At 42.3% G+C, this 57,671-nt stretch carries 54 protein-coding genes, 1 riboswitch and 1 other annotated feature (1 of these 56 cut by a window edge); of the genes, 15 read left to right on the forward strand and 39 right to left on the reverse strand.

From position 1 onward, the window contains the following. Window positions 1-517 precede the first annotated feature (517 nt). The 4 genes from DFO73_RS19225 to DFO73_RS19240 all read right to left on the reverse strand — a co-directional run bounded on the left by DFO73_RS19225 (window position 518) and on the right by DFO73_RS19240 (window position 3,452). Window positions 518-1,318, reverse strand: coding sequence for a DUF1444 domain-containing protein (locus DFO73_RS19225; protein WP_110066334.1), 801 nt, complete (start codon window positions 1,316-1,318; stop codon window positions 518-520). Between the two features lie 95 nt (window positions 1,319-1,413). Then, complete coding sequence (locus DFO73_RS19230; RefSeq protein WP_110066335.1) at window positions 1,414-1,731, reverse strand: thioredoxin family protein; 318 nt, start codon at window positions 1,729-1,731, stop codon at window positions 1,414-1,416. Next, window positions 1,728-2,750, reverse strand: coding sequence for a PTS transporter subunit IIC (locus DFO73_RS19235; protein ID WP_110066336.1), 1,023 nt, complete (start codon window positions 2,748-2,750; stop codon window positions 1,728-1,730). Before DFO73_RS19235 ends, DFO73_RS19230 begins: the two co-directional genes overlap by 4 nt. Window positions 2,751-2,939: 189 nt before the next feature. Continuing rightward, entirely contained in the window at window positions 2,940-3,452 is a 513-nt protein-coding gene (locus tag DFO73_RS19240) for a hypothetical protein (protein WP_110066337.1), read from the reverse strand. Window positions 3,453-3,614: 162 nt separating this feature from the next. On the opposite strand from DFO73_RS19240, the gene DFO73_RS19245 reads away from it, so the two are divergent. Beyond that, window positions 3,615-4,061, forward strand: a complete 447-nt coding sequence (locus DFO73_RS19245) for a YtoQ family protein (protein ID WP_110066338.1) — start codon at window positions 3,615-3,617, stop codon at window positions 4,059-4,061. Between the two features lie 24 nt (window positions 4,062-4,085). On the opposite strand, the gene DFO73_RS19250 is transcribed toward DFO73_RS19245, so the two are convergent. Then, a complete protein-coding gene (locus DFO73_RS19250; protein ID WP_110066339.1) occupies window positions 4,086-4,598 on the reverse strand; it encodes a DUF84 family protein in 513 nt (170 codons plus the stop codon). A 206-nt stretch (window positions 4,599-4,804) separates the two neighbouring features. Next, window positions 4,805-5,878, reverse strand: coding sequence for a M42 family metallopeptidase (locus DFO73_RS19255; protein ID WP_110066340.1), 1,074 nt, complete (start codon window positions 5,876-5,878; stop codon window positions 4,805-4,807). A gap of 375 nt (window positions 5,879-6,253) precedes the next feature. Here DFO73_RS19255 and DFO73_RS19260 point away from each other — a divergent pair, with 375 nt between their 5' ends. Then, a complete protein-coding gene (locus tag DFO73_RS19260; protein ID WP_110066341.1) occupies window positions 6,254-6,568 on the forward strand; it encodes a PepSY domain-containing protein in 315 nt (104 codons plus the stop codon). Window positions 6,569-6,589: 21 nt separating this feature from the next. On the opposite strand, the gene DFO73_RS19265 is transcribed toward DFO73_RS19260, so the two are convergent. Beyond that, a complete protein-coding gene (locus DFO73_RS19265) occupies window positions 6,590-7,435 on the reverse strand; it encodes a YtnP family quorum-quenching lactonase (protein WP_110066342.1) in 846 nt (281 codons plus the stop codon). A gap of 115 nt (window positions 7,436-7,550) precedes the next feature. Further along, entirely contained in the window at window positions 7,551-8,189 is a 639-nt protein-coding gene (gene trmB / locus DFO73_RS19270; protein WP_110066343.1) for a tRNA (guanosine(46)-N7)-methyltransferase TrmB, read from the reverse strand. A 363-nt stretch (window positions 8,190-8,552) separates the two neighbouring features. Between trmB and DFO73_RS19275 the strand changes: the two genes are divergently transcribed. After that, window positions 8,553-8,831, forward strand: a complete 279-nt coding sequence (locus DFO73_RS19275) for a YtzH-like family protein (RefSeq protein WP_110066344.1) — start codon at window positions 8,553-8,555, stop codon at window positions 8,829-8,831. A 2-nt stretch (window positions 8,832-8,833) separates the two neighbouring features. Here the strand turns inward: DFO73_RS19275 and DFO73_RS19280 are convergent, their stop codons facing one another. The 5 genes from DFO73_RS19280 to thpR form a co-directional block, all read right to left on the reverse strand. After that, entirely contained in the window at window positions 8,834-9,607 is a 774-nt protein-coding gene (locus DFO73_RS19280; protein ID WP_110066345.1) for a phosphotransferase family protein, read from the reverse strand. A 511-nt stretch (window positions 9,608-10,118) separates the two neighbouring features. Continuing rightward, the gene (gene pulA, locus DFO73_RS19285) at window positions 10,119-12,266 is read right to left on the reverse strand and encodes a type I pullulanase (protein WP_110066346.1); all 2,148 of its coding nucleotides are present in this window, start codon (window positions 12,264-12,266) and stop codon (window positions 10,119-10,121) included. Further along, on the reverse strand, window positions 12,263-13,228 hold the full coding sequence (locus DFO73_RS19290; RefSeq protein ID WP_110066347.1) for a diacylglycerol/lipid kinase family protein: 966 nt from the start codon (window positions 13,226-13,228) through the stop codon (window positions 12,263-12,265). The genes pulA and DFO73_RS19290 overlap by 4 nt, the downstream gene beginning before the upstream one ends. 29 nt (window positions 13,229-13,257) lie before the next feature. After that, window positions 13,258-14,241: a nuclease-related domain-containing protein gene (locus tag DFO73_RS19295; RefSeq protein ID WP_110066413.1), complete on the reverse strand. Its 984-nt coding sequence runs from the start codon at window positions 14,239-14,241 to the stop codon at window positions 13,258-13,260. A 309-nt stretch (window positions 14,242-14,550) separates the two neighbouring features. Next, a complete protein-coding gene (gene thpR, locus DFO73_RS19300) occupies window positions 14,551-15,129 on the reverse strand; it encodes an RNA 2',3'-cyclic phosphodiesterase (protein ID WP_110066348.1) in 579 nt (192 codons plus the stop codon). A gap of 291 nt (window positions 15,130-15,420) precedes the next feature. Between thpR and cysK the strand changes: the two genes are divergently transcribed. Next, window positions 15,421-16,353: a cysteine synthase A gene (cysK, locus tag DFO73_RS19305; RefSeq protein WP_110066349.1), complete on the forward strand. Its 933-nt coding sequence runs from the start codon at window positions 15,421-15,423 to the stop codon at window positions 16,351-16,353. 182 nt (window positions 16,354-16,535) lie between these two features. On the opposite strand, the gene dat is transcribed toward cysK, so the two are convergent. From dat to DFO73_RS19335, 6 genes are all read right to left on the reverse strand, one after another. Further along, on the reverse strand, window positions 16,536-17,405 hold the full coding sequence (dat, locus tag DFO73_RS19310; RefSeq protein WP_110066350.1) for a D-amino-acid transaminase: 870 nt from the start codon (window positions 17,403-17,405) through the stop codon (window positions 16,536-16,538). An 88-nt stretch (window positions 17,406-17,493) separates the two neighbouring features. Beyond that, the gene (pepV, locus tag DFO73_RS19315) at window positions 17,494-18,912 is read right to left on the reverse strand and encodes a dipeptidase PepV (RefSeq protein WP_110066351.1); all 1,419 of its coding nucleotides are present in this window, start codon (window positions 18,910-18,912) and stop codon (window positions 17,494-17,496) included. A 16-nt stretch (window positions 18,913-18,928) separates the two neighbouring features. Continuing rightward, entirely contained in the window at window positions 18,929-19,966 is a 1,038-nt protein-coding gene (locus tag DFO73_RS19320) for a potassium channel family protein (protein WP_258309612.1), read from the reverse strand. 45 nt (window positions 19,967-20,011) lie between these two features. Next, window positions 20,012-21,199, reverse strand: a complete 1,188-nt coding sequence (locus DFO73_RS19325; protein WP_110066352.1) for an ABC transporter permease — start codon at window positions 21,197-21,199, stop codon at window positions 20,012-20,014. Further along, the gene (locus DFO73_RS19330) at window positions 21,186-21,905 is read right to left on the reverse strand and encodes an ABC transporter ATP-binding protein (RefSeq protein WP_110066353.1); all 720 of its coding nucleotides are present in this window, start codon (window positions 21,903-21,905) and stop codon (window positions 21,186-21,188) included. The genes DFO73_RS19325 and DFO73_RS19330 overlap by 14 nt, the downstream gene beginning before the upstream one ends. Before the next feature lie 357 nt (window positions 21,906-22,262). Beyond that, a complete protein-coding gene (locus DFO73_RS19335) occupies window positions 22,263-23,537 on the reverse strand; it encodes a M48 family metallopeptidase (protein ID WP_110066354.1) in 1,275 nt (424 codons plus the stop codon). Window positions 23,538-24,001: 464 nt separating this feature from the next. On the opposite strand from DFO73_RS19335, the gene DFO73_RS19340 reads away from it, so the two are divergent. Further along, the gene (locus DFO73_RS19340) at window positions 24,002-24,223 is read left to right on the forward strand and encodes a DeoR family transcriptional regulator (protein ID WP_026041817.1); all 222 of its coding nucleotides are present in this window, start codon (window positions 24,002-24,004) and stop codon (window positions 24,221-24,223) included. Window positions 24,224-24,292: 69 nt separating this feature from the next. Here DFO73_RS19340 and DFO73_RS19345 read toward each other — a convergent pair whose 3' ends face one another. Next, window positions 24,293-25,012, reverse strand: a complete 720-nt coding sequence (locus tag DFO73_RS19345; RefSeq protein WP_110066355.1) for a pseudouridine synthase — start codon at window positions 25,010-25,012, stop codon at window positions 24,293-24,295. 117 nt (window positions 25,013-25,129) lie between these two features. On the opposite strand from DFO73_RS19345, the gene DFO73_RS19350 reads away from it, so the two are divergent. After that, window positions 25,130-25,348: a hypothetical protein gene (locus tag DFO73_RS19350; protein ID WP_110066356.1), complete on the forward strand. Its 219-nt coding sequence runs from the start codon at window positions 25,130-25,132 to the stop codon at window positions 25,346-25,348. A 40-nt stretch (window positions 25,349-25,388) separates the two neighbouring features. Here the strand turns inward: DFO73_RS19350 and DFO73_RS19355 are convergent, their stop codons facing one another. Next, window positions 25,389-27,005 (reverse strand): putative polysaccharide biosynthesis protein, encoded by a 1,617-nt coding sequence (locus DFO73_RS19355; RefSeq protein WP_110066357.1) that lies wholly within the window; start codon window positions 27,003-27,005, stop codon window positions 25,389-25,391. Between the two features lie 666 nt (window positions 27,006-27,671). Here DFO73_RS19355 and DFO73_RS19360 point away from each other — a divergent pair. Further along, window positions 27,672-28,940: an NAD(P)/FAD-dependent oxidoreductase gene (locus tag DFO73_RS19360; RefSeq protein ID WP_110066358.1), complete on the forward strand. Its 1,269-nt coding sequence runs from the start codon at window positions 27,672-27,674 to the stop codon at window positions 28,938-28,940. 28 nt (window positions 28,941-28,968) lie between these two features. Here the strand turns inward: DFO73_RS19360 and DFO73_RS19365 are convergent, their stop codons facing one another. The 6 genes from DFO73_RS19365 to DFO73_RS19390 form a co-directional block, all read right to left on the reverse strand. Beyond that, entirely contained in the window at window positions 28,969-29,151 is a 183-nt protein-coding gene (locus DFO73_RS19365; protein ID WP_009333366.1) for a sporulation protein Cse60, read from the reverse strand. A gap of 106 nt (window positions 29,152-29,257) precedes the next feature. Then, a complete protein-coding gene (locus DFO73_RS19370) occupies window positions 29,258-29,563 on the reverse strand; it encodes a rhodanese-like domain-containing protein (RefSeq protein ID WP_110066359.1) in 306 nt (101 codons plus the stop codon). Window positions 29,564-30,487: 924 nt separating this feature from the next. Then, the gene (leuS, locus tag DFO73_RS19375; RefSeq protein ID WP_110066360.1) at window positions 30,488-32,905 is read right to left on the reverse strand and encodes a leucine--tRNA ligase; all 2,418 of its coding nucleotides are present in this window, start codon (window positions 32,903-32,905) and stop codon (window positions 30,488-30,490) included. Between the two features lie 324 nt (window positions 32,906-33,229). Then, window positions 33,230-33,454 (reverse strand) — a binding site (T-box leader). Window positions 33,455-33,886: 432 nt separating this feature from the next. Next, complete coding sequence (locus tag DFO73_RS19380; protein ID WP_110066361.1) at window positions 33,887-34,663, reverse strand: 3-hydroxybutyrate dehydrogenase; 777 nt, start codon at window positions 34,661-34,663, stop codon at window positions 33,887-33,889. Between the two features lie 56 nt (window positions 34,664-34,719). Next, the gene (locus tag DFO73_RS19385) at window positions 34,720-36,039 is read right to left on the reverse strand and encodes a GntP family permease (RefSeq protein WP_110066362.1); all 1,320 of its coding nucleotides are present in this window, start codon (window positions 36,037-36,039) and stop codon (window positions 34,720-34,722) included. Window positions 36,040-36,384: 345 nt separating this feature from the next. Continuing rightward, complete coding sequence (locus tag DFO73_RS19390; protein ID WP_110066415.1) at window positions 36,385-37,746, reverse strand: sigma-54 interaction domain-containing protein; 1,362 nt, start codon at window positions 37,744-37,746, stop codon at window positions 36,385-36,387. Window positions 37,747-37,885: 139 nt separating this feature from the next. On the opposite strand from DFO73_RS19390, the gene DFO73_RS19395 reads away from it, so the two are divergent. Further along, entirely contained in the window at window positions 37,886-38,236 is a 351-nt protein-coding gene (locus DFO73_RS19395) for a hypothetical protein (RefSeq protein ID WP_110066363.1), read from the forward strand. 174 nt (window positions 38,237-38,410) lie between these two features. Here the strand turns inward: DFO73_RS19395 and DFO73_RS19400 are convergent, their stop codons facing one another. The 3 genes from DFO73_RS19400 to DFO73_RS19410 all read right to left on the reverse strand — a co-directional run bounded on the left by DFO73_RS19400 (window position 38,411) and on the right by DFO73_RS19410 (window position 40,254). Then, window positions 38,411-39,592 (reverse strand): MDR family MFS transporter, encoded by a 1,182-nt coding sequence (locus DFO73_RS19400; RefSeq protein ID WP_110066364.1) that lies wholly within the window; start codon window positions 39,590-39,592, stop codon window positions 38,411-38,413. Between the two features lie 206 nt (window positions 39,593-39,798). After that, the gene (locus DFO73_RS19405; protein WP_110066365.1) at window positions 39,799-39,978 is read right to left on the reverse strand and encodes a glycogen biosynthesis protein GlgD; all 180 of its coding nucleotides are present in this window, start codon (window positions 39,976-39,978) and stop codon (window positions 39,799-39,801) included. Between the two features lie 12 nt (window positions 39,979-39,990). After that, window positions 39,991-40,254, reverse strand: coding sequence for a YtzC family protein (locus DFO73_RS19410; RefSeq protein ID WP_110066366.1), 264 nt, complete (start codon window positions 40,252-40,254; stop codon window positions 39,991-39,993). 262 nt (window positions 40,255-40,516) lie between these two features. Here DFO73_RS19410 and DFO73_RS19415 point away from each other — a divergent pair, with 262 nt between their 5' ends. Together DFO73_RS19415 and DFO73_RS19420 are read left to right on the forward strand one after the other, a co-directional pair. Then, window positions 40,517-41,485: a TIGR01212 family radical SAM protein gene (locus tag DFO73_RS19415; protein WP_110066367.1), complete on the forward strand. Its 969-nt coding sequence runs from the start codon at window positions 40,517-40,519 to the stop codon at window positions 41,483-41,485. Further along, a complete protein-coding gene (locus tag DFO73_RS19420) occupies window positions 41,482-42,054 on the forward strand; it encodes a tRNA (mnm(5)s(2)U34)-methyltransferase (protein ID WP_110066368.1) in 573 nt (190 codons plus the stop codon). The genes DFO73_RS19415 and DFO73_RS19420 overlap by 4 nt, the downstream gene beginning before the upstream one ends. Before the next feature lie 36 nt (window positions 42,055-42,090). Here the strand turns inward: DFO73_RS19420 and DFO73_RS19425 are convergent, their stop codons facing one another. Both DFO73_RS19425 and DFO73_RS19430 read right to left on the reverse strand, forming a co-directional pair. Next, window positions 42,091-43,185 carry a tetraprenyl-beta-curcumene synthase family protein gene (locus DFO73_RS19425; protein WP_110066369.1) on the reverse strand — a complete coding sequence of 365 codons (1,095 nt, stop codon included), beginning with the start codon at window positions 43,183-43,185 and terminating at the stop codon, window positions 42,091-42,093. A 542-nt stretch (window positions 43,186-43,727) separates the two neighbouring features. Beyond that, complete coding sequence (locus DFO73_RS19430) at window positions 43,728-44,531, reverse strand: alpha/beta hydrolase (protein ID WP_110066370.1); 804 nt, start codon at window positions 44,529-44,531, stop codon at window positions 43,728-43,730. A 187-nt stretch (window positions 44,532-44,718) separates the two neighbouring features. Here DFO73_RS19430 and DFO73_RS19435 point away from each other — a divergent pair, with 187 nt between their 5' ends. Continuing rightward, complete coding sequence (locus DFO73_RS19435; RefSeq protein WP_110066371.1) at window positions 44,719-45,240, forward strand: gamma carbonic anhydrase; 522 nt, start codon at window positions 44,719-44,721, stop codon at window positions 45,238-45,240. 117 nt (window positions 45,241-45,357) lie between these two features. Continuing rightward, a complete protein-coding gene (locus DFO73_RS19440; protein ID WP_110066372.1) occupies window positions 45,358-46,209 on the forward strand; it encodes a C39 family peptidase in 852 nt (283 codons plus the stop codon). A 35-nt stretch (window positions 46,210-46,244) separates the two neighbouring features. On the opposite strand, the gene asnB is transcribed toward DFO73_RS19440, so the two are convergent. The 3 genes from asnB to DFO73_RS19455 form a co-directional block, all read right to left on the reverse strand. Beyond that, the gene (gene asnB / locus DFO73_RS19445) at window positions 46,245-48,149 is read right to left on the reverse strand and encodes an asparagine synthase (glutamine-hydrolyzing) (RefSeq protein ID WP_110066373.1); all 1,905 of its coding nucleotides are present in this window, start codon (window positions 48,147-48,149) and stop codon (window positions 46,245-46,247) included. Between the two features lie 291 nt (window positions 48,150-48,440). Beyond that, window positions 48,441-49,637: a methionine adenosyltransferase gene (gene metK, locus DFO73_RS19450; RefSeq protein WP_110066374.1), complete on the reverse strand. Its 1,197-nt coding sequence runs from the start codon at window positions 49,635-49,637 to the stop codon at window positions 48,441-48,443. Between the two features lie 474 nt (window positions 49,638-50,111). After that, window positions 50,112-50,228, reverse strand: a riboswitch (SAM riboswitch). Window positions 50,229-50,333: 105 nt separating this feature from the next. After that, window positions 50,334-50,708: a thiol-disulfide oxidoreductase DCC family protein gene (locus DFO73_RS19455; RefSeq protein ID WP_110066375.1), complete on the reverse strand. Its 375-nt coding sequence runs from the start codon at window positions 50,706-50,708 to the stop codon at window positions 50,334-50,336. A 218-nt stretch (window positions 50,709-50,926) separates the two neighbouring features. Between DFO73_RS19455 and pckA the strand changes: the two genes are divergently transcribed. Beyond that, window positions 50,927-52,513, forward strand: a complete 1,587-nt coding sequence (gene pckA, locus DFO73_RS19460) for a phosphoenolpyruvate carboxykinase (ATP) (protein ID WP_110066376.1) — start codon at window positions 50,927-50,929, stop codon at window positions 52,511-52,513. A gap of 210 nt (window positions 52,514-52,723) precedes the next feature. Here pckA and DFO73_RS19465 read toward each other — a convergent pair whose 3' ends face one another. The 4 genes from DFO73_RS19465 to DFO73_RS19480 form a co-directional block, all read right to left on the reverse strand. Continuing rightward, entirely contained in the window at window positions 52,724-53,674 is a 951-nt protein-coding gene (locus DFO73_RS19465) for a hypothetical protein (protein ID WP_110066377.1), read from the reverse strand. Beyond that, a complete protein-coding gene (locus DFO73_RS19470; protein ID WP_110066378.1) occupies window positions 53,655-54,179 on the reverse strand; it encodes an RNA polymerase sigma factor in 525 nt (174 codons plus the stop codon). Before DFO73_RS19470 ends, DFO73_RS19465 begins: the two co-directional genes overlap by 20 nt. A gap of 358 nt (window positions 54,180-54,537) precedes the next feature. Continuing rightward, window positions 54,538-54,780, reverse strand: coding sequence for a DUF2584 domain-containing protein (locus DFO73_RS19475; RefSeq protein WP_110066379.1), 243 nt, complete (start codon window positions 54,778-54,780; stop codon window positions 54,538-54,540). Between the two features lie 90 nt (window positions 54,781-54,870). Continuing rightward, the gene (locus tag DFO73_RS19480) at window positions 54,871-55,656 is read right to left on the reverse strand and encodes an alpha/beta hydrolase family protein (protein ID WP_110066380.1); all 786 of its coding nucleotides are present in this window, start codon (window positions 55,654-55,656) and stop codon (window positions 54,871-54,873) included. Between the two features lie 357 nt (window positions 55,657-56,013). Here DFO73_RS19480 and DFO73_RS19485 point away from each other — a divergent pair, with 357 nt between their 5' ends. Together DFO73_RS19485 and DFO73_RS19490 are read left to right on the forward strand one after the other, a co-directional pair. Further along, window positions 56,014-57,009 (forward strand): ABC transporter substrate-binding protein, encoded by a 996-nt coding sequence (locus tag DFO73_RS19485; RefSeq protein ID WP_110066381.1) that lies wholly within the window; start codon window positions 56,014-56,016, stop codon window positions 57,007-57,009. 38 nt (window positions 57,010-57,047) lie between these two features. Beyond that, window positions 57,048-57,671 carry the 5' portion of an ABC transporter ATP-binding protein gene (locus DFO73_RS19490; RefSeq protein ID WP_110066382.1) on the forward strand. 156 nt of this gene lie beyond the right edge of the window, so 624 of the gene's 780 nt are visible here — the first part of the coding sequence; its start codon is at window positions 57,048-57,050; its stop codon lies beyond the right edge, outside the window.

The raw sequence follows: 57,671 nt of genomic DNA on the forward strand, positions 1-57,671 counted from the left end.
TATCCATTAAGCGCAAACATGCCACTTGGATTCACACCTAATGCAGCCATCAAAATAAAAATGCTCATATAGAAGTTATAGACGACTATTTCTCTCTAGTACACCCTTGCATCTCTAATCGTGACCTGTAAGGGTTTTAAAACTTTCCAGCCACCAAACGGCTACCCGTCTTTTAGCCAGCTTAAACCTGGATTCCGTTGGTTCCAATAAGGGCGAGAGATACTTTAAAAAATGGCTCTGTTAAATTAGCCTGTTGATTTCAGCACGAGGCACTCCCTTTCTGCGGGCGGTCACACGCTCCTCGTCGCTTTGCTCCTGCGGGGTCTCCCTTCGATCCGCACCCCCGCAGGACGTTGAATAAGCATCCTCGAATAAACACCGCACGAAGGAAATGCGAATGCATTTTCGAGGAGCTCGTGCCTTCGGGCTCCAATCAAAAGGGTGTTAAAAAACAACAATAAGCTTTAACAGAGCCTAAAAAATAAAAAAGGACCACATTAGTGTGATCCTTCATCAACTATTTCTTTTTATTTTTACCCAAGATGAAAATCGGCTCAAATTCTCCGCCCTCATATAAAAATGATAAGGAGGTGATAGGCACCCGGCCGCTTGCGAAGAAGCTCATTGTCATCTGGGCTAGGATATCATAGCCGGTTTCATTTTTAATATCGGCAATAATCAAAACGTCCTGATGCGGAACTGCTACTGCCATGGATCCCTCCATTTTCCGCTCCATCTCTTTTATAAAAGCCTCGTTCAGAATCCGGCTGGCATCATAGCCATCATTTTTATTTAAAAAATAAAAAGTATTGCCGGCAACGGTATCCGCCTTCATATCTGTTGGCAGAGACCGAACATTAAATAACGCCGTTTCTTTAATTCTCTCCGGAACCCACCCTTCTTTCTCCATAATCTGTTTGTCGATGAGGCGATAGGTTCTCCCCAGATCAAGCGCATAATAAATTCGTGTTTCAGCTGTGTGGTCATCCGTTAAGAAAGGAACACCTTCCTGTGATTCACTTGGGAATGAGGTGGAGCGTATCACGGGAAAAATGTTTTTTTCATGCCCTGACAAGCGGGCGTCTTCCACCATCGCTTCTAGGCCTTCCTCCACATAATAAACGACTTCGTCAATGGCCTTTTCTTTTTGTTCCTGCCACTTGGCAATGATGCCTGGAAGCGAAATGGTAATTCCTTTGCCTGTCTCTTTATTTTCAATGCGAAGCTGATCCTTCTCCCTGTCAAAGGAGAAAATACGATTTTCCTTTGCTAACCGCTTTTCCAATTCGTTCTTCATTTTCTTGCTATCCATTTTCATATATAAGCCCCTCCTTATGGGGATTGATTGCGATTAACATTTTACACTAAAAAACCCTCCTTCTCAAAAGAGACGCAAGAGGGTTTAAAACAATCCTATTTTTCAAGTGTTTCAATAAAGTTCTCAATTTCTTCCTGTGTTTTTCTTTCCTTGCTGACAAAGCGCCCAAGTTCCTGGCCATCCTTGAAGCCGATAAAGCTTGGAATGCCGAATATATCGAGCTCAATGCAGAGATCAATAAATTGATCACGATCTACATAGATAAAATTATAATCATTATATTTTGCTTCAATTTCAGGTAAGACCGGTTCAATAACCCGGCAATCCGGGCACCAATCAGCTGAAAACATGAATATATGTTTTCCGCTGACGCGCATTTCGTTAAATTGTTCTGCTGATTCTAATTTTTTCATTTCTTTTCTCCCCCTGTATTAATCTTCATATCTCCGTATTGAATCCAACCCTTTTTCCTCATATATTCAGATAATATCAGGCTAATAAGAGCTGGTCCAATAAAATGCAATGCGATTACCTTCATCCAAATGTCCGAACCAAACCCCATCGTTGTAAAAGTCATAATCTGTCCAACGAGCCCGCTTGTTCCCATGCCTGCTCCGGCAGCGTTATTTTCCATCAGCCAAAGGGTCGTTCCAAAAGGTGCCAGGATCGCTCCTGCCAGAGTTGGCGGAATGAGAATCCACGGATTTCTAATAATATTGGCTACCTGCAGCATGGATGTTCCGATACCTAGGGCTATAAATCCGCCAACTTTATTTTCCCTGAAACTGCTGACCGCGAATCCGACCATTTGGGCCGCACAGCCGATCGTTGCGGCCCCGGCGGCAAGTCCATGCAGATCCAGCATGAGCGCAATTGCAGCTGAAGAAATTGGAGCAGTCAAAGCAAGCCCCATTAATACAGCTACAATGATGCCCATAATAATAGGCCTTTGCTCCGTCCCCCACATAATCAGGCTGCCAAAGCTTTTCATTCCGTAATCAATTCCAGGTCCAATCAAAGTTGCCACAATATAACCAACAGCAATCGTAACAAGCGGTGTAGCAATAATATCAACTTTCGTTTCTTTGCTGACCAGCTTTCCAATTTCCGTTGAAATAAGTGCTGCCACAAAGCTTCCTGCTGGTCCCCCAAGTGCTGCCCCGGCTGCCCCGCTGGCAATCGCTGAAAATATAACAAGCGGAGGCGCGTTCAATCCGTATGCGACCGCGACTCCGATGGCAGGACCCATAAGCCCCATAGCCAATACGCCCATCTCTGTAAGAAATTCATATCGTAATTGGTCCCCGATTGTTTTAATGATCAACCCAATGATCAATGAAGCAAATAACCCCAGTGCCATACTGCTTAATGCATCAATAAAATATACCTTGGCTGAAAGGGTAACCCCTTTTCTATCAAGAAAGGCTCTCATCATTATCCCCCTATGTATACGTTTTACAACTATAAAGATAACACATGTCAAGACACTTGTTATACATATTTTAATCGTAATGTTATTCTTCTTTTCCGGAGGACATTCTATGATACTTTACCTTTTTTTATTTAAAATTAATCTAATACAGATATCCAAAATAAAAAACGAAGGGCAATGCCCTTCGTTTTAGTTCTTTACCTTGACGGAGTTGACAATCTCCATCATGGTAGCGGCGTCAGATGATAAATGCTTGGTTTTGGATTGAGTGGATATTTTTACGCCGCCAATTCCGACGATCAGTTCATTTTCGTCTTTATTATCGCTGTTGATCAACAGAAATCCCCTATGTCCATCTTTAGTATAGGTTTCATTAATATCATATTTCTTTTTCTGCTGGACTGTTGCATCGTAGACAACTTTGCTGTCCGGGCCTTCATGAGGATTGTAAAAAAGAATATACGTTTTTGATCCGTTTTTTAAAATGATATTATTAGGGCTTTCCTCTTTTACTTCCACCCCGAAAGGCAAATAATATTCTATATCTTCGTTCTTATGATTGGTCTTTTCAGATGTTTTGTTGAATGCTTCCTCTGCAGCATTCTTTGCGGCTTTTTGCTCTTCTTCTAATGATGCTGAACAAGCACTGAGCAGTAAAAATGAAATTACTAAGAGCAAGGCTGCGGTGAATCTTTTATTCATACTAAAGTCCCCCCTTGCCAGGAAATCTATCATCCTTACTTATCATACATTTCTTCTTAATAGTCTGACAACCCTTCATGTTGCAAATGACAGCCTTTTCAGTGCGTTACTTCTTAGAAGAAATGTTAAAATATAAGAATCATGCATAAAGGAGGAAAAATGATGGAAATAACCGTATATTTAGCGGGTGAAATTCACTCCAATTGGCGCGGTGAATTAAAAGAGAAAGCAAAATCACTTCAGCTTCCCATTCATTTTACAGGGCCAATGGAGAACCATGACCGTTCTGACATGATCGGAGAGGAGATCCTCGGGAAACAGCCTGATGCCATTTTCAGGGATGAAGCGGCTTCAAGCATCAATAATTTAAGAACGCAGCTTCTTATGAAGAAATCTGATCTTGTGATTGCTTTGTTCGGAGAAAAGTATAAACAGTGGAATACCGCTATGGATGCGAGCGCAGCTGTCACTCTTGGAAAGCCGCTGATCCTGATCCGCCCAAAGGAGCTTCATCATCCACTAAAGGAACTTTCAAGCAAAGCCAATGTTACTGTTGAAACGGTAAACCAGGCTTTAAAAGTATTATCCTATATTTTTGAAACTGAATAAGAAAAAATGGGGTTAGCCATCAGGCTACCCCATTTTTCTATACTCATATTGTCCAATGAGCAAGTTCATTACATGCGAGAACATTTCTGCTCGATTTACCTGCCCATTCGTAAAAATCCCGACCGCCCCTTCATTTTTTCGGACATTTACTTTTTTTGCGTAATCATCCATAACCGGGCCTAGCTCTTCACCAGCAAACAGTCTTGCGGAAACTTCTTCCGGAAGTGGAATCCTTGCTCCTCCGCCGATAATAGGATTCTTGCCTTCCTCTGCCAGTGCACCCCAGTTGCATAGGAATAGGCCGTACTCTGTTTTCTGCACACCGCCTTCCAAGCCAATGCCGATTTGGCCGCCAGATATTTCAAGCGCTCCATACGCTCTGTTGATTGCACCCTTGATGGTTTCTTCATCAGAAAAAGGCTGGTCGCTTACACCTGATGGCACATTTTTCGAAATGATTTCTGCTTCATAATCGCTAAAAGCTGTTTGAACCGCCATGATTTTGGCGGGATTTTTTGAACCAATGATGATTTTCATAATATGCTCCTTTCCGGAAATGCGCAAGCGCCTTAACCGAGGAACGCAGACTAAAAACGCCACGTCCTCCCAAAAGCTCACGCTATTGGTCGTGCGATGAGTATGCTGACGTAGCGTTTCCTGTGGAGCTAGTCAGTTCCCAAAGTTCAAATTTATATTTTCTATATCAATGGAAAAAGAGACAGCATGGGCTGTCTCTAAAAAAATTAACTGTTTTGGCGAATCGTTTCCACAGTAGATCGGTCACATGATTTAACAAGCTTTACAAGCAGCTCTTTTGCTGCAGCATAATCATCCACATGCACCATGGAAGCATGGGTGTGGATATAACGGGAGCAAATGCCGATAACTGCACTTGGGACACCTTCATTGGAAATGTGAACCTTGCCTGCATCTGTTCCGCCCTGCGATACAAAATATTGATATGGGATGTTGTGTGATTCAGCTGTATCAAGAACAAACTCTCTCATTCCACGGTGAGTTACCATCGAACGATCCAGAATTCGGAGAAGGGCTCCCTTGCCCAAATGGCCGAATTCATTTTTGTCACCGGTCATGTCGTTGGCAGGGCTCGCATCCAAAGCAAAGAAAATATCAGGGTTAATCATATTCGCCGCTGTCTGTGCACCTCTTAAGCCTACTTCTTCCTGCACAGTCGCTCCGGAGTAAAGGATATTTGGCAGCGTTTCAGCTTTTACTTCCTCCAAAAGTTCAACTGCCAAACCGCAGCCATAGCGATTATCCCATGCCTTGGCCAGTATTTTCTTCTCATTTGCCATTGGCGTAAACGGACAAATCGGAAGAATTTGCTGCCCAGGCTTGATCCCGATTTTTTTCGCGTCTTCTCTGTCATCAGCACCAATATCAATCAGCATATTTTTGATTTCCATCGGCTTGCTGCGCTTTGCCTCATCCAAAAGGTGTGGAGGAATCGAACCAATAACACCCGTAATCGGGCCATTATCCGTCATGATCTGGACTCTTTGCGCAAGCAGTACCTGGCTCCACCAGCCGCCAAGCGTCTGAAAACGGATCATGCCATTATCCGTTATAGAGGTAACCATGAAACCTACTTCGTCCATATGGCCTGCCACCATAACAGTCGGGCCGTTTTCATCACCTCTTCTTACGCCAAAGATACCTCCAAGCTTATCCTGGACGACTTCATCCGTATACTGGCTTATTTGTTCGCGCATAAAATTCCGTACTAAATGTTCGTTTCCGGGTGCTCCCGGCAATTCTGTCAATGTTTTAAACAGCTGCAATGTTTTTTCGTTCATTTTTCTGCTCCTTTAACACTTGCATAGATTGGTTTGAATTATGTATATTTCTATTTTACAGAACTTTCATACGGCTTGCCACCATTTCAGACACCATACTTCGATAATCAAAATTTATCCCGTATTAACGGATAACAAGATCTCTCTTCAAAGATTCAAGAAAAAAAAATCTAAGGCAAGGGAACAATTGTCCGTAAAGGTAAACTCGCTCAACAACCATTAGCAGGGGATGGAAATTCACTTTATTGCAAAACGATATTTATTTTAGTGTTAGCCTTTTTTTGGTAAGATAGAGGTGGGTACAGTTATTCGAATTTTTCAAAAAAACTTTTTAAAGATCCGCTTTTTTTATGATCTGCTTTGGGAGGTACACTTATGAACTGGAAATCATTTATTTTAGGCGTAGGGGTTGGTTTGGCCAGCGGATACGCTGCAAGGGAACTGCTATCACAAAATGCTTCGGTTTCTCCGGAGAAAGCTTTGGCAAATGCAAAGGAAGCATTTAAACAGGAGGGGCCGATCAGCGGCTCGTGGATTCAAATGAAGGCTGAGCCCTTTGAGAAGGGGCATTTGAAATACCAGGTATATAAAGGCGGCATTTCAAGGTTTTCCGGTGAAAAAGCCGAACAGTACGAATTTATTGCCGATGCAGGGACTGGAGCTATTTTGGACGTTTTTCCGCTGCATTAAAAAATCCCCGAATGGGGATTTTTATTTGCGCTCTCTTTCCACTTTATCTGTAAAGTTTTTCCCTGTCTCATCCCATTTAACTGCGCGGTAGTATGCATCATGGTAAAAGGTGAACCAGGCATTATTTTTCAATCCGTATTCCATCCATTTTTGTTTGGCGCTGATTGAATCCATTGGATAATCATCATAAGCCAGTACCCATAATACATTTTGGTGTGCATGTGTTGGCATGATATCAGCCATATGGACAATAATTTCGTTGCCGTCTTCTATGACGAGGATGGAATGCCCGTCGCTATGGCCGCCGGTATGAACCATTTTTATAGGACCCAGCGTCCATTCCCCTTCAAAGACCTCTACCTGATTCTCGATGGCCTCCCAATTTTCTTTCCAATATGTATTTCTTGACCGAATATTCGGGTTTCTCATCTCTGCCCACTCAATAGCTGAGGCAATGATTTTGGCATTCGGGAAAACAGAAACAAATCCGCCGTCTGCAGGTTTTGTCAGACCGCATGCATGATCAAAATGAAGATGCGTCATTAGAATATAATCAATATCTTCAGGGGATAAGCCATGCTCAGCCAGATCCTGTATAATTTTAGACTCTTCAAGTGCTCCAAAGTTGCGCTTCTGTTTTTCATCCAGCTTACCATTGCCCAAACCGGACTCCACTAAAATATTTTTGCCATCAGTTTGAATAAGAATCGGATCAGACCGCAATTCGATTTGATTTTTATCATTGCATGGATATTTTTTTGACCATAATGGCTTAGGAACAACCCCAAACATCGCCCCCCCATCAAGATGTGTTACCCCGCCGCGAAGCCAGGCCAGCTTTATGTTTTGCAGTTCCAATGTTTCCATATTTCTCTCCTCCAAACCAGTGATCTTACTTTATAGTAACATTTAAGCGGTCATTTGTAGAAATATTTAAATTATTCATCGGGTTAAAAAAGCCTGCCTTATAGGCAGACTCCGCTTATCTATATTGCACCTCACATCGGTAAATGCGATTTCCTTTAGATGAAAACTTCTCTTCGTATTCAGTCATAATATTGCCTTCATAATCGCTGTTATGCAAGTCAAGGCTCACATAGGTCAGCAGCATGCCGTATCCTGAAAAGCTCATAAGAGAGGATTCGAATAAGCCCTGGTTATCAGTCTTAAAGTGAATTTCCCCTTTATCAACGAGAATATTTTCATATATTTCCAGGAAGCTTTTGTATGTCAGCCTGCGTTTTGCATGGCGTTTTTTCGGCCAAGGATCTGAGAAGTTAAGGTATACACGGTCGACCTCGCCTTTATCAAAATGCTCCCGAAGATCATTCGCATTCACATTCAGCAGCTTTACATTAGGCAGTTCTTCTTCAATGATCCGGTCAAGAGCCGTGACAATAACACTGTCAGCCAGCTCAATCCCGATGTAATTGATATCCGGATTGGCTTTTGCCATTCCTGTGATAAAACGGCCTTTGCCTGTTCCAATTTCAATATGAAGCGGCTGGTTCTTATCGAATGCTTTATTCCATTTCCCTTTATATTTTTCAGGTTCAGAAATCACGTATTGAGGATACTCGGCTAATTTATCCTTAGCCCACGGTTTATTTCGCTGTCGCATATTGACACTCCTATAAATTAATATCGTTCAAACAATATCATGCAAATTGCAGTGATGCAACTTTATTTTACAGTGCCTGTTTTCTCAAGTGATTTATTGCTCATAATAGTTTAACCAATTCGCCCTTGAACAAATAAATTACAGCAGGCGGGATGAATAAATAAAAAAAGGAATCCACAACCTAGAGGTGAATTCCTTTTTGTTTTTCCCGCATTAACGGGCAGTAAGTTCCCAAAAAAATTCAGTCGATGAATTAAAGAGCGGAAGCTAAATTCCCGCAAAAGCCCCGATTGGCTCAACTAACCAGCAGTTGGAGTTTCACTTATCTATATCTTCATAAACAGGAAGAAAGGGTGTTTGCAAATGCCGCTTGGAGAGCAGGATCAGTTAAATTTATTAAAAGATATATTAAGCAATCACCAGACAGATTGCTGTGGCTCTATTTCAGAATGTGAACAATTGGAACGATTGGTTAAATCTTTAATGGTAAATAGCAATATTAATCAAAATGTCAAAACAGTATTAGGAGAAATATATGAGTACAGTCAGCATGGGATAAATTCTTCCCAGCTGGATAATCATATTGAATCCCATCAGAATGAATTATCACAGTGGGTTCATGACATTGATCAGTTTTCATGATTTTAAAGCAGTTCATCCAAAAAGGAAATCCATTTATCCATTTCCTGGAACCTGAACTTATTTTTATGCCATTGGATAGAGGTCAATGTTTGGGCGATGACATACCATTTCATTCGCAGCATTAGATCATCAGACAATTCAATGCCATAACGATCTACCCAATTAGGCCATTCCTCTTTTGGGATATACCAGTATAACAGCATCCCCAAATCTATGGCCGGATCCGCAATCATGGCTCCATCCCAATCAATCAAGTACAGCTGGTTGTTTTCCGAAAGCAGCCAGTTGTTATGATTCACATCGCAATGGCAAACCGTTTTTTCCTCACAATGGATATTAGCAACCTCTTTTTTCAGGAAATCAATCGATTGAATGACAGCCTGCTGATGCTTTAGATCGGAATCAAGTTCTTCCTCAATCATATGCAATAGTGTTTCAGGCTGCAGCGGAGACTTTCCCAGCCGTGTAAGCATCCCCAGCAGAGCTGCTGAAGAATGAATTTTCTTTAGCAGCTTTGCAACGCTTTCCTGGTTCATGTCCCCTGCTTTAAGCTCTCTTCCATTTAACCATTGCTGAGCAGTAATGACATCCCCATTTTCCATCCTTTTCGTCCATACAAGCTTCGGGACAATGCCTTCTGCAGAAAGAACCGCAAGAAATGGCGAGGAATTCCTTTTTAAAAATAGCCTTTGCTCTTCATGCTGGGCATAAAAGGCTTCCCCCGTCGCACCTCCGGCGGGAACAATCTCCCAGTCATGTCCAAATAAATGTTCCAAAATTGTTCACCTGCAATTTAGTAAGCTACTTTTTCGAAAATAGCTTTAGTTGAAAAACGTAAGCCCTGGTTTATGGCAATCAAAACTTATTTCTCCCGGCCGATCAGGAAAGGCCTATCCAGAAAAAGCTTCCTGTTACCGAATAAGCAATAACTCATATGCAATAAGTAAAGTTATATTTCAAAAAAACATTCATACGCACATAATAAGACTGTTAATCCGGTAAATCAAACAATGCACCTATACCACACAGGGTAAACAGGCGAATATATTTTATATGAGGCGCCCTCTTCCAAGGTACGCAGATTGATATCGTAAAATAAAAAAAGAGCTATTGATGCAAATTCTCACAATAGCCATCTTTATAAATTTTATTCTTCCTAGCTTTTTTCGTCAAGTGTATCTATTTAGGTTTCCGGAATATTGAGCGAAAAAATGAAAAACGTTCGCCCAATTCCTGCTATTTTTTCTATTTAAGGATAATGTTTGCAGAAAAGAGGTTAACCTTTTGTTATTGCCTGCAAACCAATACATAAGTGCTTATCGGCATTACGATTAAATCTTTGGTAAATTCCCCCTTAGGCATAAGTCCTGCGGTTTGCCCATCCGCAAGTAGTTCCCAATCCCCGTCCGGGAGTATAACCGGCTCTTCAGCCATGGAGGGATTAAACACAACAGCGGCCCGGCTCCACTCAGTATTTTTCTCTGGACTGTTTATAATAAAACCAATCAAAGGCTTCTTAACATCAATAAAGCGCATGGACCTTCGGATCAAATCAGCACTGGAAAGCCTGAAAAGCGGGATATTTTTTCTTATGTCGATCATCCCTTTAATATATTGGACATTCTGCGAAAAATGAATCTTCCGCTCCCAGTCCAGCTTATTAATGGAATCCGGCGAACGATAGCTGTTTCCATTCCCTTCTTTGGTCCGAAAAAATTCCTGGCCACTGTGCAGAAATGGAATCCCCTGTGAAAGAAGCACCATAGCCGTAGCAAGGCGATGCTTTCTTTGCTGAATGCTTTTATCCGCACTCTCGGAGCACACCAAAATTTTATCCCAAAGCGTATGATTGTCATGTGATTCCACATAATTTACTGATTGGGAGGGAGACAGGAAAATACCTTTTTCCTTTTTTTCAAGGCCAATGCTGCCGGCTAAAACCTGCTTTGCCGCTTCATAGTAATGCTCATTCCCCAATGCATATCCTTTATCATACAAATTAAAAGTGCTGCCTTTAATGGAATCCCGGAACCAGTCATTAAATTGGCCAATCCCGGGTAGCTTATCCTGATTGCGGATGCTTGCCTTTTGCTCATCCGGAATCGGAGTATTTAAGTCCCAGCCTTCACCGATAATTATGGCTGTTGAATCGATCGAACTTACAGTTTGCCGGACCATGTTCATGGTTTCGATATCGAGTATACCCATTAAATCGAACCTGAACCCATCGAGCTGATATTCCTTCATCCAATACTCGACTGAATCAAGAATAAACTTTCGCGCCATCAGGCGTTCTGAAGCAAAGTCATTTCCCACCCCGGTACCATTTGAAGGAATTCCGAATTCGTCATGGCGAAAGAAGTAACCGGGCACAATTTTTTCAAAAGAAGAATCTTCCCTGATATAGACATGGTTATAGACCACGTCCATGATCACTCTTATGCCCTCGTATTGAACAGCGTGCATCATTGCCTTTAACTCCCTGATCCGAGAATAAGGATTAGCAGGATCAGTGGAATAACTTCCTTCAGGCGCATTAAAGTGCAAAGGATTATATCCCCAGTTATAATCCCTTTTCGGGCCTCTTTCATCCACGCCTTCAAAATCATGGAAAGGAAGGAATTCGATATGCGTTATGCCCATCTGTTTCACATAGGAAAGGCAGGTTGGCTGGCCGTCACTTCCAGTTGTATTTATCTCCCCGGCTCCAAGGTACATGCCTTTCCTTATGGCGCCGCTTCCTGGATGGATCGTAAAGTCCCTGATATGCGTTTCATAAATGATTGCATCTGTCGGCTGCAGGAGAGGAGGGAGCTCAGGTTTAACTTTTTTAGTACTTTTCAGATCAACCACTGCCCCATATTCTCCATTAACCGTTACAGAAACAGCATAGGGATCAATCGCTTCTCTCCATTCAAGATTTACACAAACCAGGAAGGAGTATAGGTGCCGATCGAGATCGCCCGAAATCTCGCATCTCCAGACTCCTTTTTCCCCTCTGGCCATCTCCACTGTTACAGCATCCTCGTTCACAGCTGCTTTAAGCTTAAGCTTAACGTTTGTTGCAGTGGGGGCCCAGAGCCTGAAGAAGGTCCTGTCTTTGCTATAAGAAAACCCCAATGGGCCATCATAGTAAAATTTTTCGTCAAAAGGTTCTGTTCGAATAACAGCCCCAATTTGCAGATCAGTTTTTTCGCCATATTCGTTTACAACCCAGTATTGTTGCCCGATCACCAAATCATGATCAATCCGGCATGTATATTTATTGGACTCCTCAATCGGCATGCTATTCAATATCTCCATCGGAATTTCCTCCGTACCTGCCAGCAGGGAGAACCTTGATGAACGTCCTTGATGATATTGGAAAGGAAGTAAGATCGTAATGATTTGCATTTCATCTAAATAGGCATAATAGTTTCGTTCAATTGATATCATTTCGAGTTCATCTCCTTTACTTCCTCTTGTTTTTTCAAAATTACTGGAATTGCATTCCCGCATACAGATACCGTTAATGGAGTACACCCAAGAGGTTCCCCATCAGCATGGGCAGGGATAGGATGTGAAGAAAAGATCCTAATCGTTTTACCCTGAAGAACCGCTACCTCTTTGAATGCAACATGCTTTCCTTTAAAAACAGATGTAAAAACAAACAATAGCTTAACCTTTGATATATTGTGGACAACAGTGAGGTTTAGAATTCCGTCAAACGGATTTGCATCGGGGGATATCTTCATACCGCCTCCATAAAACGGCTGATTGGAGACGGTTACAAACCAGGCAGAATCAAAGGATTGCTTTTTTCCGTCTATCTCGATTTCAAGAGCTGAGCATCTATAGACAAACAGCTCTTTTATCAGGAAAAGAACATAAACAAATTTCCCCAGGGATAACCGATTTAAAAGCCCTTTAATTTTTGAACGGTTAACTTTTTCTGAAATCTGTGCATCAAATCCCGCACCCATATTATTAATAAAATATGTTGCATTTTCTCCTGTGTGTCTGATCATTCCTACATCGGTCCTGACTGTCTCATGATCTGTTCCCTTTAAAATCGCAAATAGTGCAGCTACAGGATCTTTAGGGATCCCAAACCCGCGGGAAAAGTCGTTCCCCGAGCCTCCGGGAATAAACCCAACAGTCACATTGGGATACATGGCAGCTCCATTAACAACTTCATGAAGGGTTCCGTCCCCGCCGACCGCAATAATACATAATCTCTGGCCACTGGCTTGTTCTGCATAGGATCTGGCCAGTTTCCCAGCGTGCCCGCTATATTCTGTCCAGCTCGCAGAATAGGATATTTTTTCATTCTGCAGCACCCGTTCAACCTTCTTCCATACTTTCTTGCAATATCCATTCTTTGCCTGTGGATTAATAATGAAAATGGTTGATTTCATTTGATCAGCCCTTAGCTGCCTTGAAGGTTTTATTGCTCATCCGGATGCTCCCACTCCAGCCTCCTGATTGATGTAGTCTGGCAATATTGAAGCAGGGCTTGGGCTCCCTTAAGCTGGATATGCTTTAGAGGGGAACGCTGGTTTCTCATTGTTTGAAACCATTGCTCATAATTTCTTTTTTCAATAAGCTGAACACCAATAGGGGCAGTTGGATAATCAATATACCCGTTTCGGCTAATGACGGCTTTTTGAATCGGCAATTCTATTTCATGGAGCTCTAATATTTTACGGACAATCTTTTCCGTCCTGTTCAAAGCAGGCAAAGGATTAAGAATCTTTTTCTCTTCCCCTGTTCCCTTTTTGATCCAGAATCTATCCTTTGATCCTGAAAACACAGCTAAATCTTCTGCTTCAAGAAAGCTGATGCACCAGGCCTCCGTCGGACTTATTAAGATTGATTCTGTTTCCACAGGAGCCTGTTTCAGCAGAAAGATAGGATTGTACATTACAAGGTACGTATCAGGAAATCTCTGCAAAAAATACTTCAGTTTTTCTTCATAATAGTATCGTCTATCTGGAAAAGACTTTTCCATTAATGTGGATGTAGCCCACCTCATTTGAAAACGGTATAGCTGATCAAGGAACTGATGTTTTAAATTCTCGACCGTTTCCGGACGCACAGTAAAAGAAGCTTCAAAATCAAGCGTGTCCTCAGCCTCTTTTTCTTCTTTCAGAGGTTCTTGAGGACTATATACATCTTCGGCCTCATTTTTCCCACGCCTTAATAGACCCTTCAATTTATCGAAAAGAGGTTCTTTTTCTTCCTCAGGCCAGTCCCCGCCGTTGTTTGCATGCGGTGGCTCCGGTTCAAAGCTGAAAGTTTCATTTGAATCCCACGCTTTATGCCACTTATCCCATTGCTGTTTTTTCAGCCTGACAAAACGGGAAGGATAAACAAAAATATCCTGTTCATAACGTGAAGCATAGTCCTGCAATTTAATTAACTGTCCCATTTCTCCTAGCCCTGCTTTCATAAATAACTTCTATCTATTTATTTTAACTGTTAAACTTACCTGTTGATTTCTGCTCAAGAAGGCCAGCGAATCTTGGGGGGGAGCCTCGTTCTCGTCTTGCGCCTGTAGGGTCCCCCTTTGACACGCTTTTTTTCGCAGGACTTTGAACCAGCATCCTCGAATAAACACCGCACGAAGGAAATGCGAATGCATTTTTTGAGGAGTCGCGCCTTCCGCTCCTATTTAGCATAGTGCAAAAATCATCAATGAGCTTTAATATAGTCTATTTAAAAAAGTATGTATCTAATTTTATTCCGCCAAAAGCGGAAAGATGGCAACACTTTCGTATTTTGGCGTTTTATCTAAGTGTGTCTGATATAAGACGACCTCTGAAGCAGTAAATTCAAGCGGGTTATCACGAAAAGGGTTATATTCATCCAGCGTGCTTTTCTGAAATGAATCGATGCCGGCCCATTTTCTTGCGATCGTAATATGGGGCTTATAAGGCCTTGTCTCAAGTTCAAATCCCGCTTTTTTGCATGCTGAAAAAACTTTGTCCCTAAGAGTATGCAGCCGCTCTTCCCGTTTAGTGTCGAACCAAAAAATTCTTGGCGTACTTTCTTTTCCGAAGATACCTAACTGGTTAATGTATAGCGGAAACGGCTGTTCACCTTTAATCGATTCAGCCACCAGCTTTTCAGCCATCCGGAGCTTGTCCTCAGGTGCCGAACCAAGAAATGCTAACGTAATATGATAATCCTCATGATGAACCCAGCGGCTAAATCGGATATTCCCTTTTAAATCCTCAATGTATTCTTTAAGCCTTTCCTTTGTCTCAGCCGGTATTTTGACTGCAAAGAAAAAATGAGCATTCTGCTGATTTGTCACCTGATTCTACCTCCATATTTTTTACCTATTTTATCAAACATCACATAAAAATGGCAGATACTTTAGGGCAGCATGCCATATTCTGTAGGATTTCTCCCTAAATCCCTTTGATTTGATTGGAATAGTCTGTTTTAGGTATGATGAATATGATATAACATAATTATAGATTTCCTTATTGAGGATGGAATTAAACAGAGCCACACAAAATAACAAGAAGATAAAACGGATATTCATGTCCTAGCCAGCATGTTATAAAAGATACCCACCTTTATATGAAAGGGAGAGTCAGAGATGAAATTAGTCAATAATCTTGCAGATTTAATTGGAGATACTCCACTGGTAAAATTAAACAGACTTGCCCCTGAAAACGGTGCAAGCATCTATGCCAAGCTTGAATTTTACAATCCAAGCAGAAGCGTAAAGGACCGTGCTGCTTTTAACATGATTGTTGAAGCAGAAAAAGCGGGCAAGCTTAAACCCGGCTCAACCATTATTGAACCGACAAGCGGAAACACAGGCATCGGACTGGCGATGAACGCTGCAGCCCGCGGCTATAAAGCTATTCTTGTTATGCCGGATACGATGACGGCGGAACGCATCAATATTTTAAAAGCCTATGGTGCAGAAGTGGTCCTGACACCTGGTGACGATAAGATGCCGGGTTCCATAAAAAAAGCAAATGAACTTGCTGCGGAAATTCCAAACAGCTTTGTACCAATGCAATTTGAAAATAGTGCAAACCCCGATGCACACAGACACTCAACCGCGCTGGAGATCATTGACGGCATGAAACAGATTGGCAAAAATCTTGCTGCATTCGTGGCAACTTCAGGTACAGGCGGCACCATTACAGGTACAGGCGAGGTATTGAAAGAGCATTATACTGGCTTGGAAGTGCACGTCGTTGAGCCAAAAGGTTCACCTGTTCTATCCGGCGGACAACCAGGCAGACATAAACTGGTCGGCACAAGCCCTGGCTTCATACCGGAAATTTTAAATACAGATGTTTATGACGAAATTCATCAAATTAAGGATGAAGAAGCGTATGATACAACACGGAGAATGGCAAGGGAGGAAGGCATTCTTGTCGGCCCTTCATCAGGGGCAGCCTGCTATGCTGCCATCCAAGTGGCCAAAAGGCTAAAGCCGGAGGATGTCGTCGTATTTATTGTTTGCGATACGGGAGAAAGATATCTTTCAAGCGATCTTTTTCAATTTGAATAAAAGTTTTAAGGTCCCCGAGTGAGTTCGGGGTCTTTTGTTTGGCTGGTCTGTTTAAACCATATTTTTCAGCATGGTTATATGCCGTTTTCAGTATTTACGGCCGCTCCCCGCTCTGATGCGGCTTCGCCAGCCAGCATAATCTGAAAATAAAAAGCAGCCGGGCTGTGCCCGGCTGCTCTGCATTATCTTAATTTTATAGTCATTTTCCCGCACTGCTTTTCAATTTCTTTTTCAAAAAGATCCTGCAAACTCTTTGTGACTGGCCCTGGTGTTCCGCTGCTAACCGGCTTCCCTTCAATCTCTGTGATTGGTGTAATTTCGGCAGACGTACTGGACATAAATACTTCATCTGCGTGTTTTAAGTCCTCTAGCGTAAAAGCTGATTCTTCAAGGGCGATTCCGTTTGCATGGCAGATCTCATTAATTTTGCGGCGGGTAATGCCGTTCAGAATCAGGTTAGTGGCAGGGTGGGTGTACACCTTGCCTTCTTTTACAATAGCGATATTCGATGAGCTTCCTTCTGTTACTGTGTCTCCGCGATGCTGAATAGCTTCATAACAGCCGGACTGCGCTGCTTTTTGCTTGGCCATAATGTTGCCAAGCAAATTAAGGCTCTTTATATCACAGCGGAGCCAGCGAATGTCTTCGATCAAGAGAGCCTTTACGCCATTTTTCATGCTGTCAACCGGCCTTGCCGCTCTACGAGTATAGGCAGTAAATGCAGGCAGCACACCTGCGCCAGGATAAGCGTGGTTTCTTGGAGAGGCTCCTCTTGTAAATTGCATATAAACAATTCCCAGCTCCAGCTTATTTTTCAAGATCATCTCTTCAAGCAGCTGTTTTAGCTCTCTAACGGTATAAGGTATATTTAAGTCTATTTTCTTTCCACTATCAAGAAGACGTTCAAGGTGTTCATCTGCTGTAAACATTTTTCCATTATATATCCGGATAACCTCATACACGCCATCACCAAATTGATAGCCACGGTCTTCAATATCGACTTTTGCTTCGGAACGCTCGATAAATTCCCCATTCAAAATCACATATTCCATTCTCACTGCCACTCCCTGCATCTGGTTTCTCGCATCAGTTATTTTCTGGTTGTGTAAAATCTTTCAGCCATCATATCAGGTTTTAGCTCTATTTCGCAAGCTCATAAATAGCCTGTGCATAAATGGCTGTAGCTTTTAGCAAGTCTTCAATAAACATATGTTCATCTTTTTGATGGGCGATGTCTTCCCGGCCTGGGAATAGAGGACCAAATGCAACACCGGACTTCAAGGAGCGGGCGTAGGTGCCGCCGCCGATGGATAAAAGTTCTGCCTTATCGCCGGTCTGCTGTTCATACACTTTTTTCAGTGTTTGAATAAGGAAATCATCCTCTTCCACATGATGTGGCTTGGAATCAGTAAAATTCTCTATTATGAAATGCTCTTTTTCAATCAGGGACTGCAGCTTGTCTTTGGTTTCTGCCATATCATTTGTAACAGGGTAACGCACATTAAAGCCCAGACGGCCGCCATGCTCCTGCGAATAAGAAAGTTTGCCGACATTAACGGTTAAGTCGCCTGTTATTTCATCCGAGCAGGCAATCCCCAGCTTTCTTCCTCTGGAATCATCGCATAAATAGCGGGATACAAATTGGAAGTATTGACATGCCTTATCATCTATCTGAAGGGAGGCCAGGAATAATGCCATCAGAATACCGGCATTTTTCCCATTGTCAGGCTCCATTCCATGAGCGGATACTCCCTGAAGCTCGAGAATCAACTCTCCATTATCTATGTAATATTTCCCCTTGAGCTCCGTCTTTTTTAGAAAGTTGATATACCTCTGTACCACTTCTGTTTGTTCGAGATGGACAACCAGGCTGGCCCTTGCAAAATCCGGTACCATGTTGTACCTTCTGCCTGACTGGAAAGAGATTACTTCCGCTAAAACCTCTCTTTCCGTTCCATCATATTTGCCGGTTTGAACAAGGTCAAAATCAGCTATTCCCTTTTCCGCGTAGATGATTGGGAAGTCTGCATCTGGAGCGAATCCCATTGACGGCATTTCCTCATGTTTAAAATAGTGTTCCACACAGCGCCAATCACTTTCTTCATCTGTTCCAATAATCATGCGGACACGTTTGCTCAGCGGCAGCTCCATTTCTTTTACTATTTTCATGGCGTAGTAAGCAGCCATTGTCGGGCCTTTATCGTCAATCGCTCCTCTGGCAAAAATCTTTCCATCCCGGATTTCTGCGCCAAATGGATCGCTTGTCCACCCGTCTCCTTCAGGAACAACATCAATATGGCATAACACTCCTACGATCTCTTCGCCTTCACCGAATTCCAAATGGCCTGCCAAATTGCCGACATTTTTCGATTTGAAGCCATCCTTTTCACCCAGTTTCAGCATAAAATCCAAAGCTTCCTTTACCCCTTCTCCAAGTGGAGCATGGTCTGTGGCGTTTTCTTCATCCAGGAGACTTTTAATTCTAAGCAATTTTTGAGCATCTTCAATTAAAGCGTCTTTTCTCTTATCAACTTCTTTTTTCCAATCCAGCACGTTCATCGAAATTTCCTCCCTATCATTTTTCGGCTGTCAATTTTGAGTATGTATCCTGATCACAAATAATATATAAAATAGCTCCTAGTGGTACCTTCTCATCAAGCCGGCGGTTAATATTCATATCCTGCCCGGAACTGATTAAGGTTGCCCCCTTTTCAAGCAAGCCATGAAAGGCATCCCTGTAGGTTACCCACCTTTGCGATGCAGGAATTTGATATAAATCTTCCCCCACTTTACGGCTCATCAGCTGCGAATATATGGTAGTCGCTCCGTTGGAAAGGACAGCTTGAGCAGCCATTCTGGAGATCATTTCATCCGAAATGATAAACTCATCAACCGATACATGCTTAAATAGATCCATATGCCTCTCAACCTTTAATTCCACTGTTATATGAAGGTCGCCTGCAAGACGTTCGATTCCAGTGGCAATCAATAAAGATTTCCCATCTGTCAGCTGGTTATCTTCAATTGAATCATCCGCAAATATGATAACACTTTTCGCCTCTTTAATATTGGCCATTTCCAGTACTGCTCCATCTGCTGCATCTCCATGGACAAAGTGAACATTATCATGTTTGACCGGCATCTTTTCCAGCATGGCAATCAGCACGATTTCTTTGCTTGAATCTGCTAGCCTGATTTCCTCCAGTGCGTGCTCCGCTTTTTTAGACCACCCGATAACTATAATATGATTTTTCCCATTATAACTCATTTTTCCCTCCTCTTGCTTTATACGGAATTGAGCAAAGCCTTCAACTAATTTTCCAATCACAATCCCGATAAGGCCAATTCCGATCAAGTACAAAAATACAGCATACATTCTTCCGGCAACCGATACAGGATAAAAATCGCCATACCCGACAGTCGTTACAGTGGTCATTACCCACCAAAAGGAATCAAAGTAATTCGAAAAAGTCTGCGGTTCTATTATGGTCATAATAATGGTACTAAAAATAATCAAAAAGCCGCTGGAAATAAAGATCAGCCAGTTATTCAGCGTGTAAAGCCTTTTAAGAAATCTTCTGAATAAAATGGTCCATCCCCCCTTATCTGACAATATTATTATAAAGGAATCCCCAGGGGAATTTCCTTAAATATAAATTCAATCGCCAAATCCTCTAAGAATGCCAAACTTGGATAAAACGATTAGCCAACATGCCAGCACCGCCACTAATATCATAATGGCCAATATAAACAATGCCCACACAGTCCTTTTCCTTGCAAAATAATAGAATTCCTTTTCACTATATTTTTTTGTGAAAGGATGGGACATGATGGTCTTATCCCAGGTAATGGACAGCCAGGAGTAGGCTAGAAAAAGGAATATACCTAAAACAATTGCTTTTATCCATAGAGGAGGAATCAGAATGATGCCGGCAGCGCTTATAGATATAATTTGAAAATAACTGAAGATATACGATGGGTTCCTGATAAATACTTTTAGGAATAATTCAATAAGCCCGGTAACAGGTGTCCTCTTTTTAAAGATCCGTTTTGATTTTCGAAAAAGCAGCGGTTTGGTGCGTAATGAAAAAGCAGGCTTTTCAATTTCAGGAGCCATCATAAAGATCCATTGAATGTACTTTGTTTTTTCCTCCTGCTCCAGCTTAACTTCAAAATCCATGGCCGAAGCCCTATTTAATAGCTGGTATATTCGCGCAAGTGTGCCTGCCAGGAGAATCGCCGATGTGATATAAACAGGCAAGACTGCTCCAAGATCCCAAAGGGAATATATAAGCTGGCTGAACCAGCTAAATAAGACAAACAGCAAAAAGCTCAGAACATATTTTTTTAATTTCTTTTCAATCCTTTTCAAATGATAGGAAACTGTCATAATCGTCCACTTAAGTGTGATGAAAAAGATCAAAAGAGCAATTATTTGGCTCCATTCCAAAAGGTATCTGTTCATTAAAAAGGGCAATAGAAAAACTATCATTGCTACTGTGCAAACCGTTTGGAAAAGTAATGAATAAGCAAATCCCCATTTTCTCATTCCCAAATAGAGATTCCTATTTTTAACAAGAAATACTCTATCAGCTTCCTGAACAAAAGGCCGGATATTTCCTAGCCATGAAAATACATAAAGCAAAAAGAAAAGCAGGAATAGAGGCAAATTTGCAATCCAACCAGGCGTTTCAGCCCACCAGGAACGGTACATCATCGCTAAAATGGCTGCTCCAGGAATAATGATGTACAGCAAGATCGTCCAATCCGCTATCGAACGGAAAACGCCATACTGATATTTCCAGCTGCTGACTAACCTTCTAAAAAAGAGATCAATGCTCTTCATTGCTGGCTCCCTCTGCAATTTGATGGAAGCATTCATAGAGTGAGCCTGCCGGAAGATTGCATTGCCGCCTAACCTCACTTAAGGTACCCGAAGCTTTGAGCTGGCCCTCATGCACAATTAAAAAGCGGCTGCAAACTTTCTCTGCTGTATCCAGAACATGTGTAGACATTAGAACCCCTGCACCTCTTCTCCTCTCTTTGTCAATTGATTCAAGAAACAGTTTCATAGCATTGGGATCCAGGCCAATAAACGGTTCATCAATTATATATACATCCGGATTAGCAATCATGGCGAGAATCAGCATAGCCTTTTGCTGCATTCCCTTGGAGTAAGTTCCTGGGAATTCATGGGCATGCTCAGCCAGCTTATATCGATCCAAAAGATCTGCTGCCCTGCTTTTGTATTCTTTATCAGGAATTCCTTCTACAGCAGCCGTAAAGTCCAAGTGCTCCCAAAGTGTCAATTCATCATAGAAGATGGGCCGTTCAGGAATATAAGAGTATTTAACCCCTTCCTTGAATTCCACTAATCCCTTTTTATACTCCAGCAATCCCAGGATGGTCTTAATTGTCGTACTTTTGCCTGCTCCGTTTGGTCCGATCAGGCCAATCAGCTCGCCTTCCCCCAAATCAAAATGAATATGATTTATGATTGGTTTCTCATTTTCATAGCCCGCTGAGGCAATATCTACATTTAATAAATTCATTTTTCTCTCCTCCTGACTATTCGTACGGATAGGATTGGAAAAGGTTTACTATTTTTCATATATTTTTTAAGAATTTTGCTCCATAAACCTTGGGTGCTGATTTCCTCTACAGGCACTAAGCGAACCGCGGGCTTCAAACGTTCCTCGGCGTTTTAGCCTCCTGGGTACGCTTTTCTCGCAGGACATTGAATATTCACCTTTGAATAAACACCCACGAATAAAATGCGAATCCATTTTCGAGGAGCTTGGACCTTACACTCCAATTAACACAGTGCTTAATCAACAATCGGCCTTAACACCGCTAAAATCCTTAATTGACTGTACAAAAAAACTGCCCCGTAAACGGGAGCAGTCTTGTTAAGGCTGCAGCAATTTCATTAATTCTTTATTGCCGTAGTCTTTCGCGTAATCATAGGCTGTGTAGCCCTCTGAATCTTTCAAAACGGGATCTGCACCGAACTCCAGCAGCAGCTCAGCCATTTGGACATCTTCGTTTGTTACAGCACTCATTAAAGGAGAAGAATCATAGCTATCAATCGTATTGGGATTTGCCCCATGCTCAAGGAGAAGAGCGGCACTCTCAAGCTGGCCATAATAAACAGCCCAATGAAGGGCAGTAGAGCCTTCTTCGTCGGTTTCCTCCACATCAGCGCCATCAGCCAACAGAGTGCGAATCATTTCAGTATCATTTTCACTTGCGGCATTCATCAGCGGAGTAGCACCCTCGATTCCAAGAACCGTTTCAGTCCATAACTCCATCTTTTCAAGTATTTTAAAGCCAGCAAAAATTCCACCTGTGAGAATCATAGCAGTCAGGATAGAGCCTGCTATTCCAAGCCATACCTTTCCCTTGGGCTCCTTCAATACTGCTGTGGCATCTTCAGCAAAGAATGTTGATAAAGCATAAATTCTTTTTGGGAGATGCGGATGTGAAGACAGCTTTTCATTTAGCCAGACAAAAAAACCGGTTTCGGTTTGAAGCTGTTCCATATATACCTGTTTATTGACTTTAGGGTAAAGCTCTTTCCCAATTGCAAGCATGGCCAAGGCATCTCTTGATGACTCAAACGAATTTATATAATAGGCTGCATAACGATCACACGTATATTCGCAAGCTCTTAGATAGGCATTTCCCAGAAAGGGTATCCACATGGCAGGGAGCAGAAGAACACTTATGAGCACATGCTTTCTTTTTAAATGGGCAAATTCATGGGCAAGGACGAATAGTACTTCCTTTTCAGCCCCTCTCTCAATCAGTTCGAAAATACCTGAATATAAAACAACCATATTCTTTCTGAAAAACCTGGCTGCAAAGGCATTTAAAACCCCTTGGGACTCTATTACATAAATATCTGGCAGCTCTGCCAAACCCATCTCCTTTGCGGTTAGTACTGCTTTTTCATAAATCTCGGGAAATTGCTTTTCGCTTATTCTTACTCCGTTTCTCCTGATGCCGCCCATCATTATTCCATGAAGCAGGACAGAAACAAAGATTAATAACAGCATAATAATAATCCCAACTATCGAGAATGCGAGAAGAATATAAGACAGAATACTAAATAAAACGACTAAAGCAAAATAAACATTTTCCTTTGGGTATACCAGCCGATCTCTCAGCGAGTGATCTTCCATAACGCTCTCTTCCTTTCATATGGCCCTTTTCAAAATTACCTATTGATTATAATCAAAAAACAAATTTTAGGAAACAGGAAAATTAATTGCCTTTTTCCTGAATTTTCAGTACATAAGACCACCTTTCTGCACCATAGGTATAGTAAGAGGCTATTTCCTTAATGAATGTTTAACTCTCTAAATAAAGGGAAATGAACATACATTAAAAAGGAGGGGGATGTACAGACTATAAATTAGGAAGCATTATAAATATTTTGTAAAGTTGCTTCCTTAAAGTAGAAATTATCAGATAATAGCGTTACAATATAGTCAGAGGTATGACATCTTGACTAAAAAAACCAGAATACAAAGGGGTTGTCTGGGGAAAAGAAAACTACATAGTTTTGAAGGAACTATTCCTTCAATGTAGCTGTCGGTTGCAGGGAATTGCCATGGGGTTTGAAAAAAGGATAGGGAGTGGTTTTTTGAAACCTTCAACTAACCGGATGTTAAACCGTGTAAAATCCGTCTACATGTTTATTAGTAAGCGCGGAACTGTAACAACTCAGGAGCTTGTAGAGGAATTTGGTATTACTCCTCGCACCATACAAAGAGATTTAAATGTCCTTGCATACAATGACTTGGTTAAAAGCCCAAGCAGAGGCAAATGGACGATTACACAAAAGAAAGTAAAGATGTCATCTTAACACAGAGGATAACCAACATAATAGATCGAAAAAATCGCCCGCTATAAGGGCGATTTTTTTGCCTTCATTTCATTTCACTTCATAATTGAGCAGCATTTCAAGCTCTTCTTCTGTCAATTCCCGATATTCTCCCAATTCCAATGTTTCATCGAGCTCGAGCGGCCCCATCGTAAGCCTTTTTAAATAAATGACTCTTTTTCCGACAGCCTCAAACATTCTTTTCACCTGATGAAACTTTCCTTCTGTAATGGTTAATTCAATATCAGAGGTTATGCCCGATTTTAAGATCTTCAGCACTCCAGGCTTGGTTTCGTAGCCATCATCCAAGATGACTCCTTCTTTAAATGCGGCAATATCATCATTTGTTACTTCACTGTCAATGACCGCGAAGTAGGTTTTAGGAACATGCTTCTTGGGAGAAAGCAGCCGATGTGCAAGCTGGCCGTCATTCGTCAGCAGCAAAAGGCCCTCTGTATCCTTATCGAGGCGCCCAACAGGAAACGGGGAAAAGACAAGGTCCTCCATTTCCAGCAGGTCCACGACTGTTTCAAACTGGGAATCCTCGGTTGCCGAGATTACGCCAGGCGGTTTGTTCATCATTAAATAAATGAATTCCTTATATTCAACTCTCTCACCATTTATAACCACAGTGTCGTCCTCAGGATTCACATGGTGCTTCGGGTCTTTTACTTTTTCATCGTTAACGGTTACGGCTCCATCCTTTAAAAGCTTTTTAACATCTTTTCGGCTGCCGTAGCCCAGATTGGCCAGCATTTTATCAATTCTCATAGTTGACCCTCCAATTCTAAATACAATTTACATAGGCTTTTGTCCATGTCACTTCCACACGCTATACATAGACTAATATCATAAGTTCAAATAAATAGGAAAGAGGAGATGATTAGTATGTACCCACGCCAGCAAGGGCAAGGCATATATATCCCTCTTCCCGGTATTTCGCCAGGTTATCCTGGTTATCCGGGAGGCGGCAATACAGATAGACGCCTCGATCGCCTGGAACGCCAGGTGCAAAGGCTTGAACGGCAGGTTGACCGGCTGAACCGCAGGCTTGACCGGATTGAAAGGCGTCTCGGCATCGGCGACGGCGGTTATGGCCAGTATTAAATTAAGCGAAAAGGTCTCCATCTTGTGGAGACCTTTCTTATTATGCCCGCAGCCTTAGCTTCTTCATCATTCTATCAACTCTTGACCCGAACAGAATATAGATTAACTTTGTTCTGAAACTCAAGTAGAAATAGATGCCCGCTCCAGCGGCCGCACAGATGCCCACAATGATTATCGCCTGTAAACCCGTTGCCGGCGATAAGAAGATTGTTAAAATTTTATATACAATGCCTGTTACGATGAACATACAGAAAGTAAATAATACAATCAGCAGGCCTCTTCTTAAGACAAGCTTAAACGGATATTTGGCATACATTTTAATTACATATAGATTAATTAAAATTGCAGCTGTATAGCCAAGAGCCGTTGCGAAAACCGCTCCTTGTGTTTCAAAAAGCTTAATAAGCGGAATGTTCAAGGACAGTTTTACTAGCAAGCCTGTGAGCAAGCTGAGAATCGTAAAGCGCTGCTCATTTATTCCCTGCAAAATTGCTGCCGTAACCGAGAAATAGGCAAATAGGATTGCAACTGGCGCATATGTTCGTAATACTTCAGTTCCCAGCTCTTTATGCTCGTAAAATAAAGTAAAGATCGGCTCCGCCAGCAAGGATAAGCCGACTACGGCAGGAAGAGTCAGAAACAGAAGCACCTGGAAAGTCTGATTGAGCTGGCGGTTTAAATCAGTCCTGTCTTCTTCCATAAAAGCCTTTGTTACACTCGGAACAAGCGTCAACGAAAAGGCTGTTGCCAATGAAACAGGAATAATGACAAGCTTATGTGTTTCAAAGTTTAGGACAGAGAAGGCAGCCACAGCATTTCCTGCCTCTCCAATGGCTGCCATGGCCCTTGTAAACGTAATCTGATCGATAAACTGGAAAAGCGGATTTGCAAGACCTACAAACACAAAGGGAGCTGCGTAAAGGATAATTTCTTTATAAATATCTTTTAGGGATATATCAACCGTTCCTTTATCATCCTCAAGCAGTTTGTCCAAATGAGGCTTGCGCTTATACCAATACCAGAATAAAACTCCAAGGCTTCCGAGCCCTCCGATAAACGCAGCGAAGGTAGCAACACTGATAGCAGTGGTAAGTGAGCCTTTCATTACATTTAAGACAATATACGCGCCAACGAGAACAAACAGGATCCGGACAATTTGTTCCACAACCTGTGAAACCGCTGTTGGCCCCATCGACTGATGGCCCTGGAAGAAACCTCTTATCAAGCTCATGAACGGTATAATAATAAGTGCAAACGAAACCGCACGAATTACTGTGGTCACATCCTCGACGCTGACTTCTACATCTTTTCCTGCAAGCGTCATTTCAGCCACTGCCGGAGCCATCAAAAATAAGATTAGAAATGAAAGTATTCCGCTGGCCAGCATAATTACCAAGCCTGATTTAAAAAGCTTTCTGCCGACTGCGTATTCCTCTATAGCGTTATACTTGGATATAAACTTTGAAACTGCCAGCGGCACACCCGCTGTCGCAATACTAATAAAGATCGTATAAGGTGTATACGAAAAGGAATAAAGCGCGGTTCCTTCCTTCCCGACAATATGGTAAAAAGGAATAACATAAAACAAACCAAGAACCTTTGAAATAATCGTCCCGAGCGTTAAAATGAAGGTTCCCTTTAGAAGCTTAGATGACATATAATCCCTTCCTTAAAAAAACTGCAGCCTGCAATCTATGTGAAAACTGTATGTTAAGGCCAAAGCTAATTGAGACAATGATTTTAGCCTAAATAATATTAGATTTCGTCATTTTTCTATATTTTTAGACACACTATTTGTAGTGTACTCTTCTTGACGAAGAAATGCCACTTACAAAACCTGTATATAACAGCTTTATTTTTAGAAAAAGGGAAATTGCATTATAATAGAGGTATTGCTAATAAAGTGAAACTTCCATCAGCCTGGTTTTCTTCATCCCACACTGATGGTTAGGTGAATCAATTGCGAATTTACTGGCAGTTTATCCCCTTAGCCTTACTTGTTCTATTAAGGCTGTGTTAAAGTTGATTTTTGCACTTTGTTGATTGGAGTGGAAGGCGCGAGATCCTCGAAAATGCATTCGCATTTTCTTCGTGCGGTGTTTACGCAAGGATGCTTATTCAAAGTCCTGCGGGAGTGCGGATCAAAGGGAGACCCCGCAGGCACAAGGCGCCGAGGAAGTTCCCGGACCGCCCGCGGTTCGCTGAGCTTCTTGAGCGGAAATCAACAGGCAAGGTTAACAGAGCCTTTCTTAAAAGTCTTGAGATGGGGATATTACTGTCTGCTAATCTGCGATAAAGCGAATCAAGATAAGTTGGTGAAAATATGAAATATGATGTAATTGTAATTGGCGGAGGGCCGTCAGGGCTAATGGCCGCCATTGGGGCAGCCGAACAGAAAGCAAAGGTGCTTTTAATCGATAAAGGGGACAAGCTTGGCAGGAAGCTTGCGATTTCCGGCGGAGGCCGATGCAATGTCACAAATAGGCTGCCAGTAGACGAAATCATTAAGCATATCCCTGGCAATGGACGATTTTTGTATAGCGCCTTCTCCCTTTTTAGCAATGAAGATATTATTAGGTTCTTTGAAAATCTGGGCATTAAGCTGAAAGAAGAAGATCATGGGCGGATGTTCCCCGTAACAGATAAAGCCCAGTCTGTTGTCGATGCCTTGATTACAAGGCTAAAAGAGTTGAAGGTGGATATTAAAACCAATAGCCCAATCCACGATGTCCATTATGAAAATGGCAGGGTGAAATCAGTAGAATTAAAAACAGGCGATGTTTATGATGCAGATGCTGTGGTTATTGCAGTCGGGGGAAAATCAGTTCCGCATACAGGTTCAACTGGTGATGGCTATGCGTGGGCGGAAAAAGCGGGCCATACGATAACCGATCTTTTCCCAACGGAGGTTCCATTAACCTCTTCAGAAAGGTTTATTAAAGAAAAAACCCTGCAGGGATTGTCGCTTAGAAGTGTGGCGCTTAGTGTTTTGAATCCTAAAGGAAAAGCGCTTATCTCCCATAGGATGGATATGATTTTTACCCATTTCGGCATTAGCGGCCCAGCCGTTTTGCGCTGCAGTCAGTATGTAGTAAAAGCAATGAAGAAATGGAACCTGAAAGAAGTTACAATGAATCTGGATGCAGTTCCAGATACAAAGGAAGAACCTTTATTCCAGGATGTTTCAAAAATGATTAAGGATGAACCGAAGAAAAGCATAAAGAATCTTTTGAAAGGGCTTGTTCCCGAAAGATACTTGCTGTTTCTTCTTGACCAAAATGGAATTGACCCATCTGCGCAGGGTGCCAATATCTCCAATGAAAAAGTCAGAAGCTTTGTAAAAGGCTGCAAATCCTTTCAGTTTACTGTTAACGGCACTTTGCCGCTTGATAAAGCTTTTGTTACCGGCGGTGGTGTATCCGTAAAAGAAGTTGAACCGCAAACGATGGCTTCGAAAATGATGAATGGCCTTTTTTTCTGCGGAGAAATCCTTGATATACACGGCTATACAGGCGGATACAATATTACATCCGCACTCGTAACAGGCAGACTTGCAGGGATTAACGCTGCAGGCTCCGCAAAAAACATTTAGGAAAATTAGAGCCTGGTGCTTGCATGCATCAGGCTCTATATATAACCATCGCAGAAAAACAGTAAATCTGCTCGTCTTCATCCTCTTGGACTGCTGCCACATTATATTTTATATCCAGCAGCTTTTTTTCCTCAATTTTTTCCAAAAAGTGGTTCATATCCTTTTCAAGATCCTTTTCATGTTCATGATCGAATAATTTTACCTTAATCACAGGAAACTTCCTTTCTGGCTTTTAAAATTAGCTTTGACAATTTTCTTAATTTTTAAAATTAAAGATACAAATAAAAACGAAGCCCTGTCGGCTCCGTTTTGGTTTGTTATTCAGTTTTTCCCTGCCAGTTCAACATACCGCCGACCATATTGCGGACCTTGTAGCCTTGGTCTTTCATATAATGGCATACATTACCGCTGCGGCTGCCGGAGCGGCAAATGAAAATGTACTCAGTATCTTTATCAAATTTATCAAGGTTTTCTGGAATTGTCCCCATGCGGATATGCTTCGCACCAGGAATCATACCGGATGCAACCTCATCATCTTCCCTTACATCAACAAGCTCAAGCTTCTCCCCTGCTTCAAGCTTCTTTTGCAACTCTTCTGTTGTAATTTCTTCAATATGATCCATTACTAACACCCTTTCTATAAAGCTTATAAATACCAGGCATGTAGCATTGATAAATGCCGCCACTCCTATAATACCCTATATGGCACAAAAAATATAAAGTTCAGCTTTCTTTATGGAGTGGTTTTCTCCATAAAGATTAGCTGAACTTATCGGGCATTTACGGACAGTTGGGCTGTTGATATTATTTTAGATCGATATCTGTATTCAGCCCTTACTGTCCGTTAATCTGCGGTAAAGTGAAACTCCTTTGCGGGTGTTTTTTCCGCAAAGGTTAGTTTCACTTATCGGGCCTTTACAGGCAGTTGGCTGATGCTCTCTATTTTACATGGCAATATGCCAATCTTCAGCCTTACTGCCTGTTAATCGCGGTAAAGTTCAGCTTTCTTTATGGAGTGGTTTTCTCCATAAAGATTAGCTGAACTTATCGGGCATTTACGGACAGTTTGGCTGTTGATATTATTTTAGATCGATATCTGTATTCAGCCCTTACTGTCCGTTAATCTGCGGTAAAGTGAAACTCCTTTGCGGGTGTTTTTTCCGCAAAGGTTAGTTTCACTTATCGGGCTTTTACAGGCAGTTAGCTGATGCTCTCTTTTTTTAAAAAGCACTTCCCAATCTTCAGCCCTACTGCCTGTTAATCTGCGGTAAACCGAAACTTCCTGCGGGGATTTTCATCTTCGCTACTATAATTCAAAGTTGCTAATATTTTTTAAAAGCTGCTAATAAATGTACTGAAGTTGCTAATATTTTTTAAAAGTTGCTAATAAAGAGGACAAAGTTGCTAATAAATTGTTGAAACTACTAAAAACCATAATAAACCGCCCTAATAAAGGGCTTGAGACGCCTTTACCATATGATTCAAATTCCAATAATCAAAAAACCACCCCTTTCTCTAAAAAAAGAGGTGGTTTTAGCTAAAAATTCTTAATTGGCAACGATATTTACAAGTTTACCTGGAACGGCAATAACTTTGCGGACAGTTTTTCCGTCAATTTGCTCTTTTACCTTGTCATCGCCCATTGCGATCTGCTCCAATAGATCTTTTTTGGCATCTGCAGGCACCATAAGCTTTGCTTTTACTTTTCCATTGATTTGGATAACGATTTCTACTTCGTCGTCAACCATTTTCGCTTCATCAAATGCTGGCCATGCTTCATAGGCAATGGAACCGCTGTGGCCAAGTTTTGACCAAAGCTCTTCGGAAATATGAGGAGCAATTGGCGAAAGCATTTTTACAAAGCCTTCAACATAGCTCTTTGGAAGGACAGTAGCTTTATATGCTTCATTTATAAATACCATCATTTGCGAAATGGCTGTATTGAAGCGCAATCCTTCGTAGTCCTCAGTTACCTTTTTAACGGTTTGGTGGTAAACCTTTTCTAAATTCGTGCCTTCTTCAGTGTCTTGGATTTTCGGGCTTACTTCGCCATTTTCTTCAACAAATAAGCGCCAGATGCGGTCAAGGAATCTTCTTGATCCGTCCAAACCATTTGTAGACCAGGCAATGGATGCTTCAAGCGGCCCCATGAACATTTCGTATAGACGAAGTGTGTCCGCGCCGTGGCTGGAAACTATCTCATCCGGATTAACTACATTGCCTTTAGATTTACTCATTTTTTCATTATTTTCACCAAGGATCATCCCCTGGTTGAATAGCTTTTGGAAAGGCTCTTTCGTCTGGACAACGCCTACATCATAAAGGACCTTATGCCAGAAGCGGGCATATAGAAGGTGAAGAACCGCGTGTTCTGCTCCTCCGATATAAATATCAACCGGAAGCCATTCTTTTAATTTTTCAGGGTCTGCAAGGGCTTCGCTATTTTTAGGATCAATATAGCGAAGATAGTACCAGCAGCTGCCCGCCCATTGCGGCATTGTGTTTGTTTCCCTGCGGCCTTTTTTGCCTGTTTCAGGATCCACAACGTTAACCCACTCATCAATATTGGCTAATGGAGATTCTCCTGTTCCGGACGGTTTAATTTCCGTTGTTTTTGGAAGCACCAATGGCAGCTGATCATCCGGAACGGCTGTCATTGTGCCGTCTTCCCAATGGATAATTGGGATCGGCTCTCCCCAATAACGCTGACGGCTGAATAGCCAGTCACGCAAGCGGTAAGTAACCTTTTTCGTTCCAATGCCTTTTTCTTCAAGCCATGCAATCATCTTTTCAATGGCCTCTTCTTTGTTTAAGCCATTAAGAAAATCAGAGTTTACATGCTCGCCGTCCCCAGTGTAGGCTTCCTTCTCCACATCTCCGCCAGCAACTACCTCTTTAATTGGAAGATCAAATTGCTTGGCAAACTCATAATCGCGTTCGTCATGAGCCGGAACAGCCATTATTGCGCCAGTACCATAGCTTACTAGAACATAGTCAGCAATCCAGATTGGCATTTTTTCGCCATTAACCGGATTGGTGGCATAGGCACCTGTAAATACTCCTGTTTTTTCTTTAGCCAAATCAGTACGCTCAAGATCGCTCTTGCTCTTTACTTTGTCAATGTAAGCCTGAACTGCCTCTCGCTGCCCATCTGATGTGATTTTATCAACAAGCGTATGCTCTGGAGCAAGAACAGCATAAGTTGCTCCGTATAATGTGTCAGGTCGTGTTGTGAATACAGTGAACGTGCCGTCATGGCCTTCAATATTGAACGTTACTTCTGCTCCTTCAGAACGGCCGATCCAGTTTCGCTGCATATCCTTAAGGCTCTCCGGCCAGTCCAATAAATCTAGGTCCTCAAGCAGGCGATCCGCATAAGCCGTAATCTTCAGCATCCACTGTCTCATTGGCCGGCGCTCTACCGGATGGCCGCCGCGCTCACTCTTTCCGTCAATTACCTCTTCATTGGCAAGAACAGTTCCCAATGCGGGGCACCAGTTAACAGCGACTTCATCAATATAAGCAAGCCCTTTTTCATAAAGCTTTAAGAAAATCCATTGTGTCCATTTATAATATTCTGGATCTGTTGTATTCACTTCACGATCCCAATCGTATGAAAAACCTAGGGCTTTAATCTGGCGGCGGAATGTATTGATATTCTGCTCTGTAAATTCTGCAGGATCATTTCCAGTATCAAGCGCATATTGCTCTGCTGGCAAACCAAATGCATCCCAGCCCATTGGGTGAAGAACATTATAGCCCTGCATCCGCTTCATGCGGGAAAGGATATCTGTTGCTGTATAGCCTTCCGGATGGCCAACATGAAGGCCAGCACCGGAGGGGTATGGGAACATATCAAGTGCATAAAACTTGCGCTTGCCTTTATCTTCAGTCGTTTTGAATGTTTTATTTTCGTCCCAGTAGCTTTGCCACTTTTTTTCAATCTCCTGGTGATTAAAACTCATCTTTGTTTCCTCCTAATATCAGAAAGTGCAGGGCGCCCGCTTATCCAAAGGACCGAAGACTAAACCCGCCGCGTCCTGTGGCAACGTCTGCATGACCCGCATCCTCCCAAAAGCTGCCGATTTTGGCCGTGCGATGTTTTACTGACGAAGCCTTCCTTATCCTGCGGGTCTCAAGCATAGGATGAGCCCGCGGCAAGGCTGTTCTTTAACCTTTTTGACGGATTGTCTTATGACCTCGAGCTGATGGTGCACGGGGCTAGACTACCTTCTGACTTCAAAAATTTGTACTTCATTTTCTTTAAATAAAAAAACCTCTCATCCCAATAAAGGGACGAGAGGATTATGTATAAATCTCCCGCGGTACCACCCACATTAGTGACCATGTCACTCGCTTCATTCATCCTTAACGCGGAATACGGCAAGCATTACTGCTACTTCACACTTGCTGCTCAAAGGCGAGTTCATGATGTGCCCGGCTGACTTGCACCGTCCGTCAACTCTCTAAAATCGGGCTGAAGCACCATTACTATTCCTTATCTAAGCATTTCGATATATATAAGAATATAGCTATTGTAATAAATTTCCCGCCAGGATGCAAGTAGGCTTACCCTGACAGGAAATTTAATATCTAGAATATGCAGTGACCATCGATTAGGTGCACAATCTTTTACCAAAATTCAGTAAAAAAACTTCCACCCTGCCATTGCTCAGTGTCCCCCTAAATCAACTATAAATCAGCAAGATGCGAATGAAAGAACAATAGAAAAATCACCATAATAGGAACTGAATCCGCCTATGCAATGCGGGCCTTTTATCACGCATTCGGCGTATGGTATATTTGCAGGATTTCACTATTCACCATTATGCCCACATGTTCTGCTGTTTTATTCAATCCTGGATCAATAGCAAAAGAGAGCATGGCCACTCTTTAATATGTAGCAATTTTGATTGGTGGTTCAAAGGACTTTAATAGGCCCCCTATTATTGAATTGTATAGCCTCCATCAATAACTGCCGCTTGGCCCGTAATCCCTTTTGCTGCTTCTCCAGCAAGGAAAATCGCATAGTCGGCAATTTCTTCAACAGTTAAAAGCCTTTTTTGCGGCACTAATGGATAAATAACTTCTTCAAGCGCTTTTTCAAGCGGTACATTTCTCGTTTTAGCCAGGTCATTCAGCTGATTTCTTACAAGGGGAGTATCTACATAGCCAGGACAAATCGCATTTACGGTAATGCCGTCTTCGGCTGCCTCCAGTGCAGCAACTTTCGTAAGGCCAATTACTCCATGCTTCGCGCTGTTATAAGCAGCTTTTCCTGCAAATCCTACCAATCCATTGATGGAAGCCATATTGATGATTCTACCGGATTTTTGTTTTTTCATAACAGGCATGGCATGCTTAATTGCTACGAATGGAGCCGTCAGCATGACCTTAATGAGAAACTCAAACTTTTCAGTTGGAAAATCCTCAATAAATGAAACATGCTGCAGTCCCGCGTTATTGATCAGGACATCCAGCGTGCCAAAATGGCTGACTGTATCCTGGATTGCCTCTTGTATTTCCTTTTCAGAAGTAACATCGCATTTTAGGCCAATCGCTTCGTACCCTTCACTCTTCAGAGTCTCTGCAGCTTTTTTGACGGCGTCCTCCTGGATATCTGTCAAAACAATTTTAGACCCATTTTCAGCAAACCTTTTTCCAATTTCATAGCCAATCCCCTGGGCTGCACCTGTTATGAAAACTACTTTATTCTGTACCATGATAAGCTCCTTTCAAAAACAAAGCTGGGGCCCGATTGGATGAGCCCCTGCCTAATTTAGATTCCAAGTCCAAGAGAGAACAAGACAATAGCTAATGCAAGACCGATTAGCGGAACAATAACCGTAACAGCTGCTACTGCTCCATATGCAGCCTGGTGGGTTTCGCCGCAGATCGCCCTGACAGTGGTAACAACATAGCCATTATGCGGCAGAGAGTCGAGGGCACCTGATGAAATGGCTACTGTTCTGTGGAGGGCTTCCGCATTGACACCCATATCCATATAATGCGGCGCCAATATTGGCAATGCAATTGCCTGGCCCCCTGAAGCCGAACCGGTCATACCGGCAATTACACTGACAGCAATAGCCCCTCCAATCAGCGGGCTTCCAGGGATGTTTGTCATCATATCTACTGCTGTTGCAAAAGCAGGCACTGCCTTGGCAACTCCTCCAAATCCTACTACTGCAGCGGTATTACCGATAGCGATTAGTGCGCCAAGCGTTCCATCAGACACAGCATTCCAGAAGTTCGTAAAGTACTTGCGGTTTAACAAATAAGTAGCAATGACACCGCCCAATAACGCAAGAATAAGTGCAGATTGTTTAAGAGAATCATGGAATACAAAAGAAATAATCAATACGACGATTAATGGCACAACACCCATGAATGGATGCGGCAACTCTTTATTTTCAGTAACAGGATCCTGCTTGCGTGATTCGAAGGTTTCTCCTTTGTTCACAGCCTTCGTGATCATGCGCTTCAGCCACCAATAACCAAATATCATCATAAACACAGCTACGATTAAACTAACTTCCCATCCAGCATATGGAGTTGTTCCAAGATACTCTATTGGAATCCAGTTTTGGATCTCCGGGGACCCCGCAGATGTCATGGTGAAAGTTACGGAACCAAAGGCAAGCGCTGCAGGAATAAACCTTCTAGGAAGATTAGCCTGCTTAAATAAACTCAATGCCATTGGATATACGGAAAAAGCAACTACGAACAAGCTGACGCCTCCGTAAGTTAAGATCGCACAGGAAGCGACAATGGCAAGTACCGCGTATTTCATGCCCAGCTTATCAACCACCATTTTTGATACACTGTCAGCCGCTCCGCTATCCTCCATTACTTTCCCAAAAATTGCCCCCAATAGGAACATTAAGTACCATGAAGTGACGAAACCTGAAAAACCGGACATATAATTCCCGACCAGATTAGCCTCTCCTTCACCAGCCAGTTGCGGAAACAGCGGCATACCGCTAAAAACAGCTACAAACAGTGCGGACAATGGCCCTACAACCAAAAGGTTCATCCCCCGCATGGTTAAGAAAATCAGCAGGGCAAGCCCGCCTATTAGACCGATCATACTTAGCATTGTATTTCCCCCTTTATTCTTAAATAGAAAAAAAACTAATTGGCACCCTCCCTCTTGTAACCGCTTGCAAAATAAGCTGAACGTCGTTTTACGAAAGTTGCTTATTTGCGAATTAATGTTGCAAGAAACATGCCAAAATGAATCACTTTATAGAAAGAGGGATAATGAATAATTTATGAATCTTTTTTCCGGAATTCTGGAATGGGTAAATGGCAAGTCAGCCATTATACTAGACAAGTTTTCAGATAATTATGTCTACACCTTAGTTTTTTAAAAATAAAATTACTAGAATGAAAATAGTCCATAGATCTGGAATAGATTCCGGATTTATGGACTATTTGACTCTTATTCAATTCCATATTTTTTTAGCTTTTCATACATGGAAGATTTGCTGATTCCGAGGGCTTTCGCTGCTTCAAGGCGATCATTGTTAAACTTGCTTAAACTCTGGGTTAGGATCCGCTTTTCTGTTTCTTCCAAAATATCCTTCAGTTTCTTTTTGCCAACAGGGTAAACAGCCGATTCTTTCATGTAATCTGGCAATGATTCCGTGGAGATGGTTTCATTGCTGGTTAAATGCACAGATGCTTCTATGACATTTTCCAGCTCTCTGATATTCCCCGGCCAGCTGTATTGGTGAAATTTTTCGATTACATTATCATCAATCGCACTGATCCTCTTTCCAGACTTTTTGGTGATTTTTTTTATAAAATAATCAATCAGGATAGACAGATCTTCCAGCCTATCACGCAATGGAGGAACCATAAACGGCACGACATTGATCCGATAAAATAAATCTTCCCTGAAACGCTTTTCTTCCATCATTTTTTCGAGCGGCCGGTTGGTTGCAGCAATAATTCTGACATCCACATTAACAGGTGCAGTCGAACCAACGCTTTCTATTTCACCTTCCTGGAGAGCACGCAACAGCTTTACTTGCATATTAAGCGGCATATCGCCGATTTCATCCAGAAATAATGTGCCTCCATCTGCGAGCTGGAACTTTCCTTTTTTGCCGCCTTTTTTCGCACCTGTAAAAGCTCCTTCCTCATATCCAAACAGCTCGGATTCCAGCAGATGCTCCGGGATGGCTCCGCAGTTTATTTTTACGAACGGCTGATGGCTTCTGTTGCTGAGCTGGTGAATGCTATGGGCAAACAGTTCTTTTCCAGTCCCGCTTTCCCCGCGGATCAGAACTGAAATATCGCTAGCGGCTACCATTTTTACTTTTTCCTTTAGGCTTTGGATTTGTTTCGAGCTGCCTAAAATATCGCCGAGGCTGTATTTAACACTTCGGTCAATATCCTGGATGTAGCTTTGGATTTTTGTCAGCATGCTCTTCACATGGCTGTTCATTTGCATCCATTCCTTTGTATCCCTGAAGAACACGGTCCCAAATGCCCCTATCACTTCCCCGCCCGAAATGATGGGAATGCGATTTGCAATCATATAATTGCCTTTAATATATTGCAGGTCGGCAATTTCTTCCTTTCCAGTTGCCGCAACAATGTGCATCCGCGAATTCTCAATAACCTGAGCGACATGCATTCCCAGGACCTGCTCCCTCTCGGCCTCCAGAAAATCGCAGTAATTTTTATTTATATAAATAATTTTCCCATCTTTATCAACAACCACCAGCCATCCGAAAGCATTTTCAACTATGGTTTCAACAATTTCAATTGGCAAATCAAATAATGCACTTTTCATTTTATCTCCTCTTAAGACAAGCTCAATTTTACCTCTTATTTTATCATATTTTTCTGACAACAAATTCACCAATACAGGTATTCTTCCCGGTTTTATTGCCCATACCATTATTAATCGGAAGCTTGTGGAGGTGTTTCGCATGAAAGGCATTTTTTTAATCAATCCGAATTGGCAGTCGGGAAATTTATCAAAAGAGGAAAGTGCTCAGTTACAAAAACAGACTTTGGAGGCTTATATTGAAGAGCACAATATTCTCACGATAAAACTGAATCAATGGCAGCTGAATGACTATTACACGATTCCGCATGCCCTCCTTTATGACTTAAAGCAACATAGAGCGGATCTGGATATTCTGCTTCTTTATTCAGAAGAGGTGCTTGAAGACTTTATTGACTGCTATCCAGCCAGATGGCTTATATTAAAAAGCTTTTTCAATGAAGTTGTGTTTGCAGACAAGCAAAAGGAAGAATATTTGGAAGGTGCCGGCTAAGACTGCGGATCATGTCTTGGCCGATAAATCCGGTGGATTCGTTGATAAAATTGGATTTTCGTTGATATATCTAAAATTTCGTTGATATATTCATTTTTTCGTTGCTATCTGGCTTAATTTCGTTGATAAACCTTATAAACAGAAAAGCCTGCAGCGGTAAACTGCAGGTTTTTCTTATGAAGCATGTGCCAATTCCTTGGACTCCTTCAATTTCCGGTCATATACCAGGGTTGTCATAATAGCAAAACCATATAATACCATCAGAACTGCAAATAGCATGGAGATTCCATAAAGGTCCACCAAAATACCGCCCAATAAAGGTCCAATCATACGGCCGCCTGTCGCGGTGCTGTTAACAATACCCTGGTAAAACCCTTCCCGCCCTTTTGGCGCCAGTTGATTGGCAATCGTCGGCACTGCTGGCCAGATAAGCATTTCGCCTATCGTCAGAATCACCATTGCCGCAATAAAAGCAGAAAATTGCTCGGCGCTTGCGGCTGCTGCAAAGGATCCAATAAAAATGACCATTCCAGCGATCATCTGTGACTTCAGTGTTTTGAACCATTTTACCAAACCGCTGATTAAAGGCTGGCCAAGAACAATCAGTGCTCCGTTGATAGACCATAGCAGGCTGTATTGCTTTAGAGAAATGTTCATCACCTGGGTATATGCCGCAATAGTGGATTGCCACTGCACATATCCGACCCAGCATAATAAATATCCGACACAAAGAATAAGCAATGCATATAGCTTTGTATGGTTTTTAACAACTCGATTTTCCTGGAGGATGGATGTTTGCTGGCCTGAAATGGTATTAATGCCCCTGTATCCGAATACGGCTATCAGCAGAAATACAATGTACATGAGTGTATTGGCCAGGAAAATTAGCTGAAACGAATATGATGCTACAAGCCCGCCGAGAGCTGCACCTATCGCCACACCAGCATTCTGGGCAACATAGATGGCATTAAATGCCTTTCGCCCTCCTTCCTTCCAAACCGATCCCGCCATTGCAAACATCGATGGAAAAACGATCCCCGAACCAAAGCCGACAAATGTCAGAAACACCACATAGGCAGGCCAGCCATGCCAGAAGGTAAGGCCGAGAAGCGCCATTACGGTGATGCCAATACCAAGAAGAATGGACCGATAGCCGCCTATTTTATCAAAGAGGCTTCCGCCAAACAAATTGCCGACTACACTTGCAGCAGCATTCAGCATAAGGACAAGACCTGCAACAGATAAAGATTTTCCTAAATGCTCATGAATGTAAATGGTATTTAAAGGCCACAAAAAAGAAGAGCCGGTTACATTCACTGCCATCCCAATAATTAAGAGCCATAAGGTACGCGGCATGTAAAAACGCCCCTTTAAATTATTTATTTTACTTACGGGGGACAATTGCCCCCAGAAGTATATTTCGAAATCCAAAATAATTTTAGTTGTTTTTTCCTGTCCTTGCAATAGATTTTCATTCGATTATTATAGACAGAATAATTTCTTTTTTGATGCATATTAAAGCCCCGATACGAAAACGCATCGGGGCTTTTCCATATTTTTATTTAGGAGGATTGTTCCGGTTCCGGATGGAATTTTGATTTGACTGGCTGGCCGCCTCTGTTTTCATACTTCTTTTTCGATTGCTTTACTGCATCAAAATCCTGTCCAAGTTCAAGGTCCTGGCTGTTGACCCCGTTTCGTGTTTTTTGTTCGGGATTATTTTGCTTTGAACGTTTTTTCAAATCGATCACTCCTTAATGAGGAAGTATAATCATCTGATTTTGGAGCTGCTGCAGCTGAAGCCTCATACGGTGAAGCTGTTCCCGCTGCTGGGAATTGGCGCTATGGGCCATTTGAGTAATATCATTATAAGCAGCTTCCAAAGATTGAAGAGCACTGGAGAAATCTTCATCATTATAGTGCTCCTGTGTCCGTCCGGCATCAAACTGCTCCTGTGCATAGCGGATTGCATCCTCACATTGCTGCAAGAGTGTATCCATCGATTCACGAGTTGCCATTTTACTTTCCCCTCCTTGAAGAATGGGTATAGAAGCATGCATGCTTCATGTATTAGTTTGTTCATTTTTCCGCAATCCTTACTACCCTATTTCCTGCCAATTCCCCTTGGATAAGGCTTTACGTTCATGTTAAGATTAATTTTATGAAAAACAAGAAAAGCGAAAGGCGTCCGCATTCTGCGAATAAGCCTTGAGCAGGGCATTTGAAAATTACTATTTCAACCTATATATATATATAAGTTCTCAAAGGGAGGGAACAGGTATGGATCAAACTAATCCTTTTCCATTTGCATCTGATAATAAGCGCTACCACACATGGAATTATCATTTACGAAATGAATTTGGCCATAAAGTTTTCAAAGTAGCATTGGACGGCGGCTTCGATTGCCCTAACCGAGACGGTACTGTTGCACATGGCGGGTGCACATTTTGCAGTGCGGCAGGCTCAGGGGATTTTGCCGGAAACCGTGCAGATGATTTGGAAATACAATTTAACGAAATTAAGACAAAAATGCACCATAAATGGAAAGATGGCAAGTATATGGCCTACTTTCAGGCTTTCACAAACACACATGCTCCTGTAGAAATGCTGCGTGAAATGTATGAAAGGGTGCTTGAGAAGGAAGGAGTTGTTGGCCTTTCCATCGCGACGCGCCCTGACTGCCTGCCTGATGATGTAGTCGAATACTTGGCTGAGCTTAACCAAAGAACCTACCTTTGGGTAGAGCTGGGATTACAGACTGTTCATGAGCGGACAGGCCTGCTGATCAACCGTGCACATGACTACCAATGCTATGTGGAAGGAGTAAACAAACTCCGCAAACATGGGATCCGAGTTTGTTCCCATATTATTAATGGCCTTCCGCTTGAAACGCCTGAAATGATGATGGAAACTGCACGTGAGGTTGCAAAGCTTGATGTACAGGGAATTAAGATTCACCTTCTTCATTTATTAAAGGGGACACCAATGGTCAAGCAATTTGAAAAAGGAATGCTCGAGTTCCTGTCTCTTGAAGAGTATGTAAACTTAGTATGCGACCAGCTGGAGATTTTACCTCCGGAAATGATTGTACATCGAATTACGGGCGATGGTCCGATTGATTTGATGATTGGGCCGATGTGGAGCGTCAATAAGTGGGAGGTTCTCAATAGCATTGATGCAGAATTGAAGCGCAGAAACAGCTGGCAAGGGAAATTTTTTAGCCCCAGCCAATTGGAGGCAATGTCATGAAACTTGAAAGAATTTTACCTTTTGCAAGGCAGCTGCTTGAAAAAGCAGTGTCCCCTGGAGACATCGTCATTGATGCTACTTTAGGGAACGGGCACGATACAGTTTATCTGGCCAATTTAGTCGGGCCAAACGGAAGGGTTTACGGATTCGATATTCAGGAGGAGGCAGTTTTTAATACGAAAGTACGCCTTGGAGAGCATGAGCTGGCTGACCGGGCTACCCTTTTCCACTCTGGACACGAATATATCCTTCAAAATGTCCCGCCTGTCCATCATGGTAAAATAACCGCTGCCATTTTTAATTTAGGCTATTTGCCTGGCGGGGATAAATCAATTGTTACCCGGCCGCAAACAACTATTTCTGCCATCGACCAGCTATTGGAGCTGATGGCACCTGAAGGAATTATTCTTTTGGTCATTTATCACGGCCATATAGAAGGAGCGGTCGAACGTGATTATCTGCTCCGTTATGTCAAGCAGCTGGACCAAAGCCTGGTCCATGTTCTGCAATATCAGTTTATTAATCAAAAGAATAATCCCCCATTTATTGTGGCGATTGAAAAACGGTAAACAAATGCAAAAAGCCTGCGTGAATGCAGGCTTTTATTATTTTATAAATGCTTTGACCATCCCGGCCGGCACCAATTTTTGCATAGCCCGGTAAGCCCGTCCGTTCATGTAAAAGAAATAACTGACCATTCCGCCTGTTTTAATCATGCTTTTCGCTAATCTCCGTACGTTCCTTTGTTTTCTAACTTTTTCATCTGATAAATAGATGCCCAGCAATCCGCGATTAATCAATTTGTGGAAATGCTTATGGGGAAGCTTTTCGGTATGCTTGTCCGCTTCAAGGACAAAGTGCTTGAGGCGCGAAAACAGCTTTTCTTCATTTTCATAATAAAAGCAGAAATTTAAGTCCCCGCCAGCTCGATCTTCCTCCTGATCAATCAGGTAGTCCAGAAGAATATGGAGGCCCTGAATATAAGGAAAATAGCCATTGCGGATATTTTCCGCATGTTCCCTTTCAAAATCATCTCTTAACGCGTAAGAGACCAGGCAGAAAATTCCGAGCGTCGACCCGGAACAAGCTGAAAACTCATACCATTCCATCTCCGGAATATCCGACCTGTATTGATCAAACCAGGTTTGCAGGCGTGGAACTCGCTCCTCCACAACCACATGTTTATGTATTTGCAGATCACAGTAATAGCGGCATAATTCTAGCAAATGGCTTTTTATATGAGTGTAATGCTCCAGGCCGGACAAAACTTCCCTGCAGGCAGCTGCTAAATCCGCAAGATAATTTCCATCATCCTGTTCATTTCTCAAGCGGTAATAATTTTTACTGGAGGCATCGGTGTTCAGCGCATCCTCCATTGACTCATGCAAAGCGGCAAAATCTCCAGGATCCAGTGAAGTACTACGGTCACATAGATTGTCCAAATAATCGCTGATTGTCTGATAAGCGACAATAAATTTAATGGCATCCTCGTACTTTGCCTTAGCCATTAAAGACATAATCGCCCCACCTTCACAGTGGAAGGTTTTATGCTCAATGCTGGCAAGAGCCTGCTTCCTTAATTCCGGATCCGGGATGGCTTCTGCCCTGCTTTTCCAATATGCTAACTCTTTATGGACTGCAGGCAGAACTTTCCGATATACATGTGACATCAAACTAATTGGCATGGAAGGGACACTCATGACATTACCTACCTCCTTTGGCACAGGGCGCATGCTGTTTAGTTATTTATAAAAGTTGGTTGCATCCTCTTAACGCTATCCCCGAAAGCTGCCGGGTCAGCCCCACCTATTTTTCATCTGACAGCCGATTTATTTTGAGAGGAAACATATTGATTAACGACCTTTGGGTCATCGTAAACCCATTTTGAGCGTTAATTCAGCTGATTAACGAAGATATTCTTACTTCTAACCCTATTTGGTCGTTAATCATGTTCATTAACTACCATACTCTGCATTGCAAGCTCATTTTAGGCGTTAATCCAGCTGATTAACGACGATATTCTTACCTTTAACCTTAGTTTGGTCGTTAATCATGTTCATTAACTACCATACTCTGCATTGCAAGCTCATTTTGGGCGTTAATCCAGCTGATTAACGACGATATTTTTACTTCTAACCCTAGTTGGTCGTTAATCATGTTCATTAACGCCCCTTTTGCTTATCGTAAACCCATTTTGGGTGTTAATCTTACTCCAAGAGGGCAGAGTTTAAATTTTTCCCTTTTACACAACATACCCTAGCGCTTTTAATTGGCTGTTAACAAAATCTTTTGTATACTCGAAAACTTCTTCCCGCTCAGGTTCGTTAAAAACTTCATGATAGCATTTTGGCCATTCTTTGAACCTTTTTTCGGAGAAGGGTGCCAGGTTAAACCAATCCCTGACAGTTGTTTTATTGACAATTTTGTCATCGCCGCCCTGCAAAACAAGGAGCGGCACATCCTGTATTTTATCCAGGTTTTCAAAGGCTAGCTTTATGGATGCCACAAGTTCACGGTACCATCGGATTGAAACCTTGGTTACGTACAGAGAATCGTTCAAATCTGCATCACGTACATCCTGATTTCTGGTTGCCATCTCGACGGACAAGCCGGCATCCATTTTCAGGCTTGGCACCACTGAGTTAAGGCCCAGCGATAAAAAGTTAAGGAATTTGGAAGGCTGTTTGACTAGACCTAAACATGGAGACGAAAGAATCACTCCAGCCAAATTCATTCTTTCTTCCTGAAGCAGCCGAATGGCAATCAGGCCGCCCATGCTATGCCCTAAAAGAAAAACCGGCAATTCGAACTCATTTGCAGCCTGTACCCAATCCTTTACTTCAAGGATGTATTCATCAAAGGAATCAATATGGCCTCTTCTTGACCTTGTCGTCATGCCCTGGCCAGGAAGATCTCCCATGATGACATGGAAACCGGCCAAGCGCCACATTTCTATCAGCCAGCCATAGCGGCGATGATGCTCCATTGCCCCATGCACCATGACAATAACGCCCTTTGCTTCTCCTTCAGTTTCCCATTTCCACATAGTCCATCCCCCTAGCCTTTTATTACATACGAACCATCTTATGTAAATATATTATAGCCTAGATGCTTAAATTGTTCATGAATCAAACACTGATAAAAATACGCCGATTCTTTTTGCTAAAATAACGTTAAAAATACTTATTGTGATAGAATCAAAATAATCAAACTACTTATAGGAGTGTTCAAAGATGATCTATCCATACAAAGACAAAGAACCCCAAATTGCAGAATCAGCTTTTATTGCTGATTTTACTACCATAACCGGTGATGTGGAGATCGGCGAGGAATCCAGCGTATGGTTTAACACCGTTATCCGGGGAGATGTAGCCCCCACCATTATCGGCAGAAAAGTAAATATCCAGGACAATTCAGTTCTGCATCAAAGCCCGAATAACCCATTGATATTGGAAGATGAAGTATCTATCGGCCATCAGGTAATCCTGCATAGCTGCATTATCCGTAAAAAAGCATTAATAGGGATGGGTTCCATTGTGCTGGATCAGGCGGAAATCGGTGAGGGTGCTTTCATTGGCGCAGGCAGTCTTGTTCCACAGGGCAAAAAAATCCCGCCTAATACACTTGCTTTTGGAAGGCCTGCTAAGGTTATCCGTGAACTGACCCCAGAAGATATTCAAGATATGGAACGCATCAGCAGGGAATATGCCGAAAAAGGGCAATACTATAAGTCTTTGCAAAAAGACACTAAATAACACGGCTCTCATTCTTCTAACTAATTCCCTTTTAAGTATGAACTAAGCTTATAAATTTAATATTTAAGGGATTTTGCCGATAATAAACAAGCAGTTAGACCGAGGCGGGTGAAGGAATTGTATTTATATATAGCGGCAATCGTGCTTTTTCTGTTTCTGATTGTGATATTTAGAAAGACACTGTTAAAAACAGCATCCTTGTTTCTGGTTGTTTTTATCCTTATTTCTGCTGCCTTTGTGCTTGATAATTTGGACCAGAACCGGTCAGCTTCGGCAGTCGATCAGATGAAGTCATGGCTAAGTGAACCTGTTAAGAAAACTAGTGCTTTTATAGAGCACAATACCGCGTTTGTTAAAATTAAAGACGAAACGCTGATTGATGTTCCCGCTGTTAATCAATTTCCTGAACTGCCGAGGGGATGCGAAGTGACAAGTCTGTCCATGCTCCTTCAGCATGCAGGCATTCAGGCTGATAAAATCACTCTGGCAAAAGAGATAAAGAAAAACTCTGAACCTTATAATATAGAAGACGGGAAAATTTACTTTGGCCATCCGAACGATGGTTTTGTGGGTGATATGTATTCCTTTGATAATCCGGGACTGGGCGTTTACCATAAACCTGTGAAAGAGCTTGCCGAAAAGTATTTACCGGGCTCCATTAGAGATCTTACCGGTTCCGACTTTACTGAGTTAAAAATTCACCTATCAGATGGCAGGCCTGTTTGGATCATTACCAATACTGCATACAAAAAGCTCTCGGATGATTTTTTCCAAACATGGCATACGCCAAGCGGTGAAATCCAGATTACATACAAAGAGCATTCTGTACTGCTGACAGGCTATGATCAGGAATATATGTATTTCAACGATCCGCTGACAGGCGAAAAAAATAAAAAAGCTCCCATTGCGGACTTCGAGGAAGCCTGGATGCAGATGGGAAGACAAGCTATTACCTATCTTCCGCAATAAAAACGTCCATCAGGATACCCCTGATGGACGTTTTTTTAGCCTTTTAGAGGCTGAAGATCTTTATTCACTAAGTACTCTTTTTCAAAGGAGTATTTCTTTTCTACATAAACCTGATGCCATACCATGAACATAAGAACAGTCCAGATTTTACGGCTGTTATCTGCTTTATCCTGGCAATGGTCCTCAAGAAGCCCTAGCACATAATCTTTGTTGATTAGATGGTCTGTTCTGCTTTCACGGATAATATTTTTAGCCCAGTCATTCATTTCATCTTTCAGCCAATGGCGGATTGGAACCGGGAAGCCAAGCTTTTTGCGGTTTAACACATGCTCCGGAACAACACCTTCTGCTGCTTTGCGAAGAATGTACTTCGTAGTGCCATTCGCCGTTTTCAGGCTGGTCGGTATTTTAGAAGCTACTTCGAACACTTCTTTATCAAGGAAAGGAACACGCAGCTCAAGTGAATGGGCCATCGTCATTTTGTCCGCTTTTAATAAAATGTCTCCGCGCATCCATGTGTGGATATCAATATACTGCATACGGTCAACCGGATCATAGCCCCGGCTTTCTTCATATAGCGGCTTTGTGATATCCGTATAATTTAAGCCATCTTTATAGACATGAAGCAGATTGCGCTTTTCTTCTTCTGTAAACATTTTCGCGTTTCCGATATAGCGTTCCTCCATCGGTGTTACGCCACGTTCGATAAAGCTTTTGCCCTTCATTCCTTCTGGCATCATGTTCGCAATCATTCTTAACAGCTTTTTGCCGATTGCCGGTATTTTGTTGAACACCTCAAGAGATTGGGGCTCACGGTAAATATTATAGCCCCCGAACAGCTCATCGGCACCTTCACCGGAGAGAACAACCGTTACATGTTTGCGCGCTTCCCTAGCTACAAAATAAAGAGGTACGCACGCTGGATCTGCAAGCGGGTCATCCATATGCCACATGATTCTCGGAATCTCATTCATATATTCTTCAGGCGATATGATATAGCTGATGTTTTCAACGCCCAGTTTTTCTGCCGTTTCCTTCGCAACATCCACCTCGCTGAAGCCATTGCGCTCAAATCCGACAGAAAAGGTTTTAATAGCCGGATGGTATTCCTTCGCAATCGATGCAATGATAGAAGAGTCGATACCGCCTGAAAGGAATGAACCAACTGGAACATCAGCACGCATGTGCATTTTAACCGAATCAAATAATACATCCCGAATTTCTTTAGTAAAGTCCGCTTCCGACTTTTGGATAGGATGGAAAGCTGCTTTCCAATATCGTTTGATATCCATTGGAGCGCCTATTTTTTTCGTGAAATAGTGGCCTGGCTCCAGCTTATGGATTCCTTCTGACATCGTATTTGGCTCAGGCACAAACTGATAGGTTAAATAGTGCTGCAAGGAATCATAATTCAATACATCATTCTGCAGCGCCAATAGGATGCTCTTCTTTTCTGAACCAAAGAAGGTACGGTCTCCTTTGTCATAGTAAAAGAAAGGTTTAATCCCGAATGGATCTCTTGCTCCGTATAATGACTGCTCCTGTTTATCCCAGATCACAAAAGCGAACATGCCGCGAAGCTTTTCAACAGCTTTTTCTTTTAAATGGCTGTAAAGGGCGATAATAACCTCTGTATCAGAGCTAGTTTCAAAGCTTAAGCCTGCTTTGAGAAGTTCTTCACGCAATTCCACATAGTTGTAGATTTCACCATTAAAAATAATCCAATAACGCTCATTTTCATAAGTCAGCGGCTGATGTCCGCTTTCAATATCGATAATACTCAAGCGGCGGAAGCCGAATTGGATATGTTCATCAAAGTAATATCCCGAATCATCCGGGCCGCGATGGGTAATGATATCATTCATATTTTCAAATTGCTCTTTATCTGCGTCACGGTAATTTTGTGCTTTATCATGTACACAACCAATAAAACCACACATTATGTACGTCACCTACTCCATTCTTTTCTCGTTATTAATATAGCCTTTCGGCTCCTCTGTCTTAAAAAACATACCCTATAATACTACCACTAATCATTTTAAATTAGCACGGGGATTATGAAAAAAATCTCCACGGAAAATAAAGCCATTATCAGAAGTTTATACGATAACATAAATCGGTAAACGCCTAAAGGGCAGAAAGACCCTATACGGATGAATTTTCCCTCATATGTTTTAAGACGTAAAAAAGAAAGCGGGAGTTACATATAAAATGCAACTCCCGCTCTTTTATTAGTTAGCTTCAGAACGAAGGACTTCAGCTTTGTCTGTACGCTCCCAAGGAAGGTCAACATCTGTACGTCCGAAATGGCCGTAAGCAGCTGTTTGCTTATAGATTGGGCGGCGAAGGTCAAGCATGTTAATAATGCCCGCAGGACGAAGATCAAAGTGCTTTCTAATAAGATCAGCAAGTACATCTTCGTCTACTTTTCCTGTGCCGAATGTATCTACAGAAATGGACACTGGCTGTGCTACACCAATAGCATAGGCAAGCTGTACTTCCACTTTCTCCGCTAAACCAGCAGCTACAAGGTTCTTCGCAACATAGCGTGCAGCATAGGCAGCAGAACGGTCAACCTTTGTAGGATCCTTACCGGAGAATGCTCCGCCGCCGTGGCGTGCATAACCGCCGTAAGTATCTACAATGATTTTGCGCCCAGTTAACCCTGCATCCCCTTGAGGTCCGCCAATAACGAAACGTCCTGTTGGATTAATGAAGTATTTTGTATCCTCATCGATTAGTTCTTTCGGAACAACCGGATTGATGACATGTTCCTTCAGGTTTCGCTGGATTTGCTCCAGGCTGATTTCCGGATGATGCTGAGTGGAAATAACAATCGTGTCAATACGGACCGGCTTATCATTTTCATCATACTCAACCGTTACCTGAGTTTTGCCGTCCGGACGAAGGTAAGGAAGAATCTCTTCTTTACGCACTTCAGTCAGGCGGCGGGATAATTTATGTGCTAAAGAAATCGGAAGAGGCATAAGCTCTTTTGTTTCGTTGCAGGCAAAGCCAAACATTAAGCCTTGGTCTCCTGCACCGATTGCTTCGATTTCCTCATCGCTCATTTTTCCTTCGCGTGCTTCCAATGCTTGGTCAACACCCATGGCGATATCCGCTGACTGTTCGTCAATGGAAGTTAATACTGCACATGTTTCAGAATCAAAACCATATTTAGCACGGGTATAACCGATTTCTTTCACCGTTTCACGAACGATTTTTGGAATATCTACGTATGTAGATGTTGTGATTTCACCTGCAACTAATACAAGTCCTGTTGTGACAGAAGTTTCTGCAGCAACACGGGCATTCGCATCTTTAGATAAAATCGCATCTAAAATTGCATCAGAAATTTGGTCACAAATCTTATCCGGATGACCTTCAGTAACTGATTCAGAAGTAAACAAACGACGCTTTGTTGACATCTGGCTTCCTCCTTATAAATAGAAAATTGAGCGAGAAATAGAAACGCGGAAGCAGCCTCAAAAAACTTTTTCCTGCCATTTCAAGGATCTCTGTTTGATACGGAACTCATTCCCTTAGTAGTATGAAATAAACACGGAGTTTTTATTAGAAAAATTGGTAACGATGGCCAGAAGCCATGTATCCATTTTTCTTAAGCATCGCTGTAAGCTGCACAAAAAACCTGCAGAGCAAAGCTAAAAACTCACATAAATAGTACATTCCAAAAGCCGTTCATCCCATTGCCAGTTTTAAAAGCGCAAGCGCCCGTTTTTGCCTTGACAAGCATAAGACAGGCCCTGAATAGTGGCGTTTCTTTGCCATCTGTAAGGGATTGGCTTATGACCTCGAAAGGCTGGGTGCTGGAGCTAGATAAACAAAATAAAAAACCTTCTCATCAGTGAAAAGGTTGAAAGCAAATCGATTCGCGCCTTTCACTCTTATCGTTCAAGGAATTACGTCCTTGCGTCAGGTTAGCACCTTTGCTGTTTATTGCTTTTTAGCAGGTTGCTGGGTTTCATAGGGCCTGTCCCTCCACCAGCTCGGGATAAGAGAGTATCCGTTCAAGGTTGAATCATACCGTATTTTATCGAATCATGTCAACAAATTTCAATCATTTTTTACTATTAAATTTCACTGCAGAAAATAAAGTGCTATACTTACAGCGAACAGCTTCCGTCATCGCACTTTTTCTTTAAAAATTTATGCCTGTTTTTAGCGATCCATTGATAAATGGGATTACCTATTATAGGGGTAAACGGGATATATAAAAGAATGCTGAATAAAAAGGTTGCAGGAAAATGCAGCAGCAGCCTCCTCACAGCATAGTACCCTTTTTTAATATCACCGGCAGGAGTAATGATATGAAGTTCTTTTCGCAGATCCTGTTTGGAAAATGAAATGGTGTTCAGATTTTTTTCATATTCCTGGAGGGAAATCCACTCCACATGATTGAGCCAATCAAGCTTTTCAGAAAGCCGCTTTGTTTCCTTGCATAAGGAACACGTTCCATCATAAAGCGCAAGTGTCTTCATTAAATCAGTCCCATTTTCAGATTTAACACTTTCTTCTATAATAGCATATACCGGTTATAAGGCGCTTTAGATGTGTCTTTTGGTCTATTGTGACAATTTTATAACATTGGGTAAAAATTTAACGCAATAGTATAGACTAATTGATTTAATGTGTTATACTAATTTTGAGATGTAATCACTTTCATAAAAAATATTGGAAAAAGGAAGGTATTCATCAGATGAACTCTGTAAGCATATCAAACGAATTGAGCGAATTATTAAATGGCAGCAACATTCAAGTGCAATTATCTGTTCCTCAGCTAGTGGAAAAAGTTTTAAACCGCAACGAAGGGTCTCTCACATCAACAGGTGCAGTACGCGCTACTACTGGAAAGTATACAGGACGATCTCCTAAAGATAAATATATTGTTGAAGAGGCATCGAATAAAGATAAAATTGACTGGGGCAGCGTGAACCAGCCAATCTCTGAAGAAGCATTCTCCAGCTTATATAATAAAGTCTTAAACTACTTAAAAGAAAAAGAAGAAGTATTTGTTTTCAAAGGCTATGCAGGCGCTGATAAGAAATACCGCATGCCGATCCAGGTCATTAATGAATATGCTTGGCACAACCTATTTGCACACCAATTATTCATTCGCCCTGCAGAAGATGAGCTTCTTGACCATGCATCTGAGTTTACTGTAATCTCTGCTCCTAATTTCAAAGCAGATCCCGCTGTTGATGGCACAAAATCCGAAACATTCATCATCATTTCATTCGAACGCCGCACAGTTTTAATCGGCGGTACAGAGTATGCTGGTGAAATGAAAAAGTCCATCTTCTCAGTGATGAACTATATGCTTCCAGAGAACGGAATCCTTCCTATGCACTGTTCAGCCAACGTTGGACGGGAAGGCGATGTTGCTTTATTCTTCGGATTATCCGGAACTGGTAAAACAACATTGTCTGCTGATCCAAACCGACGCTTGATCGGTGATGACGAGCACGGCTGGTCTGCCAATGGAGTCTTCAACATTGAAGGCGGATGCTATGCGAAATGCATCAACTTATCACGTGAAAAAGAACCGCAAATTTTCGATGCGATCCGCTTTGGGGCTGTATTGGAAAATGTAGTGGTTAACAGCGAAACACGTGTGGCAGATTACGACGACAGCACACTAACTGAAAATACACGTGCGGCATACCAGCTGCAGGCCATTGATAATATCGTTGAACCAAGCATTGCCGGACATCCTAATACAATTGTGTTCTTAACAGCTGATGCATTTGGCGTATTGCCTCCAATCTCCAAACTATCCAAAGAGCAGGCAATGTACCATTTCTTGAGTGGCTATACATCCAAGCTTGCTGGAACAGAGCGCGGCATTACATCCCCGCAGGCAACATTCTCTACTTGCTTCGGATCGCCATTCCTTCCGCTGCCTGCAAATCGATATGCTGAAATGCTTGGCGAAAAAATCGATGAGCATAACGCGAAAGTTTTCCTAGTGAACACAGGATGGACTGGCGGAGAGTACGGTGTAGGTGAACGCATGAAGCTTGCCTACACACGCGCAATGGTAGAAGCTGCTCTTGAAGGCGAACTAAACAACGTAGAAACAATCAAAGACGAAATCTTTGGCCTGGAAATTCCACAGCACGTAACAGGTGTGCCTGATGAAGTCCTTCAGCCAAGCAAAACTTGGGCTGACAAGGCCGCATATGAAACAAAAGCTAAAGAACTTGCAGCGAAATTCCGCGAGAACTTCAAAAAGTTCACAAGTGTTTCTTCTGAAATCGATGAAAAAGGCGGACCAATCGCATAATATAAAAAGGAATTGCCGTTTGAGCGGCAATTCCTTTTTTGTTGGTTCATGCTTGTGCACTTTTATTTTTGTATTTCCCGGTATTCACGGTGTATGGATCGCTTTTGTTTCCTTTCTACCATTATTCCGCTGAGTTCGGGCACGACTGTGACTTTTTGTATTCTTTTTTCTAAAATGAAGGGTTCCCTTTAGCTACGTTCCCAGCTAAGCCTATTCATCAACCGGCTTCCTCACCTCAATTGGTACAGATTGTTGTAGAGCACTCATTTTGTAACGCCCGCTTTTCTTAATTACAAGATCACCAGTATACATGCTTACTTTTTTACCAGTCTCTGCATTTATATAATCTGTTTTCCCAGAAAAAAGGAATACCTCTGCTGTTCCTTCTTCCAAACTATACAGCTCAAGCTCAACTTGCCCAGGCAAGTCTTTACCCACAACCTCAAGATTTACATTTTCAAAGGTTCCTGCGACCAGGTCCTCCTGCGAAATCATTAGTGTGGACTCACCGATTTTGACATAAGGTTCCTTCACGTAAATGGAGAATTCTTCAAAGGTTTTTTCCCCGAACATAAACTTCAGATTCCATACGCCATGCTTTTCAAAAGGCTTAAAGCTTGTCAATGCATGGGCATCAGAGCCATACATGCCTGCGCTTAATGTGAATGAAGCCATTTCCTGTGCAAAGCCAGTATCCACATGGACTGCTTCCACTTTCATGTTTTGATAAACCTGCTCGCCAGGCTTCCACCATAAATAGACCATGATTTTCGCTACACTTCTATCATCACCGGCAATCCATTCAGGGGGACTTAACAAGCTGACCCTTCCAGGTATGCCAAAATTGGAATCGGGAAATACAGGTTTCCCATCTTCATCCTTAAGCGCAAAATAATCTCCACTTTCAGCTCTTTCAACAACTGCCCCTAAATGCTTTTCTGACTCGCTTTTATTTTCCAAAAATAAAATAGGCGCAATGATGAGGACTGCAAGAAATGCCGCTAAAACACCCGCCTGTTGAAGAGAAAAGCCAATTTTTCTTTTAGGCGCCTTTGGATTCCGCATGCTGTGTATGATTCTATTTTTCTGATCCCCCTTTAATTCATGAGTAGGGAATTCTTTCATTCTCTCAAGCAGCTCTTTATCTGAAAGATGGGTCACCTTGCTCATCCCCCTTTAAAAGCAAATTTAGTTTTTTTACCGCTCGGTGAAAGGTGACATTTACTTTATTTTCTGTCCACCCAAGTACCTCGGCCGTCTCCTCAGTTGATAGATCAGCAATTCCTCTGAGCAGGACCACATCACGGTAGTTATTTTTCAATTGATTGATAGCCCCCAACAACCGCGCAGATTCCGCCTTTTGGATTAAAATTTCTTCTGTGAGTGCGGATTCTTTTTCCGAAGATTGCCTTGACAGTTTTTCCTTCAGATTTTTCCAGATACTTCTTTTTCTATAAAAATCAATGGCTGCATTGCGTGCGATACTGATTAGCCACGTCTTTGGATTGGAGTCATATTTAAAACGCCCGTAGGACTGAAATGCCTTTAAAAATGTTTCCTGCACCAGATCCTCTATATCCCTGGATCCTGTAAAATACACCAGATAATTGGTGATGTCTTTTTCATATTCGAGAAACCACTGTTCCACTTGCCGGCCGGCATCCATCAACTTCCCCCCTTTGTTAAATAGGACGGATTTTTTGATTCCGTCTTACAGTTTTGATGGAAAAATTTTTAAGCATAGGCTCTTTTAAATTTGGGTATTGAGTTCCGCTGCAGGCACTCAGCAAACCGCGGGCTTCCGACGCTCCCCGGCATTCTACGATTGCGGGGTCTCCCTTGGGTTCGCTTATTTTCGCAGGACTATGGAAGAGTATCCTCGAAATTAAACACCGCACGAAGAAAAACGAATTCATTTTCGGGGATCCCGCATCTTCCGCTCCATTCAACACAGCCCTGAATCATCACTATATTGCCACAGCTTATACATAAAAAAAGCGCCCGGACATAGTCCAGGCGCTCATTTAATTTGTTGAATTTAATGCTACTAGCTGATACATAATGACTGTCTGGTTATTTTCCCACTCCACTTTTTTGATGATCCCTGTCCCGTTCAGGTCGCCATCTATCGTTCTTTTCACCTCAACAGGGATGTCCAGAGGGTATAATCTGTACCCTTCTTTGACCAGTGAAAAATAGTTCTCATCAAGCCTCTTTTCCCTGCCCTTTGTCACGATCATGGTATTTAACTCCAAAGGCATACCCATTGGTATCTCTCCTTCATTTGTGATGTTCTTACCTCTATTTTACCCCACCTTTTCCGGCGCTGAAAGCCCCTAAGAAAAATTAGGAAGAACTCATTCATTGCTTTTCATCCAGTTTGTTAAATCCTCAACGGTTTTCCGATTAACGTTTGGCGGAAAGTAATGGGTGTATTCTTTAAAATACCAGCTTTCAACCTTTTTATCGAGTGCTTTAAGCCTTTTTTCAAGGCGGAAGGAATGCTCTGCCGAAACATTTCGATCCTGCTCCCCATGGATGATCAGGACCGGTGCCTGCAGCTTTTCCAGCTGAAAAAGCGGCGTCCTGTATTTATATCGGTCAGGAAATTTGGTCGGTGTCCCGCCAATTACCCTTTTCATCATCCTCCGGAGATCCTTGCGCTCCACATAGGTAAGGAACATATCGCTAACGCCTCCCCATGTCACAACTGATGCTGCTTCAGGAAATTGAATGGCAGTAAGCAGCGCCATTACACCACCGCGTGAAAAGCCAAAAATATGAACCTTCTTTACCTTGAGGTGCTTCTGGAGAAGAATGAAAGCGGCAAACGCGTCCTGTCTGTCCTCCCCTGCAAAATCTTCGTTTCCATCTCCCCCTTGATTGCCTCTGTAAAAAGGCGCGAATACAATAAAGCCTTCACAGGCAAACTGAACAATCCTCCCAGGCCTCACTTTGCCGACATTCTTAATACCGCCGCGCAGATAAAGAAATCCATCATATAATTCTTCACCCTTTGGCTCTGCAAGCAGACCCTTTATATGTAATCCGTTTGCATAATAAGTGACAACGGATAACTCGATTGCTGGATTGGGTGAAGGAAATCTCTGCTTATCAATGATTTGTCCGTTTTTGAAATTCATATTTCCATCTCCCTTTTGGAGTTAATTTTTTGATAAATGGGGTCAGACCGGTAAGTTTCACATATATTTTAAAAGTCGAACATAAACCATGCAAACTCATATGTATTTTCGAAAAGTGATACATGCTTCATGTAAATTGATTTCGTATTAAAAAGTTTCGCTATATCTCAAAAGTGGTTCGATTCCATGCTGCATCCTTGCACATTCCCTAACTTTTCCTGCTATGGCCACTAGTATGAGCATTCCTCCCTGTTCCTAAAAAGTTTTCATATAGGCATTCACACATTTTTTCCGTTTTCATACGATATCCTAGGCTTTTAAATCTGAATTTTTACCATAAGGGAGGTCTTACGGTTTATGAAAAAATGGTTAAAAATGAGCATGCTTCTGCTGCTTACGGCGATACTTATTATCCCTTTGGCCGCTTGCGGCAAGGATGAAGTTCTGAATGTCCGTGTTGCGGAGGTGACACGTTCAATTTTCTATGCCCCGCAATATGTTGCCCTTGAGAAAGGTTTTTTTGAAGAAGAAGGGCTTAATGTTGAGCTTACGACTACTGCAGGCGGAGATAAAACGATGACAGCCCTGCTTTCGGACAGTGCGGATGTTGCGCTGGTTGGCTCTGAAACATCAATTTACGTATCCGCACAGGGCTCCAATGACCCGGTTATCAATTTTGCGCAGCTGACACAAACGGACGGTACGTTTCTGGTTTCCCGCAATAAAATCGATAATTTTTCCTGGGATATGCTGAAGGGTAAAACATTCCTGGGCCAGCGTAAAGGCGGTATGCCGCAAATGGTCGGCGAATTTGTTTTGAAAAAACATGGAATCGACCCGCAGCAGGATTTGGATTTGATCCAAAATATTGATTTTGCCAATATTGCACCAGCCTTCGCTTCCGGTAACAGCGAGTTTGTCCAGCTGTTTGAACCGACTGCCAGCGTTTTTGAAAAAGAAGGCAAGGGATATATCGTCGCTTCTTTCGGAACCGAGTCCGGTCATGTACCTTATACCACATTCATGACGAAGCAAAGCTATATTGATGAAAATAAGGAAACGGTCGAGAAATTTACAAGGGCGATCTATAAAGCACAGCAATGGGTCGAGACCCACAGCGCGAAGGAAACAGCAGAAGCAATTAAAGGATATTTTGACAACACAGAGCCAGAAATAATCGAAATGGTGGTAGACCGCTATAAGAGCCAGGGCTCGTTTGCGACAGATCCTATTTTGGATACAGAAGAATGGAATAATCTGCAGAACATCATGGATGAGGCAGGAGAGCTTCCAAAGCGCATCGAGCATGGCACATTGGTTAATACAGAAATCGCCGAGAGTGTAATGAAATAATACCGCAGCTTATAAAAATTAGAAAAGAGGAGGCCGACATGGACTTTCTAAAAGTTGATGCCATTCACCACACTTATTTTACGAAGACCACTGCTGTTACGGCCCTCTCCGATGTTTCGCTTGAGGTGGAGGAAGGGGAATTTGTTTCCTTTCTCGGACCGAGCGGATGCGGCAAGACAACTTTGCTTTCTATCATAGCCGGCCTTTTTGAACCGACAGAAGGGGCTGTGACGCTGGAAGGAAAGCGGGTAGAAACAGCAGAAAATGAAATCGGCTATATGCTGCAGCAGGATTACCTTTTTCCGTGGAAAACAATCGAGGAGAATATTTTATTGGGACTAAAAATCGGAAATAGCCTTTCTTCTGATAAAAAAGCTTATGCACTGGAGCTTCTTGAAAAGATGGGTCTCAAAGGGGTTGAGTCACAATTTCCGAAGCAGCTTTCCGGCGGAATGAGGCAGCGTGTTGCTCTCGTGAGGACGCTTGCGACAGAACCAAAGCTGCTGATGCTCGATGAACCATTTTCGGCTTTAGATTATCAAACGAAGCTGAAGCTTGAAGATTTGGTTTCTAAAACCCTTAAATCTTTCGGAAAAACGGCCATTCTTGTTACCCATGATATCGGCGAGGCAATCAGCATGAGTGACCGCGTTTTTCTGTTC

It is taken from the genome of Cytobacillus oceanisediminis (assembly GCF_003182355.1).
Taxonomy (GTDB): domain Bacteria; phylum Bacillota; class Bacilli; order Bacillales; family Cytobacillaceae; genus Cytobacillus; species Cytobacillus oceanisediminis_A.

Bases quoted from the DNA above. Each gene is read 5' to 3' on its own strand.
- DFO73_RS19225 (WP_110066334.1), bottom strand. From the start codon at position 1,318: ATGAAAATGGATAGCAAGAAAATGAAGAACGAATTGGAAAAGCGGTTA.
- DFO73_RS19230 (WP_110066335.1), bottom strand. From the start codon at position 1,731: ATGAAAAAATTAGAATCAGCAGAACAATTTAACGAAATGCGCGTCAGC.
- DFO73_RS19235 (WP_110066336.1), bottom strand. From the start codon at position 2,750: ATGAGAGCCTTTCTTGATAGAAAAGGGGTTACCCTTTCAGCCAAGGTA.
- DFO73_RS19240 (WP_110066337.1), bottom strand. From the start codon at position 3,452: ATGAATAAAAGATTCACCGCAGCCTTGCTCTTAGTAATTTCATTTTTA.
- DFO73_RS19245 (WP_110066338.1), top strand. From the start codon at position 3,615: ATGGAAATAACCGTATATTTAGCGGGTGAAATTCACTCCAATTGGCGC.
- DFO73_RS19250 (WP_110066339.1), bottom strand. From the start codon at position 4,598: ATGAAAATCATCATTGGTTCAAAAAATCCCGCCAAAATCATGGCGGTT.
- DFO73_RS19255 (WP_110066340.1), bottom strand. From the start codon at position 5,878: ATGAACGAAAAAACATTGCAGCTGTTTAAAACATTGACAGAATTGCCG.
- DFO73_RS19260 (WP_110066341.1), top strand. From the start codon at position 6,254: ATGAACTGGAAATCATTTATTTTAGGCGTAGGGGTTGGTTTGGCCAGC.
- DFO73_RS19265 (WP_110066342.1), bottom strand. From the start codon at position 7,435: ATGGAAACATTGGAACTGCAAAACATAAAGCTGGCCTGGCTTCGCGGC.
- trmB (WP_110066343.1), bottom strand. From the start codon at position 8,189: ATGCGACAGCGAAATAAACCGTGGGCTAAGGATAAATTAGCCGAGTAT.
- DFO73_RS19275 (WP_110066344.1), top strand. From the start codon at position 8,553: ATGCCGCTTGGAGAGCAGGATCAGTTAAATTTATTAAAAGATATATTA.
- pulA (WP_110066346.1), bottom strand. From the start codon at position 12,266: ATGATATCAATTGAACGAAACTATTATGCCTATTTAGATGAAATGCAA.
- DFO73_RS19290 (WP_110066347.1), bottom strand. From the start codon at position 13,228: ATGAAATCAACCATTTTCATTATTAATCCACAGGCAAAGAATGGATAT.
- DFO73_RS19295 (WP_110066413.1), bottom strand. From the start codon at position 14,241: ATGGGACAGTTAATTAAATTGCAGGACTATGCTTCACGTTATGAACAG.
- cysK (WP_110066349.1), top strand. From the start codon at position 15,421: ATGAAATTAGTCAATAATCTTGCAGATTTAATTGGAGATACTCCACTG.
- dat (WP_110066350.1), bottom strand. From the start codon at position 17,405: ATGGAATATGTGATTTTGAATGGGGAATTTATCGAGCGTTCCGAAGCA.
- pepV (WP_110066351.1), bottom strand. From the start codon at position 18,912: ATGAACGTGCTGGATTGGAAAAAAGAAGTTGATAAGAGAAAAGACGCT.
- DFO73_RS19325 (WP_110066352.1), bottom strand. From the start codon at position 21,199: ATGAAGAGCATTGATCTCTTTTTTAGAAGGTTAGTCAGCAGCTGGAAA.
- DFO73_RS19330 (WP_110066353.1), bottom strand. From the start codon at position 21,905: ATGAATTTATTAAATGTAGATATTGCCTCAGCGGGCTATGAAAATGAG.
- DFO73_RS19335 (WP_110066354.1), bottom strand. From the start codon at position 23,537: ATGGAAGATCACTCGCTGAGAGATCGGCTGGTATACCCAAAGGAAAAT.
- DFO73_RS19345 (WP_110066355.1), bottom strand. From the start codon at position 25,012: ATGAGAATTGATAAAATGCTGGCCAATCTGGGCTACGGCAGCCGAAAA.
- DFO73_RS19350 (WP_110066356.1), top strand. From the start codon at position 25,130: ATGTACCCACGCCAGCAAGGGCAAGGCATATATATCCCTCTTCCCGGT.
- DFO73_RS19355 (WP_110066357.1), bottom strand. From the start codon at position 27,005: ATGTCATCTAAGCTTCTAAAGGGAACCTTCATTTTAACGCTCGGGACG.
- DFO73_RS19360 (WP_110066358.1), top strand. From the start codon at position 27,672: ATGAAATATGATGTAATTGTAATTGGCGGAGGGCCGTCAGGGCTAATG.
- DFO73_RS19370 (WP_110066359.1), bottom strand. From the start codon at position 29,563: ATGGATCATATTGAAGAAATTACAACAGAAGAGTTGCAAAAGAAGCTT.
- leuS (WP_110066360.1), bottom strand. From the start codon at position 32,905: ATGAGTTTTAATCACCAGGAGATTGAAAAAAAGTGGCAAAGCTACTGG.
- DFO73_RS19380 (WP_110066361.1), bottom strand. From the start codon at position 34,663: ATGGTACAGAATAAAGTAGTTTTCATAACAGGTGCAGCCCAGGGGATT.
- DFO73_RS19385 (WP_110066362.1), bottom strand. From the start codon at position 36,039: ATGCTAAGTATGATCGGTCTAATAGGCGGGCTTGCCCTGCTGATTTTC.
- DFO73_RS19390 (WP_110066415.1), bottom strand. From the start codon at position 37,746: ATGAAAAGTGCATTATTTGATTTGCCAATTGAAATTGTTGAAACCATA.
- DFO73_RS19395 (WP_110066363.1), top strand. From the start codon at position 37,886: ATGAAAGGCATTTTTTTAATCAATCCGAATTGGCAGTCGGGAAATTTA.
- DFO73_RS19400 (WP_110066364.1), bottom strand. From the start codon at position 39,592: ATGCCGCGTACCTTATGGCTCTTAATTATTGGGATGGCAGTGAATGTA.
- DFO73_RS19410 (WP_110066366.1), bottom strand. From the start codon at position 40,254: ATGGCAACTCGTGAATCGATGGATACACTCTTGCAGCAATGTGAGGAT.
- DFO73_RS19415 (WP_110066367.1), top strand. From the start codon at position 40,517: ATGGATCAAACTAATCCTTTTCCATTTGCATCTGATAATAAGCGCTAC.
- DFO73_RS19420 (WP_110066368.1), top strand. From the start codon at position 41,482: ATGAAACTTGAAAGAATTTTACCTTTTGCAAGGCAGCTGCTTGAAAAA.
- DFO73_RS19425 (WP_110066369.1), bottom strand. From the start codon at position 43,185: ATGAGTGTCCCTTCCATGCCAATTAGTTTGATGTCACATGTATATCGG.
- DFO73_RS19430 (WP_110066370.1), bottom strand. From the start codon at position 44,531: ATGTGGAAATGGGAAACTGAAGGAGAAGCAAAGGGCGTTATTGTCATG.
- DFO73_RS19435 (WP_110066371.1), top strand. From the start codon at position 44,719: ATGATCTATCCATACAAAGACAAAGAACCCCAAATTGCAGAATCAGCT.
- asnB (WP_110066373.1), bottom strand. From the start codon at position 48,149: ATGTGTGGTTTTATTGGTTGTGTACATGATAAAGCACAAAATTACCGT.
- metK (WP_110066374.1), bottom strand. From the start codon at position 49,637: ATGTCAACAAAGCGTCGTTTGTTTACTTCTGAATCAGTTACTGAAGGT.
- DFO73_RS19455 (WP_110066375.1), bottom strand. From the start codon at position 50,708: ATGAAGACACTTGCGCTTTATGATGGAACGTGTTCCTTATGCAAGGAA.
- pckA (WP_110066376.1), top strand. From the start codon at position 50,927: ATGAACTCTGTAAGCATATCAAACGAATTGAGCGAATTATTAAATGGC.
- DFO73_RS19470 (WP_110066378.1), bottom strand. From the start codon at position 54,179: ATGGATGCCGGCCGGCAAGTGGAACAGTGGTTTCTCGAATATGAAAAA.
- DFO73_RS19475 (WP_110066379.1), bottom strand. From the start codon at position 54,780: ATGGGTATGCCTTTGGAGTTAAATACCATGATCGTGACAAAGGGCAGG.
- DFO73_RS19480 (WP_110066380.1), bottom strand. From the start codon at position 55,656: ATGAATTTCAAAAACGGACAAATCATTGATAAGCAGAGATTTCCTTCA.
- DFO73_RS19485 (WP_110066381.1), top strand. From the start codon at position 56,014: ATGAAAAAATGGTTAAAAATGAGCATGCTTCTGCTGCTTACGGCGATA.